The organism is Pseudomonas sp. YA1 (genome assembly GCF_058680555.1).
In genome coordinates this window covers 1-55,263 of sequence record NZ_JBZWBG010000007.1, presented here as the reverse complement: position 1 = coordinate 55,263, position 55,263 = coordinate 1, and the positions used below count along the sequence as shown (strand labels likewise).

The window sequence follows — 55,263 nt, the reverse complement described above, 5'->3', positions numbered from 1 at the left end:
GCCACCGTCGTAGCGCACCAGGTGGCCCAGCAGGCAACGGCTGACCAGAACCTTCTGCATGGATGCTCCACCCCTTTGACAGGCACACAGAGTAGCCTGCCGCTCACCGATGGTCACGCCCGGTAACAGTAGCCGGGAAGCACCGGGGAAACCCGCCCTCGACCCAACCGGAGTTAGGCCTCGCGGTAGCGCTCCAGCGCCCGTATGGCGGGCACCAGGGCTATTTCTTGCCGATCCTTAGGATAGAACTGCGGGCGGCCCATGGCGAACCTCCGCCGCCCCGAGCAGACTGGCTTCCCGCGCAACCGCGAAGGACCCGCCCGTCATGCTCCCGACCCGCTCGCTTCTACCGTTTTTCCTGGCCCCCGCGCTGCTCGCCAGCGCTGCCAGCCAGGCGGCCATGGAGGCCCTGGACAACGACAGTCTCAGCCAGGTCACCGGCCAGGCCGGCATCAGCCTGCGCCTGGACCTGCGCGCCGGCGCGGCCAGGGTCGCCTGGGTGGACGACGGCGGCAGCCTCTCGCTGCGCAACCTGGTGATCGACAACGGCTGCGTGAAGGCCGGCGACTGCCCGGACGGGCGCGGCGGCAACATCCCCCTGGGTGCCGCCCAACTCGGCCTGAGCCTGCCGATCTTCGGCGTCGAGCAGCCGACCCTGGCACTGGACGTGACCACCGGCAGCGGCGGCGGGCAGCAACTGGCGATCAGCCTGCCGGACCTCGCCACCATCAACGACCAGTTGATCGCCAGCGGCCTGCCGGCGCAGCGCATCCGCCTGCGGGTGGCCAGCGACCTGTACATCGGCGACAACTCGATCGGCCGCATCGAACTGCGCGACATCACCGACCTGCGCGGCACGATCAAGGTCTGGGGTCACTGAGGCGGCGACCCCGCCGAGGGTTCAGGAGAGTTGCAGGAGGGATTCGTTGCGCCGGCGGAACCAGCCGGTCAGCGACAGCCGGTCGCGGCTGGCGGGCATGACTTCGTGCTCGGTGCCGGCGGACATGAACACCACCAGGCTACCGCCCGTCGGCTGGATGTCCACCTGCCGCTGCGGCAGGTGCAGGCGCAGCGCGCCGCCATGCTCGGGCAACCAGGCATCGTTGAGGTAGAGAACCGCGGAGACGGTGCGTGCGTCGTCGTCGCGGAAACGATCGACATGCTTCTGGTAATAGGCGCCCGGCGGGTACAGCGCGAAGTGGCACTCGAAATCCTCGAGGCCGAGGAACAGCGAGGCGTTGAGCGCCTGGCGCAAGCTGTCCATCACCCCCAGGTATTCGTCGCAGGCCACGGATTCTCCGGGCTCCAGCCATTGCGTGAGGTCGCCGCGGATGCCTTCGCGGATCACCTGGCCGTCGCCGCGGCCGATCGCCGCCGGGGTCAGGTCGCCCGCGACCGCACGGATGCGGCACTCTTCGGCCAGTCTGGTGGTCAGACGCTCAGGCATGAAGATGCTCTGGTGCGACCAGCCCTGGTCGACCAGTTCATCGACGATGCGATGCAGGAGTGGATGATTGACGTTGATGTGCATTGTCCATTGTAGCGTGCCGCCCCGGTGTCTCGACAAGCGGTCCGCCGCATGTCGACAATAGCGCCCCATGGACGGCACCACCCGAACGACGAGGCTTTCGCCGCCAAAGGAGTATCAATGCGCGCTTTGCTCGCCTTCGCTTTACTGCTGGTTGGTCTGCCCGCCCTGGCCGACCCTTATCAACGCCTGTACCAGGCCGCTGGCTGGCCCGACCAGCGCGCGCATTTCAGCGATGCCCTGGACGCGGCGCAGAAGCGCTACCAGGACAAGCTGCCACCCGCGCTCTACCAGACCCTGGTGGACAACAGCAATCGCCGCTTCGCCCCGGCCGAAGTCGACCAGCGCGCCCTCAACGGCCTGCGCGAGAACCTGCCGGACAGCGCCAGCCCGCTGAATTTCTTCGAGTCGCCGCTGGGACGCAAGGTGGTCGCCGCCGAGGTGCTCGCCACCCGCCGCGACCAGTTGCTCCAGCACAGCAACGGCCTGCCACGGCAGACCGCCAGCGAGCCACGCCGGGCCCTGGTCAAGCGCCTGGCCCAGGTCCTTCCGGCCCGAGAGGCCGGTGCGGAAGTCAGCCTGGCCCTGGCCGGGGTCGCCGCCGACAGCCTCAGCCAGATGCTTCCGGGCCTCCCCGGCCTGCTTGGCGGCGGACAGACCGGCCAGTTGCTGGAAGGCCAGCGCCAGCGCCTGGTACAGCAGATCGGCGCGGACCTGGAGAACACCCTGCTGTATGTCTACCGCGATCTCTCCGACGCGGAACTCACCCAGTACGTGAACTTCGCCGAGTCGCCGGCCGGCCGCAGCTACTACCAGGCGGCCCTGGCCGCGCTGAAAGCCGGCCTGGCGGTGGACCAGGCGGTCGCCCCCTGATCGCCGCGGGGCCTGGAACTCAGGCCCCCAGCGCGTCGCTCAGGAAATCGAAATAGCGCCGCCGCAGCCCCTCGCTTTCGTTCGCCAGGTGATGGCGCGCCTCTTCCAGCAACAGTATCCGCGGCTCGTCGAATTTCTCCCGCAGCACCTTCAGGCCATGGCGCCAGTCCACCGTCTCGTCGGACTCGCCCTGCACCACCAGGGGGCTCAGGGCACGCCGAGGCGCCCGCTCGATGCGCGGCACCCAGCGGGTCAGCGCGCCGACCCAGGCGGTCGGCAGGGTGCGCGGCTGCAACGGATCGTGCTCGCGGAGGAAGTCGAGGAACTGCGGATCGCTGGAGTTCTCCGAGAAGCGCCGCGGGATCGAATCGACGAAAGGACTCAGCAGGCGGTAGCTGAGCTTCGACCAGCCCCAGGCGCGCGGACGCACCAGCGGCGCCAGGAGAATCGTCTCGCCCAGCTCGGGACGTTCGCCGCCGTGCAGCAGGTAGTCCAGCAGGATCGCCCCACCGGTGCTTTGTCCGCAGAGGTGCCAGGGCGCCGCCAGGTCGAGTTCGGCAGCCTGGCCCAGCAGGCCTTCGAACACCGCCTGGTATTCGGCGAAGTCGCGGATGCTGGCCCGCTCGCCTTCGGACAGGCCATGCCCCGGCAAGTCGCAGGCGAGCACCGAGAAGCCCATGCCCAGCGCCCAGTCGACCACGTGCCGATACAGTCCCATGTGGTCGTAATAGCCATGCATCAGCAACAGGCTGCCGCGCGCTTCCGGCAGCAGCCAGGCCTGCACCGCCAGGCGGCGCCCATCGACCGCCATGCTGCCGAGCCGCGCTTGCAGGCGCGGATGGCGGGAGCGCAGGTCCAGGCCGTAGTAGGCCTGGTAGGCGAGGACGGCGGCGTCCGCCTCGGCCGCGGCCAAGGGTCGCAGGTGCTGGCGCAGGTAATCGGGGTTGAAGGCTTCTGACATCGGCGGTTCCGGGCTGCAATCGATTCGTGGCCGGGCCACGGGCGAAACCCAGGGATATTCAGCTGCGCGCGAACACATGGCAAGCTTGGCACCCGTTTTCCGTGTGAATGCCATGACTCCCCGCCGCAAGACGCTCCTCGTCAGCCTGGTCGGCCTGCTCTGGGCCGGCGGCCTGCTCGCCGCCTACTGGTGGTTCGAGATCCGCTACATCCGCCCGTTCAGCGAGCAGACCACCCTGTTCTCCGGCGACAGCCTGCGCCTGCCGGCCGAGCTGGCCGGGCCGGGGCCGATCCGCCTGGTGCATTTCTGGGACCCGGCCTGCCCCTGCAACGTCGGCAACCAGCAGCACCTCGGCGAGCTGATCGAACGCTTCGCCGGCAAGGGCGTGGAGTTCCATGTCCTGCAGAAGCCTGGCAGCCAGGGCCGCCTGCCGGACAACCTGGCCGCCCTGCGCGCCCTCGCCGGTCTGCCCGGTTCCGAGCAGTTGCCGGCCAGCCCGGCCGTGGCGATCTGGGACCGCGACGGCCGCCTGGCCTACTTCGGCCCCTATAGCGAGGGCGCGGTATGCACCTCCAGCAACAGCTTCATCGAACCGATCCTCGAAGCGCTGCTGCAGGGACGTCCGGTGGATGCCACCCATACCCTCGCCGTGGGTTGCTACTGCCCCTGGACCCCGGAAAAAGGCTGACCTGGCTCAACACCGGGCCTTCCGGAGGGGGCGCCGGACGGCGTAGCGGCTACACTGCCCGGGTCGGCCCACGAGGGGCCGTTGCCGAACCAAGGAGTCGCTGCATGTCCCTACGTCCCACCCTCGCCCTGCTCGCCCTCGTCAGCCTGCCGCTGATGGCCGCCCAGAACGACCCTCAGCCCAGCAGCAAGGAACTGATGAAGGAGCACCAGGCGCAGATCCAGAACGACCTGGCCGACGTCGACTACAAGCGCAAGCGCATCGTCGAGGCCAACATGAACCTCACCGACCAGGAAGGCGAGAAGTTCTGGCCGATCTACAACACCTACCGCACCGAGTCGGACAAGCTCAGCAAGGAAACCCTCAAGCTCCTGCTCGACTACGCCCAGGCCTACAACAGCGGCAACGTCAGCGACGACCAGGCGAGCACGCTGATCGAGCGTGTCGACGACCTCCAGGAGGACCGTCTGGAACTGCGCGACAAGTACGTCAAGCGCATCGCCAAGAACGTCTCGCCCAAGCGCGCCATGCGCTTCCTGCAGATCGAGATCCAGCTCGACGCCATCGCCACCCTGGAGATCGGCCGTCAGGTACCGCTGGTCGAGTAACCCTCTTCCCGCTTCGCCAGCCGCGCCCTGTATTGCTCCGGGGGCGCGGCGTGCCAGCGGCGAAAGGCCCGGTAGAACGGCGACAGCTCGGCGAACCCGCAAGCCTTGGCCACCTCGCGGATGGCGCAACCGGCCAACAGCATCTCGCTCGCCCGCTGCCGGCGAACCTCATCGCGAACCTGCCGGAAACTCGCTCCGCCAGCGGCCAGCGCACGCTGCAAGGCGCCGCTGCCAAGACCCAGCTCCGCCGCGCACTGGCGCAAGCCATAGCCCTCCCCGAGGCGCAGCTCGATCAGGTAGCGCACGCGATTGAGCAAGCGGTTCTCGCTGAGTTCGCGGGTCTGTTCTTCCGCGTGGCGGGTCAGCACGCCATGCATGTCCGGATTGGCGTTGCGTGAAGGACGCCGCAGCAAGGCGGCGGAAAACACCAGGGCATCGTGCGGCCGCGAGAACAGCGGCAGCCTGCCGAACAACCGGCGGTGTTCGCCCAGCCGTGGCGGGGCTCGGTGGCGGAACTCGATGCGCTCGGCGACGAACTCGTCGTCGCTGATCAGCGCCAGCAGCTTGAGGAACAGCAGCATCAGGCATTCGATCTGCTGGCGCAGCGAGGCATAACCCAGGTAGTTGATGTCGAGGATCAACCTTGCCGTTTCCCCTTCGACCTCAAGGCGCGCGGCGAAACCGCCGGAGAGAATGTGCTGGAAACGCACGAAGCTGCGCAACGCCTCCTCCAGGTCGCGCGCGGACAGCAGCAGGTAGCCGACCACATCGAGCAGGCGCGGCTTCATTGCCTCGCCCAGGTGCAGGCCGATGTCGGCATCGCCGGTCACCGCCGCCAGTTCGGTCCAGAACAACGGGGCGTTGTCATGCACCAGGCGGCCGCCCAGGGTCGGCGGCGGCAGCGGGATACGCCGGTAGACGCTGCGGTAGACGCGGGTGGGGTCGAGTCCGAGGGCGTCCAGGGCTTCATACAACAGACGCCGCAACGTGGCGGAATGGGTCAGGGGGCTGGTAGACGGGTCGTCCTGCATGGCGGCTCCTCGCGATTGACCAAAGACTTCCAGGGTCCGAGCATTCGGTCAATGCCGCAGGCCGGCGGCATCCGCAGAATGCTCGGCACTACAACAAGGAGAAAGGATCGATGAAACGCACCCTGACCGTGATCGCCGTGGCGGTCGCCGCCGCGGCTGCCGGCGGCGCCTGGTACCTCCATGCCAAGCAGCCGCTCCGCAACGGCTCGCTCGCCCTGGCCCACCTGCAGGCGCCGGTCGACGTGCGCTACGACGAGCGCGGGGTTCCGCACCTGTACGCGCAGAACCAGACCGACCTCTACCGCGCCCTCGGCTACGTGCACGCCCAGGACCGCCTGTTCCAGATGGAAATGCTGCGGCGCCTGGCGCGCGGCGAGCTGGCCGAAGTGCTCGGACCCAAGCTGGTGGATACCGACCGTCTGTTCCGCACCCTGCGCATCCGCGACCACGCCGCCGAATACAGCGCCCGCCAGGACAAGCAGTCGCAGCCCTGGAAGGTGCTGGAGGCCTACCTGGACGGGGTCAACCAGTTCCAGGAAAACAACCCGGCGCCGCTCGAATTCGACCTGCTGGGCATACCCAGGCGTCCCTTCACCCCCGAAGACACCCTGAGCATCGCCGGCTACATGGCCTACAGCTTCGCCGCCGCCTTCCGCACCGAGCCGGTGCTGACCTACATCCGCGACGAACTGGGCAGCGACTACCTGCGCATCTTCGATCTCGACTGGCATCCGCAGGGCGTGCTGACGCCCTCCGGCGCACTGGGCGCCGGCGACTGGAAGGACCTTGGCGCCCTCGCCCGTATCAGCCAGCAGGCCCTGGAGGACGCCGGCCTGCCGCAGTTCGAGGGCAGCAACGCCTGGGTCGTCGCCGGCAGCCGCACCGCCAGCGGCAAGCCCCTGCTGGCCGGCGACCCGCATATCCGCTTCGCCGCGCCGGCGGTATGGTACGAGGCCCAGCTGAGCGCGCCCGGCTTCGAACTCTATGGCCACCACCAGGCGCTCAACCCCTTCGCCTCGCTGGGCCACAACCGCGCGTTCGGCTGGAGCCTGACGATGTTCCAGAACGATGACCTCGACCTCGTCGCCGAGAAGGTCAACCCGGACAACCCCAACCAGGTCTGGTACCAGGGCAAATGGGTCGACCTGCAGAGCGAGGAGCAGGAAATCGCGGTCAAGGGCGCCGCCCCAGTGAAGCTCACCCTGCGCCGCTCGCCCCACGGTCCGATCGTCAACGACGCGCTCGGCGCCAGCTCCGGCAAGACCCCGATCGCCATGTGGTGGGCTTTCCTCGAGACCGAGAACCCGGTGCTCGACGCCTTCTACCAGCTGAATCGCGCCGATACCCTGGCCAAGGCCCGCGCGGCGGCCTCGAAGATCCATTCGCCAGGACTCAACCTGGTCTGGGCCAATGCCGCCGGCGATATCGGCTGGTGGGCCTCGGCGGCCCTGCCGAAGCGGCCGGAGGGAGTGAACCCGAGCTTCATCCTCGACGGCAGCAAGGGCGAGGCGGACAAGTCCGGCTTCTATCCGTTCGCCGACAACCCGCAGGAGGAAAACCCGGCGCGCGGCTACATCGTCTCCGCCAACTTCCAGCCGGTCCCGGCCAATGGCCGGCCGATTCCCGGCTACTACAACCTGGCGGACCGCGGCCAGTGGCTGGATACCCAACTGGCCGACCGCGGCACCAAATGGAACCTGGACAACAGCCGCGCGCTGCAACTCGGCAATCGCACCGGCTACGCGCCACGCCTGCTCGCACCCTTGCTGCCGGTCCTGCGCGAGGTGGTCGACGACGCCGAAGGCAAGCGCCTGGTCGAGCAACTGGCGGCCTGGAAGGGCGACTACCCGGTCGACTCGACCGCCGCCACGCTGTTCAACCAGTTGCTGTTCCAGATTGCCGAGGGCGCCTTGCACGACGAACTGGGCGATGCCTTCTTCGACAGCCTGATCGCCACCCGCGCCATCGACAGCGCGCTGCCTCGGCTGGCTGGCGACGACGACTCGCCCTGGTGGGACGACCGCCGCACAGAGCGCCGGGAAACCCGCGCGGATATCGTCAGGACCGCCTGGAACGCCTCCCTCGCGCATCTGCGCGGCACCCTCGGCAACGACCCGTCCGGCTGGCTGTGGGGCAAGGCGCATACCCTGACCCACGAGCACGCCCTGGGCCAGCAAGCGCTGCTCAAGCGCCTTCTCAACGTCGGTCCGTTCGCCGCCCCCGGCACCCACGAGGTACCGAACAATCTGTCGGCGAAGATCGGCCCGGCCCCCTGGGCGGTCACCTACGGTCCATCGACCCGGCGCCTGGTGGACTTCGCCGACCCGACCCACAGCCTCGGCATCAACCCGGTCGGGCAGAGCGGCGTGCCCTTCGACGGCCACTACGACGACCAGGCCGAGGCCTACATCGAGGGCCACTACCTGCCGCAGCACTACGAGGAAAACGAGGTGAAGGCGAACAGCAAGGGCGTGCTGGTGCTGGAACCGAAGCGCTGAGCCGGCCGGCGTGGGGTCGGGCGAGTAGCCGCATGGTGGTTGTCCGCCGGATACAACGGGGTATCGGCGGATAACGCCTCGGGCGTCGCCCTACGGAGCGTAGCCAGGCATTTCCCGCCACCGACGCGCCAATGAAAAAGGCCACCCGCAGGTGGCCTTTTCTTTTCGGCGGAGGGCTCAGGCCGGGGTCGGCGAGCCTTTCTGCCAGTCGGTCGCGGTCTCTTCCATCGCCTGCTGGATCGCCCGGCGACGCCGCTCCTCGGCCTGGCGGGTGAAGTACCAGGCGAAGAAGGTGAACAGCGAAACGCTCAGCAGGATCAGGCTGGCCACCGCGTTGATCTCCGGCTTCACGCCCAGGCGTACCGCCGAGAACACTTCCATCGGCAAGGTGGTCGAGCCGGGTCCGGAGACGAAGCTGGCCAGTACCAGGTCGTCCAGCGACAGGGCGAAGGACATCATGCCGCCCGCCGCCAGCGAGGGCGCGATCATCGGGATGGTGATCAGCAGGAACACCTTCCAGGGCTTGGCGCCCAGGTCCATCGCCGCTTCCTCGATCGACAGGTCGAGTTCACGCAGGCGCGCCGACACCACCACCGCCACGTAGGACGAGCAGAAGCTGGTGTGGGCGATCCAGATGGTCACGATACCCCGCTCCTGCGGCCAGCCGATCAGTTGCGCCATGGCCACGAACAACAGCAGCAGCGACAGGCCGGTGATCACTTCCGGCATCACCAGCGGCGCGGTGACCATGCCGCCGAACAGCGTACGACCGCGGAAGCGCGGGATACGGGTGAGGACGAAGGCCGCCAGGGTGCCGAGGAGCACCGAGGAGAACGCCGTATAGAAGGCGATCTCCAGGGAGCGGCCGACCGAACTGACCAGTTGGGTGTTGTCCAGCAGGCCGACGTACCACTTCACCGACCAGCCGCCCCACACCGTCACCAGCTTGGAGGCGTTGAACGAATAGATCACCAGGATCAGCATCGGCAGGTAGATGAAGAGCAGGCCGACGATCAGCATGACGTTGGAGAAATTCCAGCGCTTCATACCTTGCCCTCCAGTTCTTTGGCCACGCTTCTGGATGGAGAGCCTGTTGAACGGGATACGGAGCGGGATACGCTGTGCTGGCTCATACCTTGCCCTCCAGTTCTTTGGCCTGGTTCTTGTTGAACAGGATGATCGGGATGATCAGGATCGCCAGCATCACCACCGCCAGGGCGGACGCCACCGGCCAGTCGCGGTTGTTGAAGAACTCCTGCCAGAGCACCTTGCCGATCATCAGGGTCTCGGGGCCGCCGAGCAGTTCCGGGATGACGAACTCGCCCACCGCCGGGATGAACACCAGCATGCAGCCGGCGATGATGCCGTTCTTCGACAGCGGCACGGTGATCTTCCAGAAGCTGGTGAAGTTACGCGCGCCCAGGTCGGAAGCGGCCTCCAGCAGGCTCGGGTCGTGCTTCACCAGGTTGGCGTAGAGCGGCAGGATCATGAACGGCAGGTAGGAATAGACGATGCCGATGTACACCGCGATGTTGGTATTGAGGATGGTCAGCGGCTCGCTGATGAGCCCCAGCCCCATCAGTACGCTGTTGAGCAGGCCGTTGTTGGAAAGGATGCCCATCCAGGCATAGACCCGGATCAGGATCGCCGTCCAGGTCGGCATCATGATCAGCAGCAGCAGGACGGTCTGCGAGGACTGGCTGGAGCGGGCGATGGCGTAGGCCATCGGGTAGCCCACCAGCAGGCAGATCAGGGTACTGATGAAGGCCATCTTCAGCGAGCCGAGGTAGGCATCGATGTAGAGCGGGTCATCGGTCAGCATCAGGTAGTTGCCGAGGTTGAGGAGCACCTGCAACTGCTGGTCCGCGTAGGCGAAGATCTCGGTGTAGGGCGGGATGGCCACGTCCGCTTCCGCCAGGCTGATCTTCAGCACGATGGCGAAGGGCAGCAGGAAGAACAGGAAGAGCCACAGGAACGGCACCCCGATGACCGCATGCCGCCCGGTGGGCATGCGCTTTTTCAGGCTGTTGGCGAATTTCATGACTGCAGTACCACGCCGCTGTCGTCGTACCAGCTGATGTACACCGACTGGTCCCAGGTCGGCCGGGCGACGTGGCGCTCGGCGTTGGCCATGAAGGCCTGGACGATCATCCCGGAGGCCAGCTTGATGTAGTACACCGAGTGGCCGCCAAGGTAGGCGATGTCGTAGACGGTGCCCTGGGCCCAGTTGTGCCCGGCGTGTTCCAGGTTGTCCGGCTTCTGCGCGCTGATCATCACCTTCTCCGGCCGCAGCGCGTAGGTGATGCGCTTGTCCTCGGCGCGGGTGCTGATGCCGTGGCCGATGTAGATCGGGTTCTCCAGCTGCGGGCAGGCGATCACCGCATGGTCCTGCACGTCCTCCACCAGCACGCCGTCGAACAGGTTGACGTTGCCGATGAACTCACAGACCAGGCGGCTCGCCGGGGTCTCGTAGATGTCCATCGGGCTGCCGATCTGCTCGATGCAGCCCAGGTGCATGATGGCGATGCGCTGGGCCATGGTCATGGCCTCTTCCTGGTCGTGGGTCACCATCACGCAGGTCACGCCGACGCGCTCGATGATCTCCACCAGTTCCAGTTGCATCTGCGAGCGCAGCTTCTTGTCCAGCGCGCCCATCGGCTCGTCGAGCAGCAGCAGCTTCGGCCGCTTGGCCAGCGAACGGGCCAGGGCCACCCGCTGGCGCTGGCCGCCGGAGAGCTGGTGCGGCTTGCGCTTGGCGTACTGGGTCATGTGCACCAGCTTGAGCATCTCGGCCACGCGCTCGTCGATCTCGGCCTTGGGCAGGCCGTCCTGCTTGAGGCCGAAGGCGATGTTCTGCGCCACGCTCATGTGCGGGAACAGCGCATAGGACTGGAACATCATGTTGATCGGTCGCTCGTAGGGCGGCAGGTCGGTGATGTCCTGGCCATCGAGGAAGATCCGCCCCTCGGTGGGCCGCTCGAAACCGGCGAGCATGCGCAACAGGGTGGATTTACCCGAGCCGGAGCCGCCGAGCAGGGCGAAGATCTCGCCCTTGTTGATGGTCAGGGACACGGTGTCCACCGCCAGCGTCTCGTCGAACTGCTTGGTTACCCGGTCGATCTTTACCAGCACCTCTTTCGGCTGCTGGTTGCCCTCTAGGGCTTTCTTGTAGGCACCGGAGGCTATCGCCATTACCACAACTCCCAAGTCGTTGAGCCCGGTCACGCTACCGGGCGGAATTTGAACTTATTTGCCGGTCTTGATCCGGGTCCAGGTACGGGTCTGCAGGCGCAGCACCTTGGCCGGCAACACGGCGGAAACGTAGAGCTTGTCGAGCACGGCCTGCGGCGGATACACCTCCTCGCTGTCGCTGACGCTCTTGTCCATCAGCGGGCGGGCCCCCGGTATCGCGTTGGCGTAGCCGACGTAGTCGCTGACCTTGGCGATCACCTCCGGACGCAGCAGGTAGTCGATGAACGCATAGGCGTTATCGGCGGCCTTGGCATCGGCGGGAATCGCCATCAGGTCGAACCACAGGTTGGCGCCTTCCTTGGGAATCACGTACTGGATGTCGATGCCCTTGCCGGCCTCTTCGGCGCGGGCAGCGGCCTGGAAGACGTCCCCGGAATAGCCGAAGGCGACGCAGATGTTGCCGTTGGCCAGGTCGGAGATGTACTTGGAGGAGTGGAAGTAGCTGACGTAGGGGCGAACCTTGGTCAGGACTTCCTCGGCCTTCTTGTAGTCCTTCGGGTCGTGGGTGTTGGGGTCCAGCCCCAGGTAGTTGAGGGCGGCGGGCAGCATCTCGTCGCCGCTGTCCATGAAGGCCACGCCGCACTTGGCGAGCTTCTTCATGTTCTCCGGCTCGAAGAGGATGGCCCAGGAGTCGATCGGCTGGTCGCCGAGGACTTCCTTGACCTTGGCCACGTTGTAGCCGATGCCGTTGGTGCCCCACAGGTAGGGAACTGCGTACTGGTTGCCCGGGTCGCTGACCTCCAGTTGCTTGAGCAGCGCCGGATCGAGGTTCTTCCAGTTCGGCAGCTTGCTCTTGTCCAGCTTCTGGAAGGCACCGGCCTGGATCTGCTTGCCGAGGAAGTTGTTCGACGGCACCACGATGTCGTAACCGGAGTGGCCGGAGACCAGCTTGCCCTCGAGGGTCTCGTTGGAGTCGAAGACGTCGTAGCTGACGTCGATCCCGCTCTCCTTGGTGAAGTCCTTGAGGGTGGTGGGAGCGATGTAATCGGTCCAGTTATAGATGTGCAGGCTCTTCTTCTCCGCCTGCACGGGGCCCGCGATCGCCGTAGCCAGAGCGGCTACCAGCAGTGTCTTGCCAATGGAATGTTGCATGTCCGACTCCTGTTCCGGGCCTTTTCACGGCAGCACCCTGCCTGTTCGACCCGTGTTCTTCAAGTGCCGATGTAAGCCCAGATCACTCGGGTTTCATGACAACCCGACGATTCCGCCGGGAAACATGAGTGAGCTGGGTTCCCTACCGGCGTGTTGGTTTCAGGTTTTCCGGGCCCTCGGCCCCGGTGCGAGCGACACGACCGGCCCCGGCGCGGCAGATTGGCGCAGCGCCCATGGCAGCGTCTTCGTCGTCGATACTGCGTCCGGTCGTCGGGCCCCCAGGAGGAAGCGTCTGGACGAACGGGTAAAAGAGTCGAACCTCTTCGCAGGGGAGCGTGGCCGGAGGAAACCCGGCCGCGTTCCGGTTCTCTCGTGCCGGAGCGCCGGCGGCTTCAGGCGCCGCCGGGCTCCTCGCGGATCACTTGCCGGACTTGATCTTGGTCCAGCTGCGGGTCATCGCCCGCTGGGTCTTGGCCGGCAGGTCGGGGAAGGTATACAGCTTCTTCATGACCTCTTCGCTCGGGTAGATGCCCGGGTCGTTGCGGATCGCCTCGGACACCAGCGGGGTGGCCGCCGCGTTGCCGTTGGGGAACTGAACCACGTCGGTGATCTCGGCCATGATTTCCGGCTTCATCAGGAAGTTGACGAAGGCCAGGGCGCCCTCGGTGTTCTCGGCGTCCTTGGGAATGGCGACCATGTCGAAGAAGCTGCCGGCGCCTTCCTTGGGAATGTTGTACTTGACGGTGACCTTGTTCTTCGCCTCTTCGGCGCGGGATTTGGCCTGGTAGATGTCGCCGGAGTAGCCGATGGCGACGCAGATGTTGCCGTTGGCCAGGTCGGAAATGTACTTCGACGAGTGGAAGTAGGTGACGTAGGGACGGATCTTCAGGAACAGCTCTTCGGCCGCCTTGAGTTCCTTGGGATTGTCGGTGTCCGGCTTGTAGCCGAGATAGTGCAGGGCCGCCGGGAGGATCTCGGTCGGCGAGTCGAGGAAGCTGACGCCGCACTGCTTCAGCTTCTGGATGTTCTCCGGCTTGAATACCAGGTCCCAGGAATCCACCGGCGCGTTGTCGCCGAAGGCCGCCTTGACCTTGTCCGGGTTGTAGCCGATGCCGATGGTGCCCCACATGTAGGGAATCGCATGCTCGTTGCCCGGGTCGCTGACTTCCAGGGTGTGCATCAGGTCCTTGTTCAGGTTCTTCCAGTTCGGCAGCTTGGACTTGTCGAGTTTCTGGTAGACCCCGGCCTTGATCTGCTTGGCGAGGAAGGAGTTGGACGGCACCACCACGTCGTACCCGGACTTGCCCGCCAGCAACTTGGCTTCCAGCACTTCGTTGCTGTCGTAGACGTCGTAGACGACCTTGATCCCGGTTTCCTTGGTGAACTTCTCCAGGGTGTCCGGCGCGATGTAGTCGGACCAGTTGTAGACGTGCAGTACCTTGTTGTCCGCAGCCTGCGCCATACCGGCCACAGAGCCCGCCAAGGTCAGGGCGAGCAGGGTCTTACCGAAACGTTTCATCATGCGGGGTAGCTCCATTTTTGTTGAAGTATCCGGGCGGTGGCGCAACCGATCGCGTCACCACCCGGTGAGCCTGGCCAACGCACTGGCGCAGTCTGGCAAAAGTCCGCTCAGGGACTCAAGCCAAGACGGCGGCGGCGGTCTGATCGAGGCACTTGCGCGCCAGGGTGATCAACTCATCGATCTGCGACGGATCGATCACCAGCGGCGGCGAGATAATCATAGTGTCGCCCACCGCGCGCATGATCAAACCGTTGCGGAAACAATGTTCCCGGCACAGCATCCCGACGCCCTTGTCGGTGAAACGCTCGCGGGTCTTCTTGTTCTTGACCAGCTCCAGGGCGGCGACCATGCCGACCCCGCGCGCTTCGCCCACCAACGGGTGGTCGGCCAGCTCCTGCCAGCGTTTCTGCAAATACGGTGCCGTTTCCGCCTTCACCTTCTCGATGATCTTCTCTTCGCGCAGGATGCGGATGTTCTCCAGGGCCACGGCGGCCGCCACCGGGTGACCGGAATAGGTGAAGCCGTGGTAGAACTCGCCGCCCTGGTTGAGCACTTCGACGATCTCGTCGCGCACCACCACCCCGCCCATGGGGATGTAGCCGGAGGTGAGGCCCTTGGCGATCGGCATCAGGTCCGGGGCGTTGCCGTAGTACTGGCTGCCGAACCACTCGCCGGTACGGCCGAAGCCGCAGATCACTTCGTCGGCGATGAACAGGATGTCGTACTTGGCGAGGATCTCGCGGATCTTCGGCCAGTAGGTGTCCGGCGGGACGATCACGCCGCCGGCGCCCTGGATCGGCTCGGCGATGAAGGCGGCGACGTTTTCCTCGCCCACTTCGAGAATCTTCTTCTCCAACTGCTCGGCGGCCCAGACGCCGAACTCGTCCGGCGACATGTCGCCGCCCTCGCCGTACCAGTAGGGCTGGGCGATGTGGACGATGCCCGGGATGGGGAAATCGCCCTGCTCATGCAACGCCTTCATGCCGCCCAGGCTGACACCGGCGACGGTGGAGCCGTGGTAGCCGTTCCAGCGGCCGATCACCACTTTCTTCTGCGGCTGGCCCTTGGTCGCCCAGTAATGGCGGACCATGCGCAGCACGGTGTCGTTGGCCTCGGAGCCGGAGCCGGTGAAGAACACGTGGTTCATGCCTTCCGGAGCGACGTCGGCGATCGCCTTGGCCAGCTCGACCACCGGCGGGTGGGCGGTCTGGAAGAACAGGTTGTAGAACGGCAACTCGCGCATCTGCCGGGTGGCGGCCTGGACCAGCTCCTCGCGGCCGTAGCCGACGTTGACGCACCAGAGGCCGGCCATCGCATCGAGGATCTTGTTGCCCTCGCTGTCCCAAATGTAGACGCCTTCGGCCTTGGTGATGATCCGCGCGCCCTTCTCGTTCAACTGCTTGTAGTCGGTGAACGGCGGCAGATGGTGGTCGCGGCTCAACGCCTGCCACTCACGGGTCTTGGCGTTGGTGATTTGGCTGTTCATGTCACACCTCTTCTATTCAAGACTGTCCGGGAGCGGCGGACCACGCCGGCCGCCCCCGGTCAGGATCAAACGGAAAGCAGGAGGAATTCCCGCTCCCAGGAGCTGATTACCCGCTTGAAATTCTCGTGCTCCGCACGCTTCACCGCGACGTAGCCGCTGATGAACTTGCTGCCGAGATACTGCTCGAGGGGCTTGCAGTTCTCCATGCGCTCCAGCGCCGCTTCGATCGTCAGCGGCAGGCGCAGGTTGCGGCGTTCATAGCCGCGACCTTTGACCTGGGCGCTCGGCTTGATGCCTTCGACCATGCCGATGTAGCCGCACAGCAGGCTGGCAGCCAGCGCCAGGTAAGGGTTGGCGTCGGCGCCGGCGAGACGGTTCTCGACCCGGCGGTTCTCCGGGCTGGAATCCGGCACGCGCAGGCCGACGGTACGGTTCTCTTCGCCCCACTCGACGTTCACCGGCGCCGAGGTATCGGGCAGGAAGCGGCGGAACGAGTTCACGTTGGGCGCGAACAGCGGCAGCACTTCCGGGATGAACTTCTGCAAGCCGCCGATATGGTGCAGGAACAGCTCGCTCATGGTGCCGTCGGCATTGGAGAAGATGTTCTTGCCGGTCTTCACGTCGACGATGCTCTGGTGCAGGTGCATCGCGCTGCCCGGCTCGCCGGTCATCGGCTTGGCCATGAAGGTCGCGGCGACGTTGTGCTTGAGCGCGGCCTCGCGCATGGTGCGCTTGAACACCAGGATCTGGTCGGCCAGGTCGAGGGCGTCGCCATGACGGAAGTTGATCTCCATCTGCGCGGTGCCTTCCTCGTGGATCAGCGTATCCAGGTCAAGGCCCTGGGCCTCGCACCAGTCGTACATGTCCTCGAACAGCGGGTCGAACTCGTTGGCGGCGTCGATGGAGAACGACTGGCGCCCGGTTTCCTGGCGTCCGGAGCGGCCCACCGGGGCCTGCAGCGGATAGTCGGGGTCGTCGCTGCGCTTGGTCAGGTAGAACTCCATCTCTGGCGCCACGATCGGCCGCCAGCCCTTGTCGGCATACATCTTCAACACGCGCTTGAGGATGTTGCGCGGCGACAGCTCGATGGGATTGCCGAGCTTGTCGAAGGTGTCGTGGATCACCATCGCGGTGGGCTCGATGGCCCAGGGGACGAGGAACACGGCATTCTCGTCCGGGCGGCAGACCATATCGATGTCGGCCGGGTCGAGCAGGTCGTAGTAAATGTCGTCTTCCACGTAGTCGCCGGTGACGGTCTGCAGCAGAACGCTCTCCGGCAGGCGCATGCCCTTTTCCGCGATGAATTTGTTGGTCGGCGAGATCTTGCCGCGGGCGATGCCTGTCAGATCGGAAATCAGGCATTCCACTTCGGTGATCTTGCGTTCCTTCAGCCAGCTGGTCAGCTGGTCTAACTTGGTAGTCATAAAGACCTCAGGGTTGAGAGTCCGGCCCCAACAGCCGGACTCAACGTTGCCCCGCCCTCTTGCTGCAGGCCTTACCGAAAGCCTGGAAGATAGCGAGATAGTTGGGGTTCGTCAGAACCTGCCACTCCGGGTGCCATTGCACACCAAGAGCGAAGGCTTTTGCACCTTCTACGGAGATGGCTTCGACCAACCCGTCAGGCGCCAGTGCTTCTACTCGAAGGCCCGGCGCCAGACGATCAACGCCCTGGCCATGGATGGAATTGACCTGGAACTCGCTCGGCAAGCCGATACCGGCGAGCACTCCGCCCGGCTGCACATGCATGGCATGGCGCGGCGCGTACTGAACCTCGAGCGGCTGGTCGGCCGGCTCGCGGTGGTCCATGAAGGTTCCGACCTCGTGCACCTTCTGGTGCAGGCTGCCGCCGAAAGCCACGTTCATTTCCTGGAAACCGCGGCAGATGCCGAGGACCGGAATGCCGGCGTCGATGGCGGCGCGGACCAGCGGCAGCGTGGTGGCGTCGCGGTCGGAGTCGTGGAGGGTGCCGGGCTCGCTCGCCGGTCCACTATAATGACGGGGCTCGACGTTCGACGGCGAGCCAGTGAAGAGCAAGCCGTCGACGCTGTCCAGCAGGGCTGCCTGGTCGATCGACTCGCCCAGCGCAGGAATGATCAGCGGGAGACCGCCAGCGCCGTTGACGACGGCACGCAGATATTTGTCGCCGGCAATGTGGTAGGGATGAAGACCGATCTGCTTGGTGCAGGCGGTGACGCCGATTAACGGCAGGCGAGACATGAGACACCCGTTGTTTGTAGATGTTATGGGGTTTGACCGAGCTTAGCGTTGTTCATTTTTTTACACAATAGGCCTGTAAAAAATTGAACACGCACTCCTGAACACCCTTCGACGCGAGGTTTTTTTCGGCTTTTCGTCCGGCGAAAATGCCCTGAAAACGGCCTCAACGCCCCACAAGAGGGCGTTTTTGGCGGCTATTGACATCCCACAGGCTTTCGGATTGACTCATAGCCTACCCCCCGCATGATTGAAATTTTTAACAAAAAAGGTGTTGCATCATGTCGGTACCCCAGCGTGCCGTTCAGCTCACTGAACCGAGCGAGTTCCTCAAGGAACATCCCGAGGTCCAGTTCGTCGACCTCCTTATTGCAGACATGAATGGCGTGGTTCGCGGCAAGCGGATCGAACGCAACAGTCTGAACAAAGTCTTCGAAAAAGGTATCAATCTCCCCGCTTCCCTGTTCGCCCTCGATATCACCGGCTCCACCGTAGAGAGTACCGGCCTGGGTCTCGACATCGGCGACGCCGACCGGATCTGCTACCCGATCCCCGGCACCCTCTCCATGGAACCCTGGCAGAAGCGCCCGACCGCGCAACTGCTGATGACCATGCACGAACTGGAAGGCGAGCCGTTCTTCGCCGACCCCCGCGAAGTCCTGCGCCAGGTGGTGGCCAGGTTCACCGAGATGGAACTGACCATCGTCGCCGCCTTCGAGCTGGAGTTCTACCTGATCGACCAGGAGAACGTGAACGGCCGGCCGCAACCGCCGCGCTCGCCGATCTCCGGCAAACGTCCGCAGTCGGTGCAGGTGTACTCCATCGACGACCTCGACGAATACGTCGAGTGCCTCCAGGACATCATCGACGGCGCCCGCGCCCAGGGCATCCCGGCCGACGCCATCGTCGCCGAATCCGCACCGGCGCAGTTCGAGGTCAACCTCAACCACGTCAACGACGCCCTCAAGGCCTGCGACCACGCGGTGCTGCTCAAGCGCCTGGTCAAGAACATCGCCTACGACCACGAGATGGACACCACCTTCATGGCCAAGCCCTATCCGGGCCAGGCCGGGAACGGACTGCACGTGCATATCTCGCTGCTCGACAAGCACGGCAACAACATCTTCACCAGCGAGGATCCCGAGCAGAACGCCGCATTGCGCCATGCGATCGGCGGTGTGCTCGAGACCCTGCCGGCCTCCATGGCCTTCCTCTGCCCGAACGTCAACTCCTACCGCCGCTTCGGTTCGCAGTTCTACGTGCCGAACGCGCCGAGCTGGGGCCTGGACAACCGCACCGTGGCCCTGCGCGTGCCCACCGGCAGCCCGGACGCGGTACGCCTGGAACACCGCGTGGCCGGCGCCGACGCCAACCCCTACCTGCTACTGGCAGCGGTGCTGGCCGGCGTTCATCACGGGCTGACCAACAAGGTCGAGCCGGGCGCGCCGATCGAAGGCAACTCCTACGAACAGATGGAGCCGAGCCTGCCGAACAACCTGCGCGACGCCCTGCGTGAGCTGGACGAAAGCGAGATCATGGCGAAGTACATCGACCCGAAGTACATCGACATCTTCGTCGCCTGCAAGGAAAGCGAGCTGGAGGAGTTCGAGCACTCGATCTCCGACCTCGAGTACAACTGGTACCTGCATACCGTCTGAGGTAGCGGTATCGGCGCGCCGGCTCCGGGCCGGCGCCGTACGCAGCGAAATCCGGGGCGGTTTCGCAGACACTCAACGCGGGGGCGTCTGTGTCTGGGAAACCGCCCCGGTCCTTTTCTCGGAACCGGGAAATGTGCGCCACGGCACAGCCTGCCGCCACGCCTCCCGCCAGACTCGATGCTGGCCTGCATCAATGCCGCTGCCGCGTGGCTCCGGCACCATCGTCCGCTCCGTTCCGTCCAGCGAGAAGATTCCATGCCCCGCCTTTCCGTCCTGCTGTTCCTCGCCCTCGCGCCCTGGCTGGCCCAGGCCGAGGAGACCCTGCGCGTCTACAACTGGAACGACTACATCGACCCGCAGGTGCTCGAGTCCTTCCAGAAGGACACCGGCATCCGCGTCGAGTACCACACCTTCGCCACCGCCGAGGAACTGGACAAGGCGCTGCGCAGTGGCGAGGCGATCGACGTCGCCGTCCCCTCCCACGACACCCTGCCGGCCCTGCTGAAGGACAACCTGCTGCGGCCGCTGGACTTCACCCAGCTGCCCAACCGCAGCCATCTCGACCGTCAATTGCTGAGCAAACTGGCCGCGGTCGATCCTGACAATCGCCACGCCGTCCCCTATCTATGGGGTGCCGTAGGCCTGGCCATCAACACCCCGCAGGCCGAAGCCGCCTATGGCGGGCCGCTGCCCAACAGCTGGAGCCTGCTGTTCGACGCCAGCCAGAGCCAGCGCCTGAAAAGCTGCGGCATCAGCCTGCTGGACGCGCCGGACGAAACCCTGGCGATCCTCCTCAACTACCAGGGCCGCAACCTCGGTCGTACCGCTCCGAGCCAGGTACGCCGCGCCGCCGAGGCGCTGCACGGACTGCGACCGAACCTGCGCTACGTCGACAGCGAGCGCTACATCGCCGACCTCGAAGGCGGTCGCCTCTGCCTGGCCATGGCCTGGGTCGGCGACGCCCTGCGCGCGGCCAAGGCGGGCCAGCCGGTAAGTTTCGAGGTACCGCAGGAAGGCTCGGTGCTGTTCATCGACAACCTGGTGATTCCGGCCAGCGCCCAGCATCCACGACAGGCGCACCGCTTCATCGACTACCTGATGCAACCGAAGATCGCCGCACAGATCACCGCCGCCACCCTCTACCCCAGCGGCAACGCCGACGCCGCCGGCTTCCTCGATCCCGCCCTGCGCCAGCAACCCGGCCTGTATCCGGACCGCGACACCAGCCGCCGCCTGTTCGCCCTGGAAACGCCGCCGGAAAAACTCCGGCCGGTGGTCGACGAGATCTGGAAGGCCTTCCGCGGCGCCAGCCACTGAGCGGCTTGCCCCGGTCGCGTGAGCTGGCGTCCAATAGCCGCTCACGCCCGGAGACCCGCCATGCAGCCCACCTCGTCCATCCGCAAGCCCCGCGCCAGCAGCCAGGCCCGGATCGCCGCGATCCTCGACGCCGCTCGCGGCCTGCTCGCCGACGAAGGCATCGGCGGCCTGACCATCTATAGCGTGGCCGAACGCGCAGAAATGCCGCCATCGTCGGTCTACCACTTCTTCCCCAGCGTGCCGGCCCTGCTCCAGGGGCTGACCGGCGAGGTCCACGCCGCCTTCCGCGCGTGCCTCGAACAGCCGGTGGACCATGCAGGCCTGCGCTGCTGGCGCGACCTGTCGCGGATCGTCGAGGAGCGCATGCTGGCGGTCTACGCCCGCGACGCGGCGGCCCGCCAACTGATTCTCGCCAGCCACGGCCTGGCCGAAGTCACCCAGGCCGATCGCCAGCATGACGTGCAACTCGGCCAGGCCATGCGCGCCCTGTTCGAGCGGCATTTCCTGCTGCCACCGCTGCCGACCGATATCGAGATCTTCAGCCTGGCCATGGAGCTAGGCGATCGCGTCTACGCATTGTCGGTACAGCGTCACGGGATCATCGACGCACGCCTGGCGGAAGAAGGCATGCGGGTGTTCGACGCCTACCTGGGGCTCTACCTGCCGCCGATCCTGGAAAAGCGTAGCGAACCATTATCCGGATTTATATCCGATTTAAATCGATAGAAAATCCATAACACCCCCTTAAGCCGCTTCACAGTCCGATTTTTATCGGATATAAATCCGCCCATCACTCGATCGGGCGCGACACCCCGTTCCCGCCCGCCCGACCCACAACCGGCCGCCGCCAAGCCCGGCAGCCATCCGAGCCAGCACACGAGGTGTTCCATGACCCGCAACGTCACCGTCGCCGCCACCCAGATGGCCTGCTCCTGGGATCGTCCGGCGAACATCGCCCGCGCCGAGAAACTGGTGCGCCAGGCCGCCGCCAGGGGTGCGCAGATCATCCTGATCCAGGAACTGTTCGAGACTCCCTACTTCTGCCAGAAGCCGAACCCGGACTACCTGCAGCTGGCCACCACGGTCGAGGAGAACGCCGCCATCGCCCACTTCCAGGCCCTCGCCCGGGAGTTGCAGGTGGTATTGCCGATCAGCTTCTTCGAACGCGCCGGGCGCGCCCGCTTCAACAGCATCGCGGTCATCGACGCCGATGGCGGCAACCTCGGGGTCTACCGCAAGAGCCACATCCCGGACGGCCCGGGCTACCACGAGAAGTACTACTTCAATCCGGGCGACACCGGCTTCAAGGTCTGGCAGACCCGCTACGCACGGATCGGCGTCGGTATCTGCTGGGACCAGTGGTTCCCCGAATCGGCGCGCAGCATGGCGTTGCTCGGCGCGGAACTCCTGTTCTACCCGACCGCCATCGGTAGCGAACCGCACGACGCCAGCATCAGCTCGCGCGATCACTGGCAGCGCGTGCAGCAAGGCCATGCCGGAGCCAACCTGATGCCGCTGGTGGCTTCCAACCGCATCGGCCGCGAGGAGCAGGACGGCTACGACATCACCTTCTATGGTTCTTCGTTCATCGCCGACCCGTTCGGCGAGAAAGTCGAGGAGCTGAACCGCACCGAGGAAGGTATCCTTGTCCACACCTTCGACCTCGATGCGCTGGAGCGCACCCGCAGCGCCTGGGGCGTGTTCCGCGACCGCCGGCCGAACCTCTACGGTCCGCTGAAGACCCTCGACGGTTCGCTGGAGTCCTGAGGCCTCGGGAAACGATCCGCGCGGGGACGCCCCGCGCATTCCGCGCCGGCGTCCGCCGCGCATAGCAACGATTTCAGGAGCAGCGATGAGCAATCCGACCAGCACCCCACGCGCCGACGTCTTCCGCATGCCCGCCGAATGGGAACCCCACGAGCAGACCTGGATGGTCTGGCCGGAGCGCCCGGACAACTGGCGCAACGGCGGCAAGCCGGCCCAGGCGGCCTTCGCCGCGGTGGCCAAGGCCATCGCGCGCTTCGAGCCGGTCACCGTCTGCGCCAGCGCCGGGCAGTACGAGAACGCGCGCGCACGCCTCGACGACGGCAACATCCGCGTCGTGGAAATCAGCAGCGACGATGCCTGGGTCCGCGACACCGGCCCGACCTTCGTCATCGACGACAAGGGCGACGTACGCGGCGTCGACTGGGGCTTCAACGCCTGGGGCGGCTTCGAAGGCGGCCTGTACTTCCCCTGGCAGCGCGACGACCAGGTGGCACGCAAGATCCTCGAGATCGAACGGCGCGCCCGCTACCGCACCGACGACTTCGTCCTCGAGGGCGGCTCGATCCACGTCGACGGCGAAGGCACGCTGATCACCACCGAGGAATGCCTGCTCAACCACAACCGCAACCCGCACCTGAGCCAGGCGGAGATCGAGCGGACCCTGCGCGACTACCTTGCGGTGGACAGCATCATCTGGCTGCCGAACGGCCTCTACAACGACGAGACCGACGGCCACGTCGACAACTTCTGCTGCTACGTGCGTCCCGGCGAGGTGCTGCTGGCCTGGACCGACGACCAGGACGACCCGAACTACCTGCGCTGCCAGGCCGCCCTCCGCGTGCTGGAAGAAAGCCGCGACGCCAAGGGACGCAAGCTGGTGGTGCACAAGATGCCGATCCCCGGCCCGCTGTATGCGACCCAGGAAGAGTGCGACGGCGTGGATATCGTCGAGGGCAGCCAGCCGCGCGATCCCTCCATTCGCCTGGCCGGTTCCTACGTGAACTTCCTGATCGTCAACGGCGGCATCGTCGCGCCGAGCTTCGACGATCCCAAGGACGCCGAGGCCAGGGCGATCCTCCAGCGGGTGTTCCCCGAGCACGAGGTGGTGATGGTCCCGGGGCGCGAGATCCTCCTCGGCGGCGGCAACATCCATTGCATCACCCAGCAGCAACCGGCGCCGCGCAAGGCCTGACGGGCATCCCGCAGGGCGGATGGCCAGCCGCGGCGCTGTTCGCCCTGGCCGGCCCGGCACGCCGAGTGGCGCCCTGAATGAAAAAAGCCCGCGTCCTCCTGGAGGACGCGGGCTTTTTCCTGTCCGGCCGGAGCTTACAGCAGCGGCAGGGTGTAGCTGACGATCAGGCGGTTCTCGTCCTGGTCGCGCTGGTTGTTGCTCGAACCGGCGGCCGGCAGGCCGCTGCGGAAGGAGGCGTTCTTCCAGGTGAAGCCCAGGCCCTTGAAGGTGCCGTCCGGGATCACGTAGGCCAGGGAGATATCGCGTTCCCACTCGCTCTGGTCGCCGCGGGCGGTCTTGATCTTGTCGCCGCTCAGGTAAATGGTGTTGAAGGTCAGGCCCGGCACGCCGACGGTGGCGAAGTCGTAGCCGTAGCGGACCTGCCAGGTGCGCTCGCCGGCACGCTGGAACTTGCCGATCTGCACGTCGGTGATCAGGTACGCGGTGGAACCTTCGCCATCGCCACGGTTCAGGAACGGGAAGTCACTGTCGCCGTTGAGGATCTGGTAGCCGGCACCGATGCTGTGGCCGCTGACGGTATAGGTGAAGAGGCCGCTGAAGGCGCGGTTGTCGACTTCGCCCTTGGTCACGCCGCTGCCGTAGTAGCCGCTGCTGACGTAGCCGTCGGCACGGCCGGAACGGCTGCCGTTCTTGCCGTCGGAGCTGCTGTCGAAGGCGCGCAGGTCGGTCTTCAGGACGCCCGGGCCAATCTGCCAGTTGTGGATCAGGCCGAGGAAGTGCTGCTTGTAGAAGTCGTCCAGGTTGCCGTAGTAGTACTGCAGGGTCAGGTCCTTGTTGACCTTGTAGTCGCCACCCGCGTAGTAGAACTTGTTGCTGTCGCGCGAGCTGGCGCTGCTGCCGTTGGCGCCGGCGATGCTCAGGCTGCGGTTGTCGGTGGAGTTACGGCCCTTGGAGTGCTCCAGTTGGCCGGCAACCAGGGTGAAGTCCTTGAGATCGGTCGAGGTGACCTGGCCGCCCTCGAAGGTGACCGGCAGCAGGCGGCCGTCGTTGTAGGTGACCACCGGCAGCTTCGGCTGCAGGGTGCCGTAGCGGAACTCGGTGTTGGATACCTTGGCCTTGGCGGTCAGGCCCAGGCTGGCGAAGTCGTGCACCGGCTCGCCGTTGCTTTCCAGCGGGAACACGGTGCCCGGCTGGCGGTCCAGGCCGCTCTTGCCGGCACGGCCGCCGCCGTCCAGGCGCACGCCGAGCAGGCCCAGCGCGTCGACGCCGAAGCCAACGGTGCCCTGGGTGAAGCCCGACTGGTAATTCAGGATGAAGCCCTGGCCCCACTCTTCCTGCTTGCTCGGCGAGGCGCTGCCATTGCGGTTGTCGGTATTGATGTAGAAGTTGCGCAGGGTCAGCGATGCCTTGCTGTCCTCGATGAAACCGGCGGCGACCGCCTGTTGCGCCAGGGCACCGAGGGTACCGGCAGTGATGGCCAGGGCCAGTCGTGACTTGTTGATCTTGCGACTCTTCATTGGTCTTTTCCCCATTGGTATTGCTAATTGTCTTCCGGTCGGGGGAAGTGGAACGCGTGGGCCCGACCGGTCGTTGAAACACTGAGCGCCGAACCATCCCGGAAGATGGCGCGCGCGAAACTCGGCATTCGATGGATCAGGAAACGGCGCAACCCGCGACGATGGAACGACGGGGCAGGCAAGCAGGCAGGGAGGCAGCGAACGGAAGCGTGTGCATGGGTGTACTCGTGTCTTGTTATTGTGCGGCGGGTGTCTCGACCCACCGCCAGTGAAGGCAATTTGTAAGCCAATCTTTCCATCGGGCTCCGCCTTCGCGTCCTCTCGGGCTTCCTGCCCTTCTCCCGGCTGACGGGCCGGAGGGTATCGGCAGAAAACCGCCTATTACAGCTTCCTTTCTGGCGAGTTACCGCCACGTTTCAGAAAATCGTTATTTCCTGCGCTTTATAGCGCGTGGGTAATAAACAGTAAAATATCCGCAATAAACCTAAAAAGAATTAATTATTCGTATTTAATAGCTTTAAGGAATATTGTACCGCAGCCGCAGCCTGCCGGTCGCCTCCCCAAAGAGGTATTCCGTGGCGCCGTCGACAAAACGGAAACGTTTGCCCAGCGGTCAGCCCACGACGATGCAGTCCTTGCCCTGGCGCTTGGCCGAGTACATCGCGGCGTCGGCCCGGCTGTAGAGGGCACCGAGCCCCTCGTCATCAGCCTGGAGGACCGTCAGGCCCTGGCTGACGGTGATCCCGAAGCTTTGTTCGCCCTCCTGGAAGCGCAGGCGTTGCACCTCGCGCTGCAGGCGTTCGCCGATCTGTCGCGCGGTCTGCTCGTCGCAGCCGGGCAGCAGCACGGCGAACTCCTCGCCGCCGATCCGCCCGAACAGGTCGCCACGGCGCAACGCGGCACTGCCGCTCTGGGCGATACGCTGGAGGACCTGGTCGCCGACCTGGTGGCCGAAGCGGTCGTTGATCTTCTTGAAGTCATCGACGTCCAGCAGCAGGAACGCCAACGGTATCCCCTCGCGGCGACACTCCTTGAAGGCCGCCTCGGCACTGTCGAAGAAATAGCGACGGTTGCTGCTCTGGGTCAGCACATCGGTGGTGGCCAGCCGTTGCAGCTCGCTCTCCATGTGCTTCTTGTCGGTGATGTCCTCGGCGATGCCCACCACCATCAGCGGCAGTCCCGCCTCGCCCTGGCGGCTGACGAAGCACTTGTCGTTGAGCCAGCGGACCTCGCCGTCGCCACGCACGATGCGGTATTCGCGTTGTTCCACGGCGCCACGTTCGAGCACCTGCAGCAGGCTGCTGTCGGCGTAGTCGAGGTCGTCCGGGTAGATGCTGTTGCGCCATTCCTCGTAGTCCGCCAGCAGCAGCGCCGCGGAACGGCCGAAGATTTTCTCGTAGGCGGGGCTGACGTAGACCATTCGCCGGTTCTGCCAGTCGTAGGCCCAGAGCACCGAGTTGACGCTGGCCAGCAAGGCGCTGAAGAGTTGCTCGCGCTCCTTCAGCCGGGCCACTTCGGCACGGCTGTGCAGCAAGGCCAGCGCGGCCTCCTGCGGGTCTTCGGGAATGCCGGTTAGGTCGTCCATGGATCGTCGCTCTGCTCGCGGAACGGGTTCGACCGCCAACTTAGCGCAGGGGTCGCGGCGATACAGAAATGCCCGCCGAACGGCAGGGAAAGGCTCCAGCCAGTGCGCTCGGTCACAATTGCCGAGCGATGCCGTTCGTATTCGCCGGAGCCTGCACGCCCAGTTGTTTCTGCGCCTCGAACAGCGAGCGCAGGAACAGGGTCAGGGTCGGTCGTTCTTCGTGTCCCTGGCGGGTAATGCAATGGAATTCCGAGTCGTAGGCCAGTTGCCGTGGCCGGATCGCCCGCATGCGCCCTTCGGCGACCCAGGTGGCGGCATAGTGCGTCGGCAGGTAGCCGATGTAGGTACCGCTGAAGACCAGGGTAGCGATGGCCTCCATGGTGTAGGCGTCGGTTCCCTGGTTGAAGCGCAGGTCGTGCGGGCGGTGGTTTTCCGCCATGTAGCCGCGGCCGACATAGTCGGCGGCGCAGATCTCGTCCAGCGCCGGTTCGTCGTCCGCCCGGGCGAAGAAGGGGTGCGCGCTGCCGCAATAGAGGTTCTGCTCCTCGCGGAACAGGGGTTGGTAGTAGAGCCCGGACAACCGGTGGTGGAAGGCCCCCACCGCCAGTTGCAGGCGCTCTTCCAGCACCGCGTGCTCGAGTTCGTCGGGACGCCGCGTGTGCAGCTTGAGCAGCACCTCCGGGGCGCGCTGGCGAAACAGCCGGATGGCCAGCGGCAACGGTAGGCAATGCTGGCCGATGACGCCATCGACGCAGCCCAGGTGCAACGCCTCGCGATCGCGCCCGCCGAGGCCACGGACCTGCTCGCGGAAACGGGCGATGTCGCTGAACAGGCCGAGCGCGGCGTCGTAGAGTTCCTGTCCCTCCTCGGTCAACTGGAAACCGCCGTTGCCGCGCCGGCACAGGGAATAGCCCAGGCGCACCTCCAAGTCGCGCACCAGCACGCTCAGGCGCGACAGGCTGGTGTTCAGGCGCGCCTGGGCGGCAGTGAAGCCGCCGGCCTCGACGATGGCGCAGAAGGTCCGCAGCATGCGCAGGTCGATGTCGTTGAGGTTGCCCAGCATTCCCGCCCCCATGGCGTTCGGTCCGCCTTCGTTATAGCGCCAAAGCCGGGCCGGCGGAACGCCGTCAGGCGCTTCGCGCGGCCGACTCGGCAAGCAGGCAGAGCAGCTCGAACATCATGGTCGCCCCCACCAGCGCCGTGGCGCCGCCGACATCGAACGGCGGCGAGACTTCCACCACGTCGGCGCCGACCAGGTCCAGCCCGCGCAGGCCGCGGACCAGCTGCTGGGCCTGGAGGCTGGTCATGCCGCCGATCTCCGGGGTGCCGGTGCCGGGCGCGAAGGCCGGGTCGAGCACGTCGACGTCGAAACTCACATAGGTCGGCCCGTCGCCCACCACCCGCCGCGCTTCGGCCAGGGTCGCCTCGACGCCCAGTTCGACGAACTCCTCCATGTGGATCACGCGGATGCCGCACTCGCGGGCGAAAGCGTCGTCGTCCGGCGAATACACCGAGCCGCGGATGCCGATCTGCACCGTGCGCAGCGGATCGAGCAGACCTTCCTCGATGGCTCGGCGGAATGGCGTGCCGTGGGTGTAGGGGTTGTCGCCGAAGTAGCGGTCGTTGGTATCGGAATGCGCATCGAAATGCACCATGCCCAGCGGCCGCTCGCGACCCAGGGCGCGAAAGATCGGCAGGGTCACCAGGTGGTCGCCACCGACCGACAGCGGCAGGGTGCCGGCGGCATGGACCTGGCGATAGAAGCCTTCGATGCGGCGCAGCGAATCGAGCAGGTCGATGGGATTCACCGGCGCGTCGCCGAGGTCGCCGACCCGCACCAGGTCGTAGGGCGCGATGCGGCTGACGTGATGCACCTTGCGCATCAGGCTGGACAGGTTGCGCACCTCGCGCGGGCCATGGCGGGCACCGGCGCGGTTGGTGGTGCCGCCGTCCCAGGGCACGCCGATCAGGCCGACCTGCAGCGCCGCCGGGTCGGTGAACGCCGGCAGGCGCATGAAGGTCGGGATACCGGCGAAGCGGGGAATCTCGGCGGCGTCGAGGGGCTGCGGATGATCGTTCGACATGGGGCGTCTCCGTGTGGCAGGAAGAAAGCGCCGGGCGCCGCCCGGCGCGGTGGGCTCATTCCGGCTGGGCTCGCAGGCTGGCGGCAGGACGGGTGGCCAGGCTGACCGCGACGAAGGTCGCCAGGCTGGCCAGCAGGCCGTAGACGATCGGCGAGTTGGCGAGCAGGCCGTCGCGGGCCATGCAGGCGATCACCGCCAGGCAACCGGCGACGATGCTGGCGATCGCTCCCTGCGGACTGGCCCGACGCCACAGCAGCGCGCCGACGATCGGCACCAGCAGGCCACCGACCAGCAGGTTGTAGGCGATGCTCAGGGCCGCGATGACGTCATTGACCAGGCACGCCAGGACCAGCATCGCCACGCCCATCAGCAGGGTGATGCAACGGCTCAGGCGGATGTCGCTGGTGGTACCGGGGCGCAGGAAGCGCGCGTAGATGTCTTCCTGCAGCACGGTGGCCGCCGCCAGCAGGCACCCACTGGCGGTGGACATGATCGCCGACAGCGCGGCCGCCACCACCAGGCCGCGCAGGCCCGGCGCCAGTACCTCGCGGGTGATCTCGGCGTAGGCGTTCTCCGGCACCGCCAGGTCCGGCAGGAGGACCCGCGCCGCCGCGCCGATCAGCGCGCAGGCGGCGCCGTAGAGCATGCAGTAGACGCCGGCGCCAAGCCCGGCGTAGCGCACCACCGTCTCGCTGCGCGCGGTGAACACCCGCTGCCAGATGTCCTGGCCGATCAGCGCGCCGAAGAAGTACAGGAGGAAGTAGGTGAGTATGGTATCCAGGCCGATGTGGCCGAGGTCGAAAAAGCCCGCCGGCAGCACCTCCTGCATGCGCGCCAGGCCACCGGCGCCGTCGATCGACAACGGCAGCAGGACCAGGAAGATACCGACGGTCTTGATCACGAACTGGATGATGTCGGTCAGCGTAAGGGACCACATGCCGCCGATCACCGAATAGACGATGACGATCCCGCCACCGCAGAGGATCGCCGGGATCCGCGGGATGCCGAATACCACCTCGGTGACCGAGCCGATGGCGATGGTCGCGGTGACCGCCACCATCAGGTCGTAGGCGACCATGACCACCCCGCCGATCAGGCGCGAGGAGGCCTGGTAGCGCTGCTCCAGCACCTGGGTCACGGTGAACACCCGCAGGCGCGCGATCTGCCGCGAGAACACCAGGCTGAGGACGATGATCCCCAGGCCGAGCATGAACACCAACCACAAGCCGGACAGGCCGAACTGGTAGCCGAGCTTGACCGTACCGATGGTCGACGCGCCGCCGAGCACCACCGCGGCCATGGTTCCCAGGTAGAGGCCGGGGCCGAGACGGCGTCCGGCGACGAGGAAATCGCTCTGGCTCTTCGCCTTGCGCATTCCGTACCAGCCCAGGCCCAGCATGGCCAGGGCGTAGACCAGCATGATCAGGTAATCCAGCAACATCGCCCGCGCTCCTTTTCTTGTTGTTCTGCGTGACGCCCGGCGTGGCGCCTGGGCACGCCGAAGATAGGCCGGGCGCCGCCCGGGCTGAATCCCGGATCGGGCAAGTCGACTTGCGGAGGAAGAGAAGTATCGGCGGGGCGTCGCATTGGCGACGCCGAAACGCAACGCGCCGGCAGGAGCCGGCGCGTTGCAGAGGCGGCTGACGCACCCGCGAGGGCGCGCCAGGCGTCAGGCGGGACGCAGCGAGTAAGTCTTCAGTTGCGCGGCGAACTCCTTCAGCGACTGGATACCGCTGGCTTCCGCCTCATGCACCCAGTCCTTGATCGCCGCCAGCATGTCGTGGCCGTTGGCGCTGGTCTTGGCCCAGATCTGCTGCAACGCCAGGCGCTTCTCGTAGATCACCTTCAGCGCCTGGCTGTGGGCGAGCATCGAGTCGATGCGCACGTGGTGGCGGTCCTGCAGCAGGCTGGTCTCGCGCGACAGCAGGCGCTTGGCGCGGCGGAACAGGTGGCGCACCGACTCGTCGGCCTTGGCCACTTCCTGTTTGACCAGCGGCGCGATCACCAGCTTGCGGTACTGCGCCATGATCTGGAAGCGGTTGTTGAGGATCGCCATGGCGGTATCCATATCCAGGCTGTGCTTGCCTTCGACCCGATGGGCGATCGGCGCAACCCGGGCGACCCTGGCCAGGCGCAGGAAACTGAACAGCTTGATCCAGGCCCAGCCCAGGTCGAATTCCCACTTCTTCACCGACAGCTTGGCCGAGTTCGGGTAGGTGTGGTGGTTGTTGTGCAGCTCTTCGCCACCGATGAGGATGCCCCAGGGCACCAGGTTGGTGGCGGCGTCGCGGCATTCGAAGTTGCGATAGCCGACCGCGTGGCCGAGGCCGTTGACCACGCCGGCGGCCCAGAACGGAATCCATACCATCTGCACGGCCCAGACGGTCAGGCCAAGGGCGCCGAACAGGGCCAGGTCGATGAGCGCCATCAGCACCACGCCGCCGATCGGGAAGCGCGAGTAGAGATTGCGCTCGATCCAGTCGTCCGGGCAGTTCTTGCCGTAGATGCGCAGGGTGTCCTGGTTCTTCGCCTCGGCCTTGTACAGCTCAGCGCCTGCGCGCAGGACGGTGAACAGGCCCTTGTGCACCGGGCTGTGCGGATCCTCGACGGTCTCGCACTTGGCATGGTGCTTACGGTGGATCGCGGTCCATTCGCGCGTGTTCATCCCTGTGGTCAACCACAACCAGAAACGGAAGAAGTGCTGCAACGCAGGGTGCAGGTCGAGTGCACGGTGGGCGGAATAGCGATGCAGGTAGACGGTCACGCTGACGATGGTGATATGCGTCAGCACCAGGGTAACTGCCACCAGTTGCCAGGGCGACAGGTCGAGAAAACCGTTGAACCACATAGGCGGTACTGAACCTCGGGGGGATTTGGGAGTGATGAGGGCCTTGTCTGACAAAACCTGGGGGCATTATCACCAAGCGGCTGGGGATTACCATCCGTTCTTTTAGATATGAACAGGGCCGGATGGCCATCATTTATACTGCCCGGCCAATAATTGCCCACTGAAAATCCCATGAGCCCCCGCCTGAGTGCCCTTCGCCTGAGCCTGGCTTATCTCGCAATCGCCATCGCCTGGGCGTTCCTGAGCGATCATTTGTTACAAAACCAGGTCCAGGACCACGACCAGCTGGTGTTCTGGATGACCGCCAAGCGGCTGTTCTTCTTCGCCGCCACCGGCCTGCTCCTGTACCTCTACCTGGTACGCCAGTTTCGCCGCAAGGCCCAGGCCTACGACGAACTGCACGGCAGCGAGCAGCGCCTGAACCGTGCCCTGGAAGCGGTGCGCGACGGACTCTGGGATTGGGACCTGGTGACCGACCGGATGTTCGTCTCGCCGGGCTACGCCGCGCTGATCGGCCTCGCCCCGGAGGAACTCGGCGACCCCATCGAGACCTGGAAGAAGCGCCTGCACCCGGAAGAGTACGCCACCGTGCTGGAGGCCCACCGCAACCACCTGCAGGGCCTGACCGACAATCTCGACCACATCTACCGCCTGCGCCACAAGGACGGCGACTACCGCTGGATCCACTCGCGCGGCCGGGTCCTCCGCGACGCCCTGGGCAAGCCGCTGCACTACACCGGCGTGGCCCGCGACATCACCCTGCAGCGGCTCAAGGAAGACCACCTGCGCCAGGCCGCGGCGGTGTTCGACAGCACCCGCGAGGGCGTTCTGGTCACCGATGCCCAGGCGGTGATCGTGCACGTCAACCCTTCCTTCGAGCGCATCACCGGCTACCGTTCCGAGGACGTGCTCGGCAAGACCCCGGCGATCCTCCGCTCCGGCCGCCAGGACCAGGCGTTCTACCAGCGCCTGTGGCTGGCCCTGCGCGAGCAGGACGTCTGGAGCGGAGAGATCTGGAACCGGCGCAAGAGCGGCGAGATCTACCCGCAGTGGCTGCACATCCGCGCGGTGCGCAACGACCAGGGCCAACTGACCCACTACGTCGGGGTGTTCTCCGACCTGAGCAGCATCAAGCGCTCGGAGAACGAGCTGGACTTCCTCGCCCACCACGACTCGCTGACCGGCCTGCCCAACCGCGTGCTGCTGCGCGAGCGCATCGAGCAGGCGCTGGAGAACGGCAAGGACCGGACGGTGGCCGGGGCCCTGCTGCTGATCGACCTCGACCACTTCAAGCACATCAACGACAGCCTCGGCCATACAACTGGCGACATGCTCCTCAAGGAGGTCAGCAAGCGCCTGCAACACCAGCTCGACGAGCGCTGCCTGCTGTCGCGACTGGGCGGCGACGAATTCGCCATCCTCGTCGAGAACGACGACCCGGAAGCCGTCGCGCGACTCTCACAGCGCATCCTCGACGGTTTCAACGCGCCGTTCGACATCCACTGCCAGCCGATCTATATCAGCGCCAGCCTCGGTGTCAGCCTCTACCCGGAAGACGCCAGCGACGTCGACCACCTGATGCAACACGCCGACGCCGCGCTGTTCCAGGCCAAGGACAGCGGGCGCAACGCCTACGCCTTCTACACCCGCGTGCTGACCGCCCGGGCCCGCGCCCATGTCCAGGTGGAGTCGGCCCTGCGCCATGCGCTGGAGCACGACGAACTGCGCGTCCACTACCAGCCGGTGCACGACCTGGCCAGCGGGCGGATCGTCGGCGTCGAGTCGCTGGTGCGCTGGCAGCATCCCGAGCGCGGCCTGGTGCCGCCAGGCGAGTTCGTCCCGGTGGCGGAGGAATGCGGGCTGATCGCCGCGCTGGACAACTGGGTGCTCAAGCGTGCCTGCCGGCAGATGCGCGAGTGGCAACAGCGCGGTGTCGAGCTGGAGTTCGTCGCGGTCAACGTCTCCAGCCGGCTGTTCAACCGCGGCGGCCTGGAAGAAAGGATCGCCAATGCCCTGGAAGAGTCCGGGCTGGAGCCCCGCTACCTGGAGCTGGAAGTCACCGAAAGCGCGGTGATGGAGGACTTCGAGCAGTCCCTCAACCTGCTCTGCCGCCTGCGCATCCTCGGCGTGAACCTGGCCATCGACGACTTCGGCACCGGCTATTCCTCGCTGATGCGCCTCAAGCGGCTGCCGGTACACAAGCTGAAGATCGACCAGGGCTTCGTCGCCGGCCTGCCCGGCGCGGTGGACGACGCCGCGATCGCCCGGGCGATCGTTGCCCTGGCGCAAAGCATGGGCCTGCGCGTGGTTGCCGAGGGCATCGAGCACCAGGACCAGGCGCTGTTCCTGCGCGAACATGGCTGCGACTTCGGCCAAGGCTACTGGTACGGACGGCCGCAACCGGCCGAAGCGCTGCGCTTCGACCTGCCGCCCGTGGCGCTGCCGGAAGACTGAGCCTGGCGGCGAAGCCGGGCCGCTTCGCCGTCTTATAACCACTTTACCTATAAAGATTCTTAAACAATATTTTTAAGAATATTGCCCACTGCTTACTATGCGCCTCACGCCGCCTCCACTTCGTCGAGCAACGCGGCACCTCGAGCCACAGGAGCAGAGACCCATGAGCGCAACCCTCAGAAGCCTGGATGGCCAGGACGAAGCCACCATCCTGCGTGAAATCCAGAGTGCCCTGCGCGGCCTGCGCTTCGGCGCCGTCGAGATTACCGTGCACAACGGCCAGGTGGTGCAGATCGAGCGCAAGGAAAAATTCCGTCTGCAGCAACCGGCCGTCAAGCAGGCCTGAAGCACACGACCCGACTGGACCACCGGAGGCGTCTCGCCATGAACATCCGTTCGATACCCCATCCGCACCGGTACTGCAGCTGTCGGCCGCGAATGCGCGCCTGACGCCCCGTGTTCCCGTCGTTCCGCCAACACCCCATTAGAACAATCGAAACAGCACACACCTAGGAGCTGCACATGTCCCTTCGTCGTTTCGCCCTGGCCGCACTCGCCAGCGCCCTGGTCTCCGGCCCGGTTGCCGCGGCCACGCAACTGCTGAACGTTTCCTACGACCCGACCCGCGAGCTGTACCAGGCCTACAACGCGGCCTTCATCAAGCACTGGAAGGCCCAGGGCGGCGAGGACCTGACCGTCCAGCAGTCCCACGGCGGCTCCGGCAAGCAGGCCCGCGCGGTGATCGACGGGCTCAAGGCCGACGTGGTGACCCTGGCCCTGGCTGGCGACATCGACGAACTGCACAAGCTCGGCAAGCTGCTGCCGGCCGACTGGCAGGCACGCCTGCCGGACAACAGCACCCCCTACACCTCGACCATCGTGTTCCTGGTGCGCAAGGGCAACCCCAAGGGCATCAAGGACTGGGGCGACCTGACCAAGGAAGGCGTGGAAGTCATCACGCCGAACCCGAAGACCTCCGGCGGCGCGCGCTGGAACTTCCTCGCCGCCTGGGCCTGGGCGAAGAAGCAGTACGGCAGCGACGAGAAGGCCAAGGACTACGTGCAGGCGCTGTACAAGCACGTACCGGTGCTCGACACCGGCGCCCGCGGCTCGACCATCACCTTCGTCAACAACCAGATCGGCGACGTGCTGCTGGCCTGGGAGAACGAGGCGTTCCTGGCGAAGAAGGAACAGGGCGGGGAAAACTTCGAGATCGTCGTACCCTCCATCTCCATCCTCGCCGAACCGCCGGTCGCGGTGGTCGACAAGGTGGTCGAGAAGAAAGGCACCCGCAAGGTCGCCGAGGCCTACCTGCAATACCTGTACAGCGAGGAAGGCCAGCGCATCGCCGCGCAGAACTTCTACCGGCCGCGCAACCAGAAGGTCGCCGCCGAGTTCGCCACGCAGTTCCCGAAACTGAACCTGGTCACCGTCGACTCCGATTTCGGCGGCTGGAAGACGGCCCAGCCGAAGTTCTTCAACGACGGTGGCATCTTCGACCAGATCTACCAGGCGCAATGATCGCGACGGCAGGCCCGTCGCCCGAACCACGGCCCCTCTCCCAGACCCTCTCCCGGATGGGCGAGGGGGCTGGCAGGCCCGGTACCGTACCGGGCCCACTGCCGGAAGGAACCGGCACCGGGAGAGCCACCAAGCGTTCCAACGCAGAGTAAGGACAGAACATGTCACGACGCATTTCCCCGGTCATACCCGGCTTCGGGCTGACCCTGGGATACACCCTGGTGTACCTCAGCCTGCTGGTCCTGATCCCGCTGGGGGCCATGTTCCTCAAGACCACCCAGCTCAGCTGGGAGCAATTCTGGGCCATCATCAGCGCGCCGCGGGTGCTCGCCGCGCTCAAGCTGAGCTTCGGCACCGCGCTCGCCGCCGCCGTGCTCAATGGCTTGATCGGTACGCTGCTGGCCTGGGTCCTGGTGCGCTACGAATTCCCCGGACGGAAGATCATCGACGCCATGATCGACCTGCCCTTCGCCCTGCCCACTGCCGTCGCCGGCATCGCCCTCACCGCGCTCTATGCGCCGGCCGGCCTGGTCGGCCAGTTCGCCAGCGACCTCGGCTTCAAGATCGCCTATACCCCCCTGGGGATCACCCTGGCGCTGACCTTCGTGACCCTGCCGTTCGTGGTCCGCACGGTGCAGCCGGTGCTCGCCGACATTCCCAAGGAAGTCGAGGAAGCCGCCGCCTGCCTCGGCGCCAGGCCGCTGCAGGTGTTCCGCCATATCCTCGTGCCAGCGCTGCTGCCGGCCTGGCTGACCGGTTTCGCCCTGGCCTTCGCCCGGGGCGTCGGCGAATACGGCTCGGTGATCTTCATCGCCGGCAACATGCCGATGAAGACCGAGATCCTGCCGCTGCTGATCATGGTCAAGCTGGACCAGTACGACTACACCGGCGCCACCGCCATCGGCGTGCTGATGCTGGTGGTGTCCTTCATCCTGCTGCTGCTGATCAACCTGCTGCAGCGCCGCATCGAAACCCCGTAAGGAGGGCGCCATGTCCAGTGCAAGCATTTCCGCTGCCACCGCCAGCGCCTCCCGCCGCGGCAACGCCGGCGGCCGCCTGGTCCTGATCGTCCTGGCCTGGCTGGTCTTCGCCCTGTTCCTCCTGCTGCCGCTCTACGTGGTCCTGAGCGAGGCGCTGAAGCAGGGTTTCGGCACCTTCTTCGAGGCGATCCTCGAACCCGACGCGCTGGCCGCGCTGAAGCTGACCCTGATCGCGGTGGCCATCTCGGTGCCGCTCAACCTGCTGTTCGGCGTCGCCGCCGCCTGGTGCGTGAGCAAGTTCGAGTTTCGCGGCAAGAGCATCCTGGTGACCCTGATCGACCTGCCGTTCTCGGTCTCGCCGGTGATCGCCGGCCTGATCTACGTGCTGTTGTTCGGCGCCCAGGGCTACTTCGGCGAATGGCTGAGCGACCACGACATCCAGATCGTCTTCGCGGTGCCCGGCATCGTCCTGGCGACCCTCTTCGTCACCGTGCCCTTCGTCGCCCGCGAACTGATCCCGCTGATGCAGGAGCAGGGCACCCAGGAGGAGGAGGCCGCCCGCCTGCTCGGCGCCAACGGCTGGCAGATGTTCTGGCACGTGACCCTGCCGAACATCAAGTGGGGCCTGATCTACGGCGTGGTGCTCTGCACCGCCCGGGCGATGGGCGAGTTCGGCGCGGTGTCGGTGGTTTCCGGGCACATCCGCGGTGTCACCAACACCCTGCCGCTGCACGTCGAGATCCTCTACAACGAATACAACCATGTCGCCGCCTTCAGCGTCGCCAGCCTGTTGCTGCTGATGGCGCTGGTCATCCTTCTGCTCAAGCAGTGGAGCGAATCCCGCATGTCCCGACTGAAAAGCAATGCTGACGAGGAATGAACCATGAGCATCGAAATCCGTAACGTCAGCAAGAACTTCAACGCCTTCAAGGCCCTGGACGACATCAACCTGGACATCCAGAGCGGCGAGCTGGTGGCCCTGCTCGGCCCCTCCGGGTGCGGCAAGACCACCTTGCTGCGGATCATCGCCGGGCTGGAAACCCCGGACGCCGGCAACATCGTGTTCCATGGCGAGGACGTCTCGCAGCACGACGTGCGCGACCGCAACGTCGGCTTCGTCTTCCAGCACTACGCGCTGTTCCGCCACATGACGGTGTTCGACAACGTCGCCTTCGGCCTGCGCATGAAGCCCAAGGGCGAGCGGCCGGGCGAGTCCGCGATCAAGGCCAAGGTCCACGAACTGCTCAACATGGTGCAGCTCGACTGGCTCGCCGACCGCTATCCCGAGCAGCTCTCCGGTGGCCAGCGGCAGCGTATCGCCCTGGCCCGCGCGCTGGCGGTGGAGCCGAAGATCCTGCTCCTCGACGAACCCTTCGGCGCCCTCGACGCCAAGGTGCGCAAGGAGCTGCGCCGCTGGCTGGCGCGCCTGCACGAGGAGATCAACCTGACCTCGGTGTTCGTCACCCACGACCAGGAAGAGGCGATGGAAGTGGCCGACCGTATCGTGGTGATGAACAAGGGCGTGATCGAGCAGATCGGCTCGCCCGGAGAGGTCTACGAGAACCCGGCCAGCGATTTCGTCTACCACTTCCTCGGCGACTCCAACCGCCTGCAACTGGGCAACGACCAGCACCTGCTGTTCCGCCCCCACGAAGTGTCGCTGTCGCGTTCCGCGGTGGCCGAGCACCGCGCCGCCGAGGTCCGCGACATCCGTCCGCTGGGGGCGATCACCCGGGTAACGCTGAAGGTCGACGGCCAGGACGAACTGATCGAAGCCGAAGTGGTGAAGGACCACGACAGCCTGGCCGGCCTGGCCCGCGGCGAGACCCTCTACTTCAAGCCGAAGGCCTTCCAGCCGGTGGCCAATCTCTGATCCCCGGCGGGTTCAGCCCGCCGTGCGCTCCGCCAGGCCGCGCAGTCCCGCGCGGCCCTTCGACGACACCTGCAACGCCCGCGAGCCGTCCTGCGGCCGCAACCAGCCCTGGCGCAGACAGGCCTCCAGCAACGCCGCCCCCAGCGCGCCGCCGAGGTGCGGCTTGCGTTCGCTCCAGTCGGGGCAGGCGCAGGCGAACTGCCGACGGCGGCGGCGGACCTCCGCCAGGTCGATCCCCAACCCGGCCAGCCCGGCCTCGCCGGTCGCGCTCAGGCGCAGCGTCCTGCCCTCCTGCTCGATCCAGCCGGCATCCAGCATCCGTGCGAACACACCGACCGCGAGTTCGCCGGCCAGGTGGTCGTAGCAGGTCCGCGCCTCGCGCAACGCCGACGGCGTGCCGTGGCTCGGCGGCAGGCTGCGCCGCTGCGGCTGCAGGGCCAGGGAGGCGCTGGCCAGCGCTTCCACCGCCTGTCCCACTTCGGGCCCGGCCAGGCGATAGAAGCGATTGCGCCCGCGCGCCTCCAGGCTCAGCACGCCGCCCTCGACCAGCCGTCCCAGGTGGCCGCTGGCGGAGGACGGCGAGACGCCCGCCAGCAGCGCCAGCTCGCTGGCCGGGCGGGCGCTGCCATCCATCAGTGCCCAGATCATCTGCGCGCGGCCGGGATCGGCGAGCAGCGCCGCCAGCGAACTGAAGCCGGGATTGAATTGCATGCTTCACCTCCGGATGAAACATTGCCTGTCGACGACGAGAGATACTGGCCGCCATCGCCCGTTCGCGCCAGCCCGAGACAAGGAAGAACCCGCATGTCCGTCGACCTCCACGCCCTGATCCCGCTGATCGCCCTCACCTTCCTTCTCGCCGGCTTCGTCAAGGGCGTGGTCGGCCTGGGCCTGCCGACGGTCTCGGTGGGCCTGCTCGGCCTGGCCATGCCGCCGATGCAGGCGGCGGCGCTGCTGATCGTACCGTCGATGGTGACCAACCTCTGGCAGCTCGCCTGCGGCCCGCGCTTCCTCGGCTTGATGAAGCGCCTGGCCGGCCTGCTGCTCGGGGTGGTCGTGGGCACCCTGCTGGTCGGCGCATGGCTCGGCGGCGACGCACCAAGGCAGGCCACCGGCGTGCTCGGCCTGGCCCTGGTGGCCTACGCGCTGCTCGGCCTGGCCGCGATCCCGCTGCACCTGCCGGCACGCCACGAGCCCTGGGCCGGTCCGCTGGTCGGGCTGGCGACCGGCGCGCTGACCGCGGTCACCGGGGTTTTCGTGATTCCCGCGGTGCCCTACCTGGGAGCCCTAGGATTGCAGCGCGACGAACTGGTCCAGGCCCTCGGCCTGTCGTTCAGCGCCTCGACCCTGGCCCTGGCGGTCACTCTCGGCGTGCATGGCGACCTGCTCGAACCGCAGATGCTCGGTGCCTCGCTGCTGACCCTGGTCCCGGCGCTGGGCGGGATGCTCCTCGGCCAGTGGCTGCGCCAGCGGATCAGCGCGGCGCTGTTCAGGCGCTGCTTCTTCGTCGGTCTCCTGCTGCTCGGCGCCGACCTCGCCTGGCGCGGTTTCCACTGACGCCAGGGACGCATTGCGCACCCGCCAGGGCGGGCCTGCGGCCTTCGCGGGACTTCCGACGAACGGCACAAGCCGCTATCATCCGCCGCCGCGCGACCCCCACCGGGCGCGCGGCACCGGGCGGAACACGCCCGTCCGGCACGGAACGCCACCTATCGCAAGGAGCACACGATGAAGATCCGTCTTTCCCTTTCCGCCCTGGCCCTCGCCTGCGCCACCCTGGCCGGCTGCCAGAACCTGCCCCAGGGGGACCTCATGCAGCACGGCATGATGGCGGTGAAGGCCGCCACCCTGAGCGACGCCGAGGTCCGCCAGGTCGCCGACCAGGCCTGCGCCGAGTCCGACCAGCAAAACCGCATCGCCCCGGCCAACAGCAAGTACGGCCAGCGCCTGGACAAGATCGCCAAGGCCCTGGGCGACCAGATCGACGGCGTGCCGGTGAACTACAAGGTCTACCTCACCGAGGAGGTCAACGCCTGGGCCATGGCCAACGGCTGCATCCGCGTCTACAGCGGGCTGATGGAGCTGATGAGCGACAACGAGATCGAAGGCGTGCTCGGCCACGAGATGGGCCACGTCGCCCTCGGCCACACCCGCAAGGCCGCCCAGACCGCCTACGCGGCCGCCGCGGTGCGCGGCGCCGCCGGCGCCTCGAAGAGCGGCGCGCTGGCCGCCCTGTCCGGCTCCCAGCTGGGCGAACTCACCGAATCGCTGATCAACGCGCAGTTCTCCCAGTCCCAGGAATCCGACGCCGACGATTTCTCCTACGAGCTACTGAAGAAGCGCGGAGTGAACACCCAGGGCCTGGTCACCGCCTTCGAGAAGCTGGCCAAGCTGGGCGGCGGCGACAGCAGCATGTTCGATTCGCACCCGGGCTCCCAGGCCCGCGCCGATCACATCCGCCAGCGCATCGCCGCGGATCGCAAGTAACGCTCCCGCCCCGGTCTCCCGCGCTCGCGGGAGACCGCCTCACGCCGCCCGCTTGTGCTCGCGAATGCAGGTCGGGCCGGCGCGCTCCTCGACCTCGCGCTGCACGTCGCCGCGCAGCCCCAGCAGAAAGGCCAGTTCCGCCAGCACGAAGAGCGGACCGACGATCAACCCGCTGAGATCGTCGACGAAGGCCGGCTTGCGCCCTTCGTAGTAATGACCGACGAACTGGATGATCCAGCCGACCACGAACAGGCCAACGCCCCAGCCCAGCCAGGCCGCGGTAGTCCCCGCCGCCAATTGCGCAGCGCCCCACACCGTCAGCGCCAGCAGCGCCGTCATGGCCGCGCCGAAGCGCAGGTCCAGGCGCAGGTAGAACAGCGCCGCGGCGAGCGCCAGCAGCAGCGCCGGAGACAGGCCGAACCCCAGCGCCGGCCGCGCCAGCAACACGGCGATGGAGAGGACGATCATCGGAATGCCGATGAAATGGCTGAAGATGTTGCGCCGGTCGCGGTGGTAGGCGGCGTATTGCGCAAGGTGATCGACTAGGGTTTTCATTGTTGTGGTCTCACGCCAGGGTTCTCGCATCATCGCGCCGCCCCGGTTTTCCACTCTGTCAGCTAGACGACAAACATGAACGAGCGTACCGACTACCGTTCGCAACTCCAGGCCGGCCGCTGGTTCCAGGGTTTGCCGGAGGCCTTGCAGACGCACCTGCTGGCACTCGCCCAACCGCGCCATTTGCCGCCGGGCCAGCGCCTGTTCGCCCGCGGCGACGCGCCCTGCGGACTGTACTGCGTGGTCGAGGGCGCGATCCGTATCAGCGCGGTCAGCGAGAACGGCAAGGAGGCGCTGCTGATCCTGGTGGAAGCACCGCACTGGTTCGGCGAGATCGCCCTGTTCGACGGCCAGGCGCGCACCCACGACGCCTACGCCGAAGGCCACACCCAGCTACTCCAGGTACCGCAGGCGGCGCTGCTCGAACTGCTTCACCGCGAGCCGCATTACTGGCGCGACATGGCCCTGCTGATGAGCCACAAACTGCGCCTGGCATTCATCGCCCTGGAAGAGATGGCCCTGCTGCCGGCCGCGCAACGCCTGGCGCGGCGCCTGCTGATGCTCGCCGAGGGCTACGACAACAGCCGCAGCCGGCAGGTCCTGCACCTGCCGCAGGAACAGCTGGCATTGATGCTGTCGCTGTCGCGGCAGACCACCAACCAGATCCTCAAGGACCTCGAAGCCCAGGGCATCCTCCAGCTCAGCTACGGCGGCATCGAGATCCTCGACCTCGCCGGCCTGCGCGCGGCCACCCACGGCTGAGCGCGAATCACACTTTCGAACGCTTGCAGGCGCGCCATGGCCGGCTACCGTGTGCAGGGCACCTGCCCTCGGTGCGGATATCCATAACGACAACAACAGGATCTCCCCATGCTCCGTCCCGCGCTTCCCGCTGTCCTCTGTCTTTGCTGCCTGTTGCTGGCGCTGCCGACGCGCGCCGCCCTCGACGACCAGCAACGCGCCCTGCAACAACTGCAGGTCCAGGCCTGTCGCGCGGTGGGCAGCCTGTTGCTGCTGCGCGGCGAGGGCTTCCAGGAACAGCACGCGGCGCAACTGGAGAAGGATCTCGCCAGCCTCGACCGCGCGCTCGCCGCCGCCCCCGAGGGGGTGCTCCTGCGGCAAGGCGAAAGGACGCTGGTGGCGCGCATCCGTGAAGGCGCGGCCTACGGCCCCCGCGAGGAGGACCTGCCCTGGCGCTACCCGCAGCAACTGAGTCGCGCCCTGCGTGACTTCCTCAACCTGGTGGAACGCCAGGTGCCGCCGCCCCCGCCAGGCCAACCCCTGCCACTCTGGCAGTTGCCGGTGCGGGTCGAGTACCTGTCCCTGCAATACCTGGCGCGCGCCTACCTGGGCGGGTTGGAGATTGCCCGCGAACAGCCCCGGGACTATCTCGGCCAGGACGAGAGCGTGCTGGTCCCGCTGATCGACCGGCGCATCGCCCTGCTGGTGGAGCAAAGCGCCAACCCGGCGGGACTGAAGAAACTGGAAAACCGCTGGGAGTACCTGAGCCAGGCCCTGCGCGACCTGAACAGCAAGAGCAGCGCGCTGGTCAGCGCTTCCGGCAGGCCCTGGGCGCCGATCATCGTCGACCGCCACGCGCGGGCCCTGAGCGAAAGCCTGATGCGCTTGAGCGCGGAGTGAGGCCACGCGCCGCACGGGGCGGATAACCTCGCCACTCGCCACGCTGCGCCAGCGTCCGCCCCGACTCCCTGGCCAGCGCATTTTTTCGAATCCGCCCTGCGGATTTTGATTTGCCGCCATGCCCTGGCGCAGGCGCAATGGTGCTCCCGAAAGGAGATCGCCATGCCCACTGCCAACCCACCCTGCCGCACCCTCTGGCTGATGGCCGCCATCGTCCTGGTCGGCCTCAACCTGCGGCCCTCCATGGCCGCCGTCGGCCCACTGCTGAACGCCATGCGCGGCGAGATCGCGCTCAGCTTCGGCGACGTCTCGCTGCTGACCGCCCTGCCGGTGCTGACCCTCGGCCTCGGCATGTTCTTCGGCCTGGGCATCGCCCGCCGCGTCGGCGAGTGGCGTTCGGTGGCCCTCGCCCTGCTGCTGATCGGCGCCGCCAGCGCCCTGCGCCTGGGCAGCCGAGGCCTGCCCGACCTGCTCGGCAGCGCCATGCTCGCCGGTCTCGGCATCGCCCTGATCCAGGCGCTGATGCCGGCCCTGATCAAGGCCCGTTTCGGCGCGCGCACGCCGCTCTGCATGGGGCTCTACGTCACCGCCATCATGGCTGGCGCGGCGCTGTCCGCCAGCGCCGCGCCGACCCTGGCGGAGCACGCCGGCTGGCGGCTCGGCCTCGGTGCCTGGGCGGCGCTCGCCGCGCTCGCGCTGCTGGCCTGGTGGCTGCAACCCGGCACCCGCCTGCGCCTGCCCGACGCGCAGCCCGGCAGGAGCCTCCTGCGCTATCCGCGGACCTGGCTGCTGGTCCTGTTCTTCGGCCTCGGCACCGCCTGCTACACCTGCGTGCTGGCCTGGCTCGCGCCCTATTACCTGGAACAGGGCTGGAGCGCCCAGGAATCCGGCCTGCTGCTCGGTTTCCTGACGGCCGTGGAGGTACTCTCCGGGTTGCTCGCACCGGCCCTGGCCAGCCGCTCGCGGGATCGCCGCCCGGTGCTGGTCGGGCTAACCGCGCTGATGCTGGCCGGCTTCCTCGGCCTCGCCTGGACGCCGGCCAGCCTGCCGCTGCTCTGGGCGCTGTGCCTCGGACTGGGCATCGGCGGGCTGTTCCCCATGGGCTTGATCGTCTGCCTCGACCACTTCGACGCGCCGCAACGCGCCGGTCAACTGGCTGCCCTGGTACAAGGCGCCGGCTACCTGATCGCCGGGGTCTCGCCATGGGTCGCCGGGCTGCTGCGCGACAGCCTCGGCAGCTTCACCGGCGCCTGGCTCGGGCTGGCCGCGGTGGCGGCGCTGCTGCTGGGGCTGGGCCTGCGCTTCGACCCACGGCGCTATGCGGCACTGTTCGCCGAGCGGCAGGCGCGAGGCGTCGGCGCCGAAAGCTTGCGCTGAGGAAGGGGACGGGTTCTGATGGCGCTCCCGACGCCGTCAGGACGCCCCGATGCTGATCGCCAACGGCCTGCGCAAGGTCGACATGCAGGACCTGCTGGTCTTCCTCCAGGTCCACCAACGACAGAACCTCGTCGAGGTCGCCGAACACCTGAGCCTCAGCCCGTCGACGGTCAGCTACTGCCTGAAGAAGCTGCGCCAGGCCTTCGACGACGAGCTGTTCATCGCCACCCGCGGCGGCATGCAGCCGACCCACAAGAGTCGCGCCATGCTGCCCCATGTGGAGGAAATGCTCGCCCGCATCAACGCCTGTCACGCCGCCCAGGGCAGCTTCGACCCGCGTGGCGAGCCGCGTACCTTTACCCTCTGCGCGCCGGAATACGTCGAGCTGCTGATCCTTCCGGCACTCCTGCGACGGCTCGCCGCCAACGGCCCGAGGATCGGCCTGGACATCCGCCGCCTGGGTCCCGAACTGCCCACCGAAGCATTGCTCGACGGCCAGGTCGACCTGGTCTTCGACTTCGGTCCCGAATACCACCGACCGGCACCGGAGCTACAGGCGCTCGCCCTGTTCAGCGACGAACTGCTCTGCGTGCAGGATCGTGCCCAGCCGCGCCACGAGCGCCTGGAACTGGACGAGTTCTGCCGGCGCCGCTTCGTCTTCCCGACCCCGCTCGACGCCAGCAACGCCAACCTGGTGGACACGTGGCTGCGACGCCAGGGCCGCAGCCGCGAAGTCGCCGCGCGCGCCAACAGCTACGTCGCCGCCCTGCAACTGCTGTCGGGCAGCGACTTCGTGCTGATGCTGCCGCGACGTATCCACGCGCTGCTCGACGATGGCCGCCATCGCGCCTGCCTCGCACCGTCAGGGCTGCCGCCGTTCGCCCTGCACCTGTCATGGAGCCGCGCCGCCGACCAGGACCCGGCGAACCTCTGGCTGCGCGAACAGGTGCTGATCGTCTGCGCCGAGCTGGGTTTGCTCTAGCCTGCGTCATCCTGCACTTCGAGGCTCGCCGCCAGGGAGCGCCAGAGCACTTCGGCGAATACCTGCTGGATGCCGCCGGCCAGGTAGTCGAACATCTGCTGCGCTTCCCGCCACTGGCTGCACACCAGCCAGAGATCCGGCTCGAGGGCGTCCCTGCGCACCTGGTACTCCAGGCAACCCGGCGCCTCCAGCCCCGGTTCGACCAGTTGTTGCAGGCGCAGGCCAAGCCGTTCCGACTGACCGTTGCGCGCGCGAATACGGATGACCTGGCTGGCGCTCATGACGGACGCTCCTCCGGACGAACGAGCGACGCCTCAGTGGGCGCCGCGCTCCAGTGGCTTGAGGATCGGGTCGCCCTCCTTGAGCAACTCCCAGACCAGCAACTTGGCCGGCTTCATCGGATCGGGATTGCGTGCCAGCAGGTGCGGCACGTTCGCCGGCTCGTACCAGCTCTGGCCCACCGTGTAGGTTTCCACCGGGCCGCCTTCCAGTTGCGTCTGCACGGTGCCTTCGAGCACGTAGACGAACACCGAGCCGGGATGCACATGGGGCGCGGAGACCTGGCCGGGCTTGAACGACACCGTCAGCATCAACCCACGATGGCCGGGAATCTCGGCCAGGGCCTGGTCGCGCAGGGTTTCCACCTTCTCCGCAGCATGGGCGCTGGCCAGCGTCGGCAGCGCGGCGAGCAGCAGGCAGGCGATCGATCGATTGGCCTTCATCGCCGCCCACCTCACTCCGGTTGCATGCCCATGCCGACGCCGAAGCGGTTCCAGGCGTTGATGGCCGAGACCGCCAGGGTCAGTTCGGCGATCTCCTTGTCGTCGAAGTGCTCGCGCAGTTCGTCGAGCAGGCCGTGCGGCAACGGACCCTGACTGAGGCGGGCGAGTTGCTCGGTCCAGGCCAGGGCGGCGCGCTCGCGCGGGGTGAAGTAGGGGGTTTCCTGCCAGACGCAGAGCGCTTGCAGACGCTGCTCGGTCTCGCCGGCCTTGCGCGCGTCGTTGGCATGCATGTTCACGCAGTAGGCGCAACCGTTGATCTGCGAAGTGCGCAGGTAGACCAGTTCGATCAACGGGCGCTCCAGGCCGGCCTTGGCCAGGGCCTTTTCCAGGCCGAGCATGGCGGCATAGGCGTCGGGGGAGGCTTTGGCCCATTCGAGGCGGGTGGTCATGGCGAATCTCCTTGGCTGATTGGCAGCCGCGAGAGTGGAAAGCGGCGCGGCATGGGGTAACACTAAGCCTGCCTTTGGCTTCCACGAAGAGCCAATTACCAGAAATACCAGGTAGCCAATTTCGCCATGGAACTGCAACTGATCCTCGACGGCCGCCACGACCTGGTCGGCCAGCTCTATCGCCAGCTGCGCGACGCGATCCTCCACGGTCGCCTGGCCACCGGCGATCGCCTGCCAGCCACGCGCTACCTTGCCGAACGCCTGGAAGTGTCGCGCAAGACCGTCAGCGAAGCCTACGAGCGCCTCACCAGCGAGGGCTTCCTCGAAGGCCGGGTCGGCAGCGGCACCTTCGTCGCCCGCGGGCCCGCCGGGGAAGCGCCTCCGCAGCGCGCCGACGGTCCGCTGCGGCCGGCCGCGCGCTGGGCACGCATCGAACCGCAGTCCGGTCTGATGGACCAGCGAGCACCGCTCCGCTACAGCTTCGCCGGCGGCACGACCGACAAGCGCCGCTTTCCCTTCGATACCTGGCGTACCTGCGTGCTCCAGGCGCTACGCCTGCAACAGCGCTCGCCGGCGTTCTACAAGGAAACCGAAGGCGACCCCGAACTGCGCCTGGCGATCTCCCGCTACCTGGCGATCAACCGCGCCGTGCAGTGCGACTGGAACGCCCTGATGGTCACCCAGGGCGCCCAGCAGGGACTCGACCTGCTGGCCCGGGTGATGCTCGACCCCGGCGACCTGGCGGTGGTCGAGGAACCCGGTTATCCGCCGGCCCGCGCCAGCCTGCTGGCCACCGGCGCCGAGGTGCGCGGAGTGCCGGTGGACGCCGAGGGGCTACGCGTCGACCTGCTGCCGGACAACGCCAAGCTGGTCTACGTCACCCCGTCGCACCAGTTCCCGCTGGGCATGCCGATGAGCCTGGAGCGGCGCCTGCAGTTGCTGGACTGGGCGCAGCGCCACCGGGCGCTGATCATCGAGGACGACTACGACAGCGAGTACCGCTTCGACGGGCGATCGCTGGAGTCGCTGCGCAGCCTCGACCGGAGCGGCCAGGTGGCCTACCTCGGGACCTTTTCCAAGACCCTCTTCCCCGAGCTGCGCCTCGGCTACCTGCTGCCGCCGGCGAGCCTGCGCGAAGCGGTGCTGGCGGCGCGCAAGCTGGTCGACCGGCACAGCGAGACCTTGCAGCAACGCGCCCTCGCGCTGTTCATCCAGCGCGGAGACTTCGCCCGCCATACGCGCCGCCTGCAACGCGAATACGCCCAGCGTCGCGGACGCCTGCTGGAACGCCTGCACGGCGACCTGAGCCCCTGGCTCGAAGCGCTGCCGGCGGTGGCCGGGATCCACCTCGCGGCGCGCTGTCGCGAACCGCTGGATGTGCTGCGCATCGCCCGTCATTTGCGCCAGCAAGGCCTGGAGGTCGGCACCCTGCCGCCCTTCTACGCGGAAACCCCGGCACAGGCCGGCTTCCTCTTCGGCTTCGGCTGCATCGAACGGGACGACATCGACCCGGCGCTGGACCTGTTGCGCGCCGAGCTGCGGCGCTAGGCGCGCTTCCGCCCATCCACGGCCGGCAACTCGGCGGCGCGCAGGTAGGTGCCGATCTCCCCGGCCAGAGGCTCGATTGCAACCGCGCCCCATGCCCAGCGGCGCATGACGCGCCGCGTTATCCGCCCTACGGGAGGCGCCGCCCCTTGCAAAGGCCCGGCGAGGGCGGCTCAGGGCTGCAGCAGTTTCGCCAGTCGTTCGCCGTCCAGCCCGAGCATGCGGGCAGCCTTGCTCTCGGCCAGTTGCTCCGCGTCGTCCTCGGGCAGGCTGGCGGCCTGGGTCGCCAGGCTGAGGATCAGCTCTTCGCGGGAAAGCACGCCACCGAACTGGTACGCCGCAGCGATCAGCCGGCGCAGCTCCAGCGGCAGCCGCCAACGCGCCCGCAGGGCCGAGCCGAAGCTGGCGCCGAAACGCCCCAGCAGCTCGTCGAGCCGCGCCTCGTCCAGCGCGCCGCCGCCATCGCACCAATCCTGCAATGTCCGCAGCAGCGCCAGGTCGCCCAGGCGATGCAGCAGCCCTGCGGTATAGCAGCGCTCGACGTCCGCGCCGAGGGCGTCGGCCAGTTCCCAAGCGATGTCCGCGCAACGTTGCGAAAGATCCCAGAAGTGCATGGCGCGCTCGGCCAGCAGCGGCTCGCCGAGCTGGATGGCCCGCTGCAGGCTGAAACCGAGCACCAGGTTCAGGCTGTGCCCGAGTCCCAGCCGCCGCAGGGCCTGGCCCAGGGTCTGGCAGGCCGGACCGACGTGCCGGGCGGCGCTGTTGGCGGCGGCGATCAGGCCAGCGGTGATCTGCGGATCGCGGCCGAACTCATCCTCCAGCACGCGCAGCGGATGCTCCTCGGCGCTCAGGCAACGATCGCTGGCGGCACGCACGTCGGCCAGCAACGGCGCCCCCTCCGCGGAGTCGCGCGCGCGTTCGAGGAAAGCCTCCAGGTTCTCGCCCGCGTCCCGCTCCGGCAGCGGACAGGCGACCACTTCGTCGCCCTTCAGCAACAACCCTCGCAGGCGTTGCATCAGGTTCTCGGCCTGGAACGGCTTCACCAGGTAGGCGGTCGGCGCCAGTGCCACGGCGGCGCGCACGCTGGCCTGGTCGGCGCGGTCGCTGATCAGGATGAACGGCTGCTCGGCGACCGAGCGGCGCAGGCGCGCTTCGCGCAGCAGCTCGAAGCCATCCACTTGCGGCAGGTTCAGCTCGGCCAGGATCAACGCGAAGCGCCGGCGCCGGCAATGTTCCAGCGCTTCCCCGCCATCGCCGCAGAGGACCAGCCGCGCATCGCAACGCACGCCGAGGACCAGTTGGCCAAGCAGGTCGCGACTCCAGGGGTCCGGATCGGCAATCAGGATGACGGGGGCCTTTTTCGCGGCACTCATGGCTTTCCTCTTCGAACCTGGCGAACCGAGCAGGCCGCACCAGGCATGACAGGCGGGTACGACACAGCCCGCGGGCACACAAGGGTATGACGGGCGAACACGGTGCGCCTCTAGGACCTGTCCTAATCGCCTCGAACGGTACGACCGGAGGAATGCGGGAGGATTCGTATGCGCCAGGCGCCCAAGGGTAACAGGGGAAAACCGTTCGTCGGGCGTTTCGCGGAAAACCCTGGCAGAAAAAAGAGGCTTCCGTTTCCGTGAAGCCTCTGAAAGAAAGGCCCGCGCGGACGCGCGGGCCTCGGGGGGTATCGCTTTGCCGGTGAAGCTTAAGCGAGTTCGTCGAAGCACTCGGCCAGGATGGCCAGGCCCTTCTCCAGTTGCGCGTCGGGGATGGTGACGGGCATGAGGAAGCGGATGACGTTGTAGTAGGTGCCGCAGGAGAGCAGGATCAGGCCCTTCTCGCGCGCACGGACGACGATCTTGCTGACCAGCTCGGCGGCCGGCTTGTGGGTATCGCCGCCCTCGAACAGCTCGATGGCCACCATCGAACCCAGGCCACGAACGTCGCCGATCACCTTGTGCTTGGCCTGGATCTCGCGCAGGCCGGCCTTGAGGCGCTCGCCGAGGGCTTGCGAACGTTCCAGCAGCTTCTCTTCCTCGAACACCTTCAGCACGGCCAGGGCCGCGGCGCAGGCGATCGGGCTGCCGGCATAGGTGCCGCCCAGGCCGCCGGGCGCGATGGCGTCCATGATCTCGGCCTTGCCGGCCACGCCGGAGATCGGGAAGCCGCCGCCGACCGACTTGGCGAAGGTGGTCAGGTCAGGAACGATGCCCAGTTGCTCGGTAGCGAAGAAGGTGCCGGTACGGCCGGCGCCGGTCTGCACTTCGTCGGCGATCAGCAGGATGCCGTGCTGGTCGCACAGGGCGCGCAGGCGCTGCATGAAGGACTTGGAGTTGACGTAGAAGCCACCCTCGCCCTGCACCGGCTCGATGATGATCGCGGCGATGTCCTGGGGCTGGGCATCGTTCTTGAAGATGCGCTCGATGCTGGCGATGGAGTCGTCCTCGCTCACGCCGTGCAGTTCGCAGGGCGCCAGGGCGCGGAAGATGCCGCCCGGCATCAGGCCCATGCCGGCGGAGTACGGGACCACCTTGCCGGTCAGGCCCAGGGTCATCATGGTGCGGCCGTGGTAGGCGCCGGTGAAGGCGATCACGCCAGCGCGGCCGGTGGCGGCGCGGGCGATCTTGACGGCGTTCTCCACGGCTTCGGAGCCGGAGGTGACCAGCAGGGTCTTCTTCGGGAAGTCGCCCGGCACGCGCTTGGCGATTTCCTCGGCCAGCTCGATGTAGGGTTCGTAGGCCAGCACCTGGAAGCAGGTGTGGGACAGCTTGCCCAGTTGCTCCTGGACCGCGGCGATCACCTTCGGATGCAGGTGGCCGGTGTTCAGCACGGCGATGCCGCCGGCGAAGTCGATGTACTCGCGGCCTTCCACGTCCCAGACGGTGGAGTTCTCGGCGCGCTCGGCGACGACCGGGTGGATCTGGCCCACGCCGCGGGGTACCGCGGCCTGGCGACGCTTCAGCAGGGATTCGTTGGTCTTGCTCATGGCTTCCTCAGTGGCCGCTCATCGGGTCGGCCGGGTCAAAGGATGAAGGCGGGAAGGAAGCTCCCCAAGGCAGCATGCGATGATCGACTGCCTCGGGACTTGCAGGCCCGCCAGGGCTCGGAGCCGCTTCGCGATCGGCGACCGCGACTCCCGGTTCGTCCGGTGCCACCACCGGCAACGTCGACACCGGACGGCGCAGCTCTTGCCTGCCGTCCGGCCCCTCCGGATGCGTTTCTCGCCGGACTCAGATACCGCCCAGGCAGAGGTACTTGATCTCGAGGTAGTCCTCGATCCCGTACTTGGAGCCTTCGCGGCCCAGGCCCGAGGCCTTGATGCCGCCGAACGGCGCCACTTCGTTGGAGATCAGGCCGGTGTTGATGCCGACCATGCCGTACTCCAGTTGCTCGGCGACGCGGAACACGCGGGCCAGGTCGCGGGCGTAGAAGTAGGACGCCAGGCCGAACTCGGTATCGTTGGACATGGCGATGACCTCGGCCTCGTCCTTGAAGCGGAACACCGGCGCCAGCGGGCCGAAGGTCTCGTCCTTGGACACCAGGGCGTTCTTCGGCACGTCGACCAGGATGGTCGGCTCGAAGAAGGTGCCGCCGAGGGCGTGCGGCTTGCCGCCGGAAACCAACTTGGCGCCCTTGGAGACCGCGTCGGCGATGTGTTCCTCGACCTTGGTCACGGCCTTGGCGTCGATCAGCGGACCGGTGGTCACGCCGGCTTCCAGGCCGTTGCCGATGTTCAGCTTGGCCACGGCGGCCTTCAGCTTGTCGACGAAGGCGTCGTACACGCCGTCCTGCACGTACAGGCGGTTGGCGCAGACGCAGGTCTGGCCGTTGTTGCGGTACTTGGAAATCAGCGCGCCCTCGACGGCGGCGTCCAGGTCGGCGTCGTCGAACACGATGAACGGCGCGTTGCCGCCCAGCTCCAGGGACACCTTCTTGATGTCCTGGGCGCACTCGGCCATCAGTTGGCGGCCGATTTCGGTGGAACCGGTGAAGGTCAGCTTGCGCACGATCGGGTTGCTGGTCAGCTCGCCGCCGACTTCGCCGGCGCTGCCGGTGACCACGCTGAACACGCCCTTCGGAATGCCGGCGCGCTCTGCCAGCTCGGCCAGGGCCAGGGCGGAATACGGGGTCTGCGAAGCAGGCTTGAGCACCATGGTGCAGCCGGCGGCCAGGGCCGGGCCCGCCTTGCGGGTGATCATCGCCGAGGGGAAGTTCCACGGCGTGATGGCCGCGGTCACGCCGATCGGCTGCTTGATCACGATGATGCGCTTGTCCGGCTGGTGGCCGGGAATGGTGTCGCCATAGATGCGCTTGGCTTCTTCGCCGAACCATTCGAGGAAGGAGGCGGCGTAGGCGATCTCGCCCTTGGCCTCGGCCAGCGGCTTGCCCTGCTCGATGGTCATCAGGCGGGCCAGGTCGTCCTGGTTCTCGATCATCAGGTCGAACCAGCGGCGCAGCTTGTTGGCGCGCTCCTTGGCGGTCAGCGCGCGCCAGGCCGGCAGGGCCTTGTCGGCAGCCTCGATGGCGCGGCGGGTCTCGGCGGCGCCCATCTTCGGCACGCTGCCGATGATCTCGCCGGTGGCCGGGTTGTTCACCTTGATGGTCTGCCCGTTGTCGGCATCCACCCAGGCGCCATCGACGTAGGCTTGTTGACGGAACAGCTTGGCATCTTTGAGTTGCATGACCTGTCTCCTTCGAGGAATGCCGTGAGCAGCGGGTCTACCTCGACTACCCCGCGTGCCTGGTTGTCTGGTTCGGTTGTAACCGGAAAGTGTTGCCTGCTGGTTATTCGAAAGGGCCAGCGCCCCGGTGTTCCATTTCCTGCGCCCTGTGCCAGCGGCGTCGCCGTTACCGGCCGGCCACCGTGCGCAACGGGCGGACGCGGACGAACGCGACCGCCGACAGGCGTCGGGGAGGATACGAAAGACTCGTGCGGGAAAGGGATTGCGGACGAAACGCCACGCCGGCACCACGGCGGCCCGGCAGCGCGAAAGGCCGGACGAGCGACGGGCAGGTCAGAAAGAGGTCATTCCAGGGGCACGCGGCCGGCTGAACTGATGCCAATTCCCCGGTCTCCTGTTGTTGTGGCTTTGGGGGCGTTTGAAATCTCAAACGAATCCTAGGGCCACCACTGACAAAGGGCAATACCCCGTTCGATAAAATCAACGAAAGTCGGAAAATTCTGCTGCTTTTCTGAGCACATCCTCGACGGACGGTCGTTTTCGTTCGAAATCACGAACGTACGCACATGGAATGGACTCCCGCCGACGAGATGCGTATGATTGCGGCCTGCCGCGCGAGCCGCGGCGCTGCATCCGTAGCTCAGCTGGATAGAGTACTGCCCTCCGAAGGCAGGGGTCGTGGGTTCGAATCCCGCCGGATGCGCCATACAAATCAAGCACTTACCAAAAGTCATTAGCCACAAGCCACCTCTCATGGGTGCATGGTGGGTGCAGTAAGCCTAAAGGAAAGCCCCGTCCTGAATCGCTCAGGCGGGGCTTTTTTATGCCGGCCAGCTCAAATGTCTGTCGTCAGTTCCAGCAGGGCAACCGGGTGGCCTGCGTCGCTCCCGGTAAGTTCGATCCCCTGGCGATTGGTCAGGCAAGGTGGGATTTTCCTCACTTCCCCCATTGGTGGTTGTGAGATAGCGCCGCGTTAGCCCATGGCTCAGTTCGGAGCCATCGCTGGTCGCGCCAAGGGGCGCACTTGAAATGCGCCCCTTCCCGGTAACGCGATCAACGTTAGTCCACCGTTAGCCAACGTTGCTCCAACGTTAATGCCCGAGGCCGTAACTCAGCGGGGTCGCCGTCTCCACAAAATTGCGGCCACGGTCGCGCGATCATCTCCTGAAAAATCAGGGCATGTTCACTACGAATATTTTGTAGTGGCGGCTTCAGCCGGTGGCTGGAGTGAGAGTTTTACGAGACTCTCGTAATACCCCGAATCTGGGGGATTTTGTGCGTCCGAAATTCGGACGCACAAAACACCGACTGACGACGAATTTCGTCCGCAGTCAAAAGGACGTTTTGCGTACTTTTGAAGCCGGGTTTTCAAATGCGGGATATTCCCGTATTTGCGCTTGAACGCAGCGAGCCTTTGCCTGCAATGCAGGAGATCCAAAACCGGCGATTTGCCGGTTTTGAGGTCGGACTATCCGACTTCAAGCCGGCCACCCGCATTTGAACGGCGGTTCGCCCCCATTGGGGGAATACCGGCTGAGGGAGAGGTCACGCATACGGTGGAAAGGTGAGCTTGTACCGGCTGGGCTTGGTGAACGTTTGGACAATCAGACTACGCGTGCTGAAGCGTTGTTTGGATAGGGGCAGAGGCAGAAAATACTCCAACCATTCAGCCTCACAATCCAAAAGCCATTGTGCAACTTTTTGGTGGATAAAGCTGTGGATAGAACGCTAGGGAACAAATACCCAAAGGGCTCCGAGAGAGTGCGCAACTTTTTGCAAGCGGTGCGCAAAAAGTTGCGCAATTTTCAGTGTTCTTCCCATGAGAATCGCCAGCGAGTTTTTGGCTTCCCCCAATAACGCCTTGATGGAAAAGAGTTTCAAGACTAGTGGCACGGTTCTTGTCTAGCACCGATGTCCCCGGCATATCGCCTGGGCACTTTCAACGACAAGGAACGTATCCATGGCAACCCCCGCCTATCTGTCCATCACCGGCACCAAGCAGGGCCTGATCACCGCCGGCGCCTTCACCGAGGACTCGGTCGGCAACACCTACCAGGAAGGCCACGAGGACCAGGTGATGGTCCAGGGCTTCAACCACGAAGTGATCATCCCGCGTGACCCGCAGTCCGGCCAGCCGACCGGCCAGCGCGTGCACAAGCCAGTGGTCATCACCAAGGTCTTCGACAAGGCCTCGCCGCTGCTGCTGGCCGCCCTGACCTCCGGCGAGCGCCTGACCAAGGTCGAGATCCAGTGGTACCGCACCTCCGCCGCCGGCACCCA

50 protein-coding genes and 1 tRNA gene (1 of these 51 only partly in view) are annotated in these 55,263 nt (G+C 66.4%); 25 read left to right on the top strand and 26 right to left on the bottom strand.

The genetic code is table 11. The annotated features are described in order from the left end of the window. On the bottom strand, positions 1-60 hold the 5' portion of the coding sequence (locus tag AC4OR5_RS11305; protein ID WP_003084333.1) for a 2-thiouracil desulfurase family protein. 435 nt of this gene lie to the left of the window's left edge; 60 of the gene's 495 nt are visible here — the first part of the coding sequence; the start codon lies at positions 58-60; its stop codon lies beyond the left edge, outside the window. A gap of 265 nt (positions 61-325) precedes the next feature. Here AC4OR5_RS11305 and AC4OR5_RS11300 point away from each other — a divergent pair, with 265 nt between their 5' ends. Next, positions 326-880, top strand: a complete 555-nt coding sequence (locus AC4OR5_RS11300) for a DUF6160 family protein (protein WP_003084327.1) — start codon at positions 326-328, stop codon at positions 878-880. A gap of 21 nt (positions 881-901) precedes the next feature. Here AC4OR5_RS11300 and AC4OR5_RS11295 read toward each other — a convergent pair whose 3' ends face one another. Then, positions 902-1,600, bottom strand: a complete 699-nt coding sequence (locus AC4OR5_RS11295; RefSeq protein WP_079992446.1) for a 2OG-Fe(II) oxygenase — start codon at positions 1,598-1,600, stop codon at positions 902-904. A 48-nt stretch (positions 1,601-1,648) separates the two neighbouring features. Between AC4OR5_RS11295 and AC4OR5_RS11290 the strand changes: the two genes are divergently transcribed. After that, on the top strand, positions 1,649-2,401 hold the full coding sequence (locus AC4OR5_RS11290) for a hypothetical protein (RefSeq protein ID WP_003084320.1): 753 nt from the start codon (positions 1,649-1,651) through the stop codon (positions 2,399-2,401). A gap of 19 nt (positions 2,402-2,420) precedes the next feature. Here the strand turns inward: AC4OR5_RS11290 and bipL are convergent, their stop codons facing one another. After that, entirely contained in the window at positions 2,421-3,362 is a 942-nt protein-coding gene (bipL, locus tag AC4OR5_RS11285) for a phospholipase BipL (RefSeq protein ID WP_023095103.1), read from the bottom strand. Between the two features lie 76 nt (positions 3,363-3,438). On the opposite strand from bipL, the gene AC4OR5_RS11280 reads away from it, so the two are divergent. Next, positions 3,439-4,050 (top strand): DUF6436 domain-containing protein, encoded by a 612-nt coding sequence (locus AC4OR5_RS11280; protein WP_058160849.1) that lies wholly within the window; start codon positions 3,439-3,441, stop codon positions 4,048-4,050. A gap of 104 nt (positions 4,051-4,154) precedes the next feature. Then, positions 4,155-4,658 carry a hypothetical protein gene (locus tag AC4OR5_RS11275; RefSeq protein WP_003084314.1) on the top strand — a complete coding sequence of 168 codons (504 nt, stop codon included), beginning with the start codon at positions 4,155-4,157 and terminating at the stop codon, positions 4,656-4,658. Here AC4OR5_RS11275 and AC4OR5_RS11270 read toward each other — a convergent pair. Beyond that, on the bottom strand, positions 4,637-5,689 hold the full coding sequence (locus AC4OR5_RS11270) for an AraC family transcriptional regulator (protein ID WP_023107603.1): 1,053 nt from the start codon (positions 5,687-5,689) through the stop codon (positions 4,637-4,639). The two genes, AC4OR5_RS11275 and AC4OR5_RS11270, sit on opposite strands and share 22 nt — an antisense overlap. A gap of 110 nt (positions 5,690-5,799) precedes the next feature. Here AC4OR5_RS11270 and hacB point away from each other — a divergent pair, with 110 nt between their 5' ends. After that, a complete protein-coding gene (hacB, locus tag AC4OR5_RS11265) occupies positions 5,800-8,187 on the top strand; it encodes an N-acylhomoserine lactone acylase HacB (RefSeq protein ID WP_058160847.1) in 2,388 nt (795 codons plus the stop codon). A 177-nt stretch (positions 8,188-8,364) separates the two neighbouring features. Here hacB and AC4OR5_RS11260 read toward each other — a convergent pair whose 3' ends face one another. The 8 genes from AC4OR5_RS11260 to AC4OR5_RS11225 form a co-directional block, all read right to left on the bottom strand. Continuing rightward, positions 8,365-9,234, bottom strand: a complete 870-nt coding sequence (locus tag AC4OR5_RS11260; RefSeq protein WP_003084307.1) for an ABC transporter permease subunit — start codon at positions 9,232-9,234, stop codon at positions 8,365-8,367. An 82-nt stretch (positions 9,235-9,316) separates the two neighbouring features. Next, on the bottom strand, positions 9,317-10,198 hold the full coding sequence (locus AC4OR5_RS11255; RefSeq protein WP_003121722.1) for an ABC transporter permease subunit: 882 nt from the start codon (positions 10,196-10,198) through the stop codon (positions 9,317-9,319). 26 nt (positions 10,199-10,224) lie between these two features. Beyond that, positions 10,225-11,379: a polyamine ABC transporter ATP-binding protein gene (gene potA, locus AC4OR5_RS11250; RefSeq protein WP_003084303.1), complete on the bottom strand. Its 1,155-nt coding sequence runs from the start codon at positions 11,377-11,379 to the stop codon at positions 10,225-10,227. Between the two features lie 54 nt (positions 11,380-11,433). Continuing rightward, positions 11,434-12,531, bottom strand: a complete 1,098-nt coding sequence (gene spuE / locus AC4OR5_RS11245) for a spermidine-binding protein SpuE (RefSeq protein WP_003084301.1) — start codon at positions 12,529-12,531, stop codon at positions 11,434-11,436. A 418-nt stretch (positions 12,532-12,949) separates the two neighbouring features. Then, positions 12,950-14,053, bottom strand: a complete 1,104-nt coding sequence (gene spuD, locus AC4OR5_RS11240; protein WP_003084299.1) for a putrescine-binding protein SpuD — start codon at positions 14,051-14,053, stop codon at positions 12,950-12,952. Between the two features lie 115 nt (positions 14,054-14,168). After that, complete coding sequence (gene spuC / locus AC4OR5_RS11235) at positions 14,169-15,539, bottom strand: putrescine--pyruvate aminotransferase (protein WP_003084297.1); 1,371 nt, start codon at positions 15,537-15,539, stop codon at positions 14,169-14,171. A 65-nt stretch (positions 15,540-15,604) separates the two neighbouring features. After that, positions 15,605-16,963 carry a glutamine synthetase family protein gene (locus AC4OR5_RS11230; protein WP_003084290.1) on the bottom strand — a complete coding sequence of 453 codons (1,359 nt, stop codon included), beginning with the start codon at positions 16,961-16,963 and terminating at the stop codon, positions 15,605-15,607. Between the two features lie 40 nt (positions 16,964-17,003). Then, a complete protein-coding gene (locus AC4OR5_RS11225) occupies positions 17,004-17,756 on the bottom strand; it encodes a gamma-glutamyl-gamma-aminobutyrate hydrolase family protein (protein ID WP_003112938.1) in 753 nt (250 codons plus the stop codon). 278 nt (positions 17,757-18,034) lie between these two features. Here AC4OR5_RS11225 and AC4OR5_RS11220 point away from each other — a divergent pair, with 278 nt between their 5' ends. From AC4OR5_RS11220 to aguA, 5 genes are all read left to right on the top strand, one after another. After that, positions 18,035-19,411: a glutamine synthetase family protein gene (locus AC4OR5_RS11220; protein ID WP_003112937.1), complete on the top strand. Its 1,377-nt coding sequence runs from the start codon at positions 18,035-18,037 to the stop codon at positions 19,409-19,411. Positions 19,412-19,666: 255 nt separating this feature from the next. Next, positions 19,667-20,728 (top strand): polyamine ABC transporter substrate-binding protein, encoded by a 1,062-nt coding sequence (locus AC4OR5_RS11215; RefSeq protein WP_003084273.1) that lies wholly within the window; start codon positions 19,667-19,669, stop codon positions 20,726-20,728. Between the two features lie 60 nt (positions 20,729-20,788). Beyond that, positions 20,789-21,454, top strand: coding sequence for a TetR/AcrR family transcriptional regulator (locus AC4OR5_RS11210; protein WP_058160845.1), 666 nt, complete (start codon positions 20,789-20,791; stop codon positions 21,452-21,454). Positions 21,455-21,616: 162 nt separating this feature from the next. Next, positions 21,617-22,495, top strand: a complete 879-nt coding sequence (gene aguB / locus AC4OR5_RS11205) for an N-carbamoylputrescine amidase (RefSeq protein WP_003111119.1) — start codon at positions 21,617-21,619, stop codon at positions 22,493-22,495. A gap of 85 nt (positions 22,496-22,580) precedes the next feature. After that, complete coding sequence (aguA, locus tag AC4OR5_RS11200) at positions 22,581-23,687, top strand: agmatine deiminase (protein WP_058160844.1); 1,107 nt, start codon at positions 22,581-22,583, stop codon at positions 23,685-23,687. Positions 23,688-23,821: 134 nt separating this feature from the next. On the opposite strand, the gene AC4OR5_RS11195 is transcribed toward aguA, so the two are convergent. The 6 genes from AC4OR5_RS11195 to desA form a co-directional block, all read right to left on the bottom strand. After that, a complete protein-coding gene (locus tag AC4OR5_RS11195; RefSeq protein ID WP_009875698.1) occupies positions 23,822-25,204 on the bottom strand; it encodes an OprD family porin in 1,383 nt (460 codons plus the stop codon). Between the two features lie 613 nt (positions 25,205-25,817). Then, positions 25,818-26,789, bottom strand: coding sequence for a GGDEF domain-containing protein (locus tag AC4OR5_RS11190; RefSeq protein WP_003084261.1), 972 nt, complete (start codon positions 26,787-26,789; stop codon positions 25,818-25,820). 112 nt (positions 26,790-26,901) lie between these two features. Further along, entirely contained in the window at positions 26,902-27,864 is a 963-nt protein-coding gene (locus AC4OR5_RS11185) for a LysR family transcriptional regulator (RefSeq protein ID WP_003128540.1), read from the bottom strand. Between the two features lie 52 nt (positions 27,865-27,916). Further along, entirely contained in the window at positions 27,917-28,873 is a 957-nt protein-coding gene (gene speB / locus AC4OR5_RS11180) for an agmatinase (RefSeq protein WP_003104498.1), read from the bottom strand. A 55-nt stretch (positions 28,874-28,928) separates the two neighbouring features. Further along, a complete protein-coding gene (locus AC4OR5_RS11175) occupies positions 28,929-30,314 on the bottom strand; it encodes a sodium:solute symporter family protein (protein ID WP_003104497.1) in 1,386 nt (461 codons plus the stop codon). A gap of 228 nt (positions 30,315-30,542) precedes the next feature. Beyond that, positions 30,543-31,721, bottom strand: a complete 1,179-nt coding sequence (gene desA, locus AC4OR5_RS11170; RefSeq protein WP_003104496.1) for a delta-9 fatty acid desaturase DesA — start codon at positions 31,719-31,721, stop codon at positions 30,543-30,545. Positions 31,722-31,892: 171 nt separating this feature from the next. Between desA and AC4OR5_RS11165 the strand changes: the two genes are divergently transcribed. The 6 genes from AC4OR5_RS11165 (at position 31,893) to AC4OR5_RS11140 (ending at position 38,549) form a co-directional block, all read left to right on the top strand. Continuing rightward, complete coding sequence (locus AC4OR5_RS11165; protein WP_003084250.1) at positions 31,893-34,175, top strand: putative bifunctional diguanylate cyclase/phosphodiesterase; 2,283 nt, start codon at positions 31,893-31,895, stop codon at positions 34,173-34,175. A gap of 163 nt (positions 34,176-34,338) precedes the next feature. After that, a complete protein-coding gene (gene oscA, locus AC4OR5_RS11160) occupies positions 34,339-34,521 on the top strand; it encodes a sulfur starvation response protein OscA (protein WP_003084246.1) in 183 nt (60 codons plus the stop codon). Between the two features lie 176 nt (positions 34,522-34,697). Continuing rightward, positions 34,698-35,696: a sulfate ABC transporter substrate-binding protein gene (locus tag AC4OR5_RS11155; RefSeq protein ID WP_003084243.1), complete on the top strand. Its 999-nt coding sequence runs from the start codon at positions 34,698-34,700 to the stop codon at positions 35,694-35,696. Between the two features lie 161 nt (positions 35,697-35,857). Continuing rightward, a complete protein-coding gene (cysT, locus tag AC4OR5_RS11150; RefSeq protein WP_003084241.1) occupies positions 35,858-36,676 on the top strand; it encodes a sulfate ABC transporter permease subunit CysT in 819 nt (272 codons plus the stop codon). A 10-nt stretch (positions 36,677-36,686) separates the two neighbouring features. Then, entirely contained in the window at positions 36,687-37,556 is an 870-nt protein-coding gene (cysW, locus tag AC4OR5_RS11145; RefSeq protein ID WP_023126877.1) for a sulfate ABC transporter permease subunit CysW, read from the top strand. A gap of 3 nt (positions 37,557-37,559) precedes the next feature. Further along, positions 37,560-38,549: a sulfate/molybdate ABC transporter ATP-binding protein gene (locus AC4OR5_RS11140; RefSeq protein ID WP_003084237.1), complete on the top strand. Its 990-nt coding sequence runs from the start codon at positions 37,560-37,562 to the stop codon at positions 38,547-38,549. A gap of 12 nt (positions 38,550-38,561) precedes the next feature. Here AC4OR5_RS11140 and AC4OR5_RS11135 read toward each other — a convergent pair whose 3' ends face one another. Further along, positions 38,562-39,260: an ArsR/SmtB family transcription factor gene (locus AC4OR5_RS11135; protein WP_003112933.1), complete on the bottom strand. Its 699-nt coding sequence runs from the start codon at positions 39,258-39,260 to the stop codon at positions 38,562-38,564. Positions 39,261-39,353: 93 nt separating this feature from the next. Here AC4OR5_RS11135 and AC4OR5_RS11130 point away from each other — a divergent pair, with 93 nt between their 5' ends. Both AC4OR5_RS11130 and loiP read left to right on the top strand, forming a co-directional pair. Next, on the top strand, positions 39,354-40,106 hold the full coding sequence (locus AC4OR5_RS11130) for a sulfite exporter TauE/SafE family protein (protein WP_015502190.1): 753 nt from the start codon (positions 39,354-39,356) through the stop codon (positions 40,104-40,106). 171 nt (positions 40,107-40,277) lie between these two features. Further along, positions 40,278-41,036 (top strand): metalloprotease LoiP, encoded by a 759-nt coding sequence (gene loiP, locus AC4OR5_RS11125; RefSeq protein WP_009315016.1) that lies wholly within the window; start codon positions 40,278-40,280, stop codon positions 41,034-41,036. A 39-nt stretch (positions 41,037-41,075) separates the two neighbouring features. Here loiP and AC4OR5_RS11120 read toward each other — a convergent pair whose 3' ends face one another. Beyond that, the gene (locus tag AC4OR5_RS11120; protein WP_003084225.1) at positions 41,076-41,591 is read right to left on the bottom strand and encodes an Mpo1 family 2-hydroxy fatty acid dioxygenase; all 516 of its coding nucleotides are present in this window, start codon (positions 41,589-41,591) and stop codon (positions 41,076-41,078) included. Positions 41,592-41,666: 75 nt separating this feature from the next. Here AC4OR5_RS11120 and AC4OR5_RS11115 point away from each other — a divergent pair, with 75 nt between their 5' ends. The 4 genes from AC4OR5_RS11115 to AC4OR5_RS11100 all read left to right on the top strand — a co-directional run bounded on the left by AC4OR5_RS11115 (position 41,667) and on the right by AC4OR5_RS11100 (position 45,591). Continuing rightward, positions 41,667-42,353 carry a Crp/Fnr family transcriptional regulator gene (locus AC4OR5_RS11115; protein WP_058160842.1) on the top strand — a complete coding sequence of 229 codons (687 nt, stop codon included), beginning with the start codon at positions 41,667-41,669 and terminating at the stop codon, positions 42,351-42,353. A 108-nt stretch (positions 42,354-42,461) separates the two neighbouring features. After that, entirely contained in the window at positions 42,462-43,232 is a 771-nt protein-coding gene (locus AC4OR5_RS11110) for a hypothetical protein (protein ID WP_058160840.1), read from the top strand. Positions 43,233-43,394: 162 nt separating this feature from the next. Continuing rightward, positions 43,395-44,609, top strand: a complete 1,215-nt coding sequence (locus AC4OR5_RS11105; RefSeq protein ID WP_058160839.1) for a cyanate transporter — start codon at positions 43,395-43,397, stop codon at positions 44,607-44,609. 49 nt (positions 44,610-44,658) lie between these two features. After that, complete coding sequence (locus AC4OR5_RS11100) at positions 44,659-45,591, top strand: LysR family transcriptional regulator (protein ID WP_003128492.1); 933 nt, start codon at positions 44,659-44,661, stop codon at positions 45,589-45,591. Here the strand turns inward: AC4OR5_RS11100 and AC4OR5_RS11095 are convergent. The 3 genes from AC4OR5_RS11095 to AC4OR5_RS11085 are packed head-to-tail and all read right to left on the bottom strand — an operon-like array spanning position 45,588 to position 46,762. Continuing rightward, positions 45,588-45,872, bottom strand: a complete 285-nt coding sequence (locus AC4OR5_RS11095; protein ID WP_003106257.1) for an antibiotic biosynthesis monooxygenase family protein — start codon at positions 45,870-45,872, stop codon at positions 45,588-45,590. The genes AC4OR5_RS11100 and AC4OR5_RS11095 overlap by 4 nt on opposite strands. 33 nt (positions 45,873-45,905) lie before the next feature. Beyond that, positions 45,906-46,313, bottom strand: coding sequence for a cupin domain-containing protein (locus AC4OR5_RS11090; protein ID WP_003084212.1), 408 nt, complete (start codon positions 46,311-46,313; stop codon positions 45,906-45,908). Positions 46,314-46,324: 11 nt separating this feature from the next. After that, positions 46,325-46,762, bottom strand: a complete 438-nt coding sequence (locus tag AC4OR5_RS11085; RefSeq protein ID WP_003084211.1) for a carboxymuconolactone decarboxylase family protein — start codon at positions 46,760-46,762, stop codon at positions 46,325-46,327. Between the two features lie 126 nt (positions 46,763-46,888). Between AC4OR5_RS11085 and pdxR the strand changes: the two genes are divergently transcribed. Beyond that, positions 46,889-48,310: a MocR-like pyridoxine biosynthesis transcription factor PdxR gene (gene pdxR, locus AC4OR5_RS11080; protein WP_058160837.1), complete on the top strand. Its 1,422-nt coding sequence runs from the start codon at positions 46,889-46,891 to the stop codon at positions 48,308-48,310. A 170-nt stretch (positions 48,311-48,480) separates the two neighbouring features. Here the strand turns inward: pdxR and AC4OR5_RS11075 are convergent, their stop codons facing one another. The 3 genes from AC4OR5_RS11075 to gabD form a co-directional block, all read right to left on the bottom strand. Next, positions 48,481-49,680 carry an HDOD domain-containing protein gene (locus AC4OR5_RS11075; RefSeq protein WP_015502186.1) on the bottom strand — a complete coding sequence of 400 codons (1,200 nt, stop codon included), beginning with the start codon at positions 49,678-49,680 and terminating at the stop codon, positions 48,481-48,483. A gap of 326 nt (positions 49,681-50,006) precedes the next feature. Continuing rightward, complete coding sequence (gene gabT / locus AC4OR5_RS11070; RefSeq protein ID WP_003084201.1) at positions 50,007-51,287, bottom strand: 4-aminobutyrate--2-oxoglutarate transaminase; 1,281 nt, start codon at positions 51,285-51,287, stop codon at positions 50,007-50,009. Between the two features lie 244 nt (positions 51,288-51,531). After that, positions 51,532-52,983, bottom strand: a complete 1,452-nt coding sequence (gene gabD, locus AC4OR5_RS11065) for an NADP-dependent succinate-semialdehyde dehydrogenase (protein ID WP_058160836.1) — start codon at positions 52,981-52,983, stop codon at positions 51,532-51,534. 629 nt (positions 52,984-53,612) lie between these two features. On the opposite strand from gabD, the gene AC4OR5_RS11060 reads away from it, so the two are divergent. After that, positions 53,613-53,689 (top strand) — tRNA-Arg (locus AC4OR5_RS11060). A 1,254-nt stretch (positions 53,690-54,943) separates the two neighbouring features. Next, a partial coding sequence (locus AC4OR5_RS11055; protein WP_491952829.1) for an Hcp family type VI secretion system effector occupies positions 54,944-55,263 on the top strand: 320 nt, incomplete at its 3' end.

What these genes read in the sequence shown, in the direction of transcription:
- AC4OR5_RS11300 (WP_003084327.1), top strand. Translation starts at nt 326, where the DNA reads ATGCTCCCGACCCGCTCGCTTCTACCGTTTTTCCTGGCCCCCGCGCTG.
- AC4OR5_RS11295 (WP_079992446.1), bottom strand. Translation starts at nt 1,600, where the DNA reads ATGGGGCGCTATTGTCGACATGCGGCGGACCGCTTGTCGAGACACCGG.
- AC4OR5_RS11290 (WP_003084320.1), top strand. Translation starts at nt 1,649, where the DNA reads ATGCGCGCTTTGCTCGCCTTCGCTTTACTGCTGGTTGGTCTGCCCGCC.
- bipL (WP_023095103.1), bottom strand. Translation starts at nt 3,362, where the DNA reads ATGTCAGAAGCCTTCAACCCCGATTACCTGCGCCAGCACCTGCGACCC.
- AC4OR5_RS11280 (WP_058160849.1), top strand. Translation starts at nt 3,439, where the DNA reads ATGGCAAGCTTGGCACCCGTTTTCCGTGTGAATGCCATGACTCCCCGC.
- AC4OR5_RS11275 (WP_003084314.1), top strand. Translation starts at nt 4,155, where the DNA reads ATGTCCCTACGTCCCACCCTCGCCCTGCTCGCCCTCGTCAGCCTGCCG.
- AC4OR5_RS11270 (WP_023107603.1), bottom strand. Translation starts at nt 5,689, where the DNA reads ATGCAGGACGACCCGTCTACCAGCCCCCTGACCCATTCCGCCACGTTG.
- hacB (WP_058160847.1), top strand. Translation starts at nt 5,800, where the DNA reads ATGAAACGCACCCTGACCGTGATCGCCGTGGCGGTCGCCGCCGCGGCT.
- AC4OR5_RS11260 (WP_003084307.1), bottom strand. Translation starts at nt 9,234, where the DNA reads ATGAAGCGCTGGAATTTCTCCAACGTCATGCTGATCGTCGGCCTGCTC.
- AC4OR5_RS11255 (WP_003121722.1), bottom strand. Translation starts at nt 10,198, where the DNA reads ATGCCCACCGGGCGGCATGCGGTCATCGGGGTGCCGTTCCTGTGGCTC.
- potA (WP_003084303.1), bottom strand. Translation starts at nt 11,379, where the DNA reads ATGGCGATAGCCTCCGGTGCCTACAAGAAAGCCCTAGAGGGCAACCAG.
- spuE (WP_003084301.1), bottom strand. Translation starts at nt 12,531, where the DNA reads ATGCAACATTCCATTGGCAAGACACTGCTGGTAGCCGCTCTGGCTACG.
- spuD (WP_003084299.1), bottom strand. Translation starts at nt 14,053, where the DNA reads ATGATGAAACGTTTCGGTAAGACCCTGCTCGCCCTGACCTTGGCGGGC.
- spuC (WP_003084297.1), bottom strand. Translation starts at nt 15,539, where the DNA reads ATGAACAGCCAAATCACCAACGCCAAGACCCGTGAGTGGCAGGCGTTG.
- AC4OR5_RS11230 (WP_003084290.1), bottom strand. Translation starts at nt 16,963, where the DNA reads ATGACTACCAAGTTAGACCAGCTGACCAGCTGGCTGAAGGAACGCAAG.
- AC4OR5_RS11225 (WP_003112938.1), bottom strand. Translation starts at nt 17,756, where the DNA reads ATGTCTCGCCTGCCGTTAATCGGCGTCACCGCCTGCACCAAGCAGATC.
- AC4OR5_RS11220 (WP_003112937.1), top strand. Translation starts at nt 18,035, where the DNA reads ATGTCGGTACCCCAGCGTGCCGTTCAGCTCACTGAACCGAGCGAGTTC.
- AC4OR5_RS11215 (WP_003084273.1), top strand. Translation starts at nt 19,667, where the DNA reads ATGCCCCGCCTTTCCGTCCTGCTGTTCCTCGCCCTCGCGCCCTGGCTG.
- AC4OR5_RS11210 (WP_058160845.1), top strand. Translation starts at nt 20,789, where the DNA reads ATGCAGCCCACCTCGTCCATCCGCAAGCCCCGCGCCAGCAGCCAGGCC.
- aguB (WP_003111119.1), top strand. Translation starts at nt 21,617, where the DNA reads ATGACCCGCAACGTCACCGTCGCCGCCACCCAGATGGCCTGCTCCTGG.
- aguA (WP_058160844.1), top strand. Translation starts at nt 22,581, where the DNA reads ATGAGCAATCCGACCAGCACCCCACGCGCCGACGTCTTCCGCATGCCC.
- AC4OR5_RS11195 (WP_009875698.1), bottom strand. Translation starts at nt 25,204, where the DNA reads ATGAAGAGTCGCAAGATCAACAAGTCACGACTGGCCCTGGCCATCACT.
- AC4OR5_RS11190 (WP_003084261.1), bottom strand. Translation starts at nt 26,789, where the DNA reads ATGGACGACCTAACCGGCATTCCCGAAGACCCGCAGGAGGCCGCGCTG.
- AC4OR5_RS11185 (WP_003128540.1), bottom strand. Translation starts at nt 27,864, where the DNA reads ATGGGGGCGGGAATGCTGGGCAACCTCAACGACATCGACCTGCGCATG.
- speB (WP_003104498.1), bottom strand. Translation starts at nt 28,873, where the DNA reads ATGTCGAACGATCATCCGCAGCCCCTCGACGCCGCCGAGATTCCCCGC.
- AC4OR5_RS11175 (WP_003104497.1), bottom strand. Translation starts at nt 30,314, where the DNA reads ATGTTGCTGGATTACCTGATCATGCTGGTCTACGCCCTGGCCATGCTG.
- desA (WP_003104496.1), bottom strand. Translation starts at nt 31,721, where the DNA reads ATGTGGTTCAACGGTTTTCTCGACCTGTCGCCCTGGCAACTGGTGGCA.
- AC4OR5_RS11165 (WP_003084250.1), top strand. Translation starts at nt 31,893, where the DNA reads ATGAGCCCCCGCCTGAGTGCCCTTCGCCTGAGCCTGGCTTATCTCGCA.
- oscA (WP_003084246.1), top strand. Translation starts at nt 34,339, where the DNA reads ATGAGCGCAACCCTCAGAAGCCTGGATGGCCAGGACGAAGCCACCATC.
- AC4OR5_RS11155 (WP_003084243.1), top strand. Translation starts at nt 34,698, where the DNA reads ATGTCCCTTCGTCGTTTCGCCCTGGCCGCACTCGCCAGCGCCCTGGTC.
- cysT (WP_003084241.1), top strand. Translation starts at nt 35,858, where the DNA reads ATGTCACGACGCATTTCCCCGGTCATACCCGGCTTCGGGCTGACCCTG.
- cysW (WP_023126877.1), top strand. Translation starts at nt 36,687, where the DNA reads ATGTCCAGTGCAAGCATTTCCGCTGCCACCGCCAGCGCCTCCCGCCGC.
- AC4OR5_RS11140 (WP_003084237.1), top strand. Translation starts at nt 37,560, where the DNA reads ATGAGCATCGAAATCCGTAACGTCAGCAAGAACTTCAACGCCTTCAAG.
- AC4OR5_RS11135 (WP_003112933.1), bottom strand. Translation starts at nt 39,260, where the DNA reads ATGCAATTCAATCCCGGCTTCAGTTCGCTGGCGGCGCTGCTCGCCGAT.
- AC4OR5_RS11130 (WP_015502190.1), top strand. Translation starts at nt 39,354, where the DNA reads ATGTCCGTCGACCTCCACGCCCTGATCCCGCTGATCGCCCTCACCTTC.
- loiP (WP_009315016.1), top strand. Translation starts at nt 40,278, where the DNA reads ATGAAGATCCGTCTTTCCCTTTCCGCCCTGGCCCTCGCCTGCGCCACC.
- AC4OR5_RS11120 (WP_003084225.1), bottom strand. Translation starts at nt 41,591, where the DNA reads ATGAAAACCCTAGTCGATCACCTTGCGCAATACGCCGCCTACCACCGC.
- AC4OR5_RS11115 (WP_058160842.1), top strand. Translation starts at nt 41,667, where the DNA reads ATGAACGAGCGTACCGACTACCGTTCGCAACTCCAGGCCGGCCGCTGG.
- AC4OR5_RS11110 (WP_058160840.1), top strand. Translation starts at nt 42,462, where the DNA reads ATGCTCCGTCCCGCGCTTCCCGCTGTCCTCTGTCTTTGCTGCCTGTTG.
- AC4OR5_RS11105 (WP_058160839.1), top strand. Translation starts at nt 43,395, where the DNA reads ATGCCCACTGCCAACCCACCCTGCCGCACCCTCTGGCTGATGGCCGCC.
- AC4OR5_RS11100 (WP_003128492.1), top strand. Translation starts at nt 44,659, where the DNA reads ATGCTGATCGCCAACGGCCTGCGCAAGGTCGACATGCAGGACCTGCTG.
- AC4OR5_RS11095 (WP_003106257.1), bottom strand. Translation starts at nt 45,872, where the DNA reads ATGAGCGCCAGCCAGGTCATCCGTATTCGCGCGCGCAACGGTCAGTCG.
- AC4OR5_RS11090 (WP_003084212.1), bottom strand. Translation starts at nt 46,313, where the DNA reads ATGAAGGCCAATCGATCGATCGCCTGCCTGCTGCTCGCCGCGCTGCCG.
- AC4OR5_RS11085 (WP_003084211.1), bottom strand. Translation starts at nt 46,762, where the DNA reads ATGACCACCCGCCTCGAATGGGCCAAAGCCTCCCCCGACGCCTATGCC.
- pdxR (WP_058160837.1), top strand. Translation starts at nt 46,889, where the DNA reads ATGGAACTGCAACTGATCCTCGACGGCCGCCACGACCTGGTCGGCCAG.
- AC4OR5_RS11075 (WP_015502186.1), bottom strand. Translation starts at nt 49,680, where the DNA reads ATGAGTGCCGCGAAAAAGGCCCCCGTCATCCTGATTGCCGATCCGGAC.
- gabT (WP_003084201.1), bottom strand. Translation starts at nt 51,287, where the DNA reads ATGAGCAAGACCAACGAATCCCTGCTGAAGCGTCGCCAGGCCGCGGTA.
- gabD (WP_058160836.1), bottom strand. Translation starts at nt 52,983, where the DNA reads ATGCAACTCAAAGATGCCAAGCTGTTCCGTCAACAAGCCTACGTCGAT.